At 68.5% G+C, this 52,772-nt stretch carries 46 protein-coding genes; 24 read left to right on the forward strand and 22 right to left on the reverse strand.

Annotated features, from left to right (window positions below):
- Window positions 1-90: 90 nt before the first annotated feature.
- The 5 genes from AAF604_16730 to AAF604_16750 all read left to right on the forward strand — a co-directional run bounded on the left by AAF604_16730 (window position 91) and on the right by AAF604_16750 (window position 5,034).
- Entirely contained in the window at window positions 91-438 is a 348-nt protein-coding gene (locus tag AAF604_16730) for an STAS domain-containing protein (GenBank protein ID MEM7051318.1), read from the forward strand.
- A 9-nt stretch (window positions 439-447) separates the two neighbouring features.
- Window positions 448-1,857, forward strand: a complete 1,410-nt coding sequence (locus AAF604_16735; GenBank protein ID MEM7051319.1) for an MBL fold metallo-hydrolase — start codon at window positions 448-450, stop codon at window positions 1,855-1,857.
- Window positions 1,858-2,108: 251 nt separating this feature from the next.
- On the forward strand, window positions 2,109-2,312 hold the full coding sequence (locus AAF604_16740) for a dodecin family protein (GenBank protein ID MEM7051320.1): 204 nt from the start codon (window positions 2,109-2,111) through the stop codon (window positions 2,310-2,312).
- 180 nt (window positions 2,313-2,492) lie between these two features.
- Entirely contained in the window at window positions 2,493-4,469 is a 1,977-nt protein-coding gene (locus AAF604_16745) for an MMPL family transporter (protein MEM7051321.1), read from the forward strand.
- Window position 4,470: 1 nt separating this feature from the next.
- Complete coding sequence (locus AAF604_16750) at window positions 4,471-5,034, forward strand: peroxidase-related enzyme (GenBank protein MEM7051322.1); 564 nt, start codon at window positions 4,471-4,473, stop codon at window positions 5,032-5,034.
- Window positions 5,035-5,424: 390 nt separating this feature from the next.
- On the opposite strand, the gene AAF604_16755 is transcribed toward AAF604_16750, so the two are convergent.
- Both AAF604_16755 and AAF604_16760 read right to left on the reverse strand, forming a co-directional pair.
- Complete coding sequence (locus tag AAF604_16755; GenBank protein MEM7051323.1) at window positions 5,425-6,180, reverse strand: DUF1223 domain-containing protein; 756 nt, start codon at window positions 6,178-6,180, stop codon at window positions 5,425-5,427.
- Window positions 6,177-6,917 (reverse strand): alpha/beta hydrolase-fold protein, encoded by a 741-nt coding sequence (locus AAF604_16760; protein MEM7051324.1) that lies wholly within the window; start codon window positions 6,915-6,917, stop codon window positions 6,177-6,179. The genes AAF604_16755 and AAF604_16760 overlap by 4 nt, the downstream gene beginning before the upstream one ends.
- A gap of 206 nt (window positions 6,918-7,123) precedes the next feature.
- Here AAF604_16760 and AAF604_16765 point away from each other — a divergent pair, with 206 nt between their 5' ends.
- Both AAF604_16765 and AAF604_16770 read left to right on the forward strand, forming a co-directional pair.
- Window positions 7,124-7,936, forward strand: a complete 813-nt coding sequence (locus AAF604_16765) for an AAA family ATPase (GenBank protein MEM7051325.1) — start codon at window positions 7,124-7,126, stop codon at window positions 7,934-7,936.
- Window positions 7,933-8,772, forward strand: a complete 840-nt coding sequence (locus tag AAF604_16770; GenBank protein MEM7051326.1) for a hypothetical protein — start codon at window positions 7,933-7,935, stop codon at window positions 8,770-8,772. Before AAF604_16765 ends, AAF604_16770 begins: the two co-directional genes overlap by 4 nt.
- Before the next feature lie 41 nt (window positions 8,773-8,813).
- Here AAF604_16770 and AAF604_16775 read toward each other — a convergent pair whose 3' ends face one another.
- Both AAF604_16775 and AAF604_16780 read right to left on the reverse strand, forming a co-directional pair.
- Window positions 8,814-11,543, reverse strand: coding sequence for a hypothetical protein (locus tag AAF604_16775; GenBank protein MEM7051327.1), 2,730 nt, complete (start codon window positions 11,541-11,543; stop codon window positions 8,814-8,816).
- 5 nt (window positions 11,544-11,548) lie between these two features.
- Window positions 11,549-13,069 carry an NAD(P)/FAD-dependent oxidoreductase gene (locus AAF604_16780; GenBank protein MEM7051328.1) on the reverse strand — a complete coding sequence of 507 codons (1,521 nt, stop codon included), beginning with the start codon at window positions 13,067-13,069 and terminating at the stop codon, window positions 11,549-11,551.
- 181 nt (window positions 13,070-13,250) lie between these two features.
- On the opposite strand from AAF604_16780, the gene AAF604_16785 reads away from it, so the two are divergent.
- Complete coding sequence (locus AAF604_16785) at window positions 13,251-13,703, forward strand: ASCH domain-containing protein (protein MEM7051329.1); 453 nt, start codon at window positions 13,251-13,253, stop codon at window positions 13,701-13,703.
- 9 nt (window positions 13,704-13,712) lie between these two features.
- The gene (locus AAF604_16790; protein ID MEM7051330.1) at window positions 13,713-14,501 is read left to right on the forward strand and encodes an SDR family oxidoreductase; all 789 of its coding nucleotides are present in this window, start codon (window positions 13,713-13,715) and stop codon (window positions 14,499-14,501) included.
- A gap of 87 nt (window positions 14,502-14,588) precedes the next feature.
- On the opposite strand, the gene AAF604_16795 is transcribed toward AAF604_16790, so the two are convergent.
- Window positions 14,589-14,996 carry a DUF4332 domain-containing protein gene (locus tag AAF604_16795; protein ID MEM7051331.1) on the reverse strand — a complete coding sequence of 136 codons (408 nt, stop codon included), beginning with the start codon at window positions 14,994-14,996 and terminating at the stop codon, window positions 14,589-14,591.
- A 173-nt stretch (window positions 14,997-15,169) separates the two neighbouring features.
- On the opposite strand from AAF604_16795, the gene AAF604_16800 reads away from it, so the two are divergent.
- Complete coding sequence (locus tag AAF604_16800) at window positions 15,170-16,261, forward strand: tetratricopeptide repeat protein (GenBank protein ID MEM7051332.1); 1,092 nt, start codon at window positions 15,170-15,172, stop codon at window positions 16,259-16,261.
- On the opposite strand, the gene AAF604_16805 is transcribed toward AAF604_16800, so the two are convergent.
- Entirely contained in the window at window positions 16,258-17,175 is a 918-nt protein-coding gene (locus AAF604_16805; GenBank protein MEM7051333.1) for a hypothetical protein, read from the reverse strand. The genes AAF604_16800 and AAF604_16805 overlap by 4 nt on opposite strands.
- Before the next feature lie 279 nt (window positions 17,176-17,454).
- On the opposite strand from AAF604_16805, the gene AAF604_16810 reads away from it, so the two are divergent.
- Complete coding sequence (locus AAF604_16810) at window positions 17,455-17,847, forward strand: hypothetical protein (protein ID MEM7051334.1); 393 nt, start codon at window positions 17,455-17,457, stop codon at window positions 17,845-17,847.
- Between the two features lie 45 nt (window positions 17,848-17,892).
- Window positions 17,893-18,459, forward strand: a complete 567-nt coding sequence (locus AAF604_16815; protein ID MEM7051335.1) for a carbonic anhydrase — start codon at window positions 17,893-17,895, stop codon at window positions 18,457-18,459.
- A 22-nt stretch (window positions 18,460-18,481) separates the two neighbouring features.
- Here AAF604_16815 and AAF604_16820 read toward each other — a convergent pair whose 3' ends face one another.
- Genes AAF604_16820 through AAF604_16830 form a run of 3 tightly spaced genes read right to left on the reverse strand, consistent with a single transcriptional unit; the run spans window position 18,482 to window position 22,320 of the window.
- The gene (locus tag AAF604_16820) at window positions 18,482-20,299 is read right to left on the reverse strand and encodes a hypothetical protein (protein MEM7051336.1); all 1,818 of its coding nucleotides are present in this window, start codon (window positions 20,297-20,299) and stop codon (window positions 18,482-18,484) included.
- On the reverse strand, window positions 20,296-21,477 hold the full coding sequence (locus AAF604_16825) for a VWA domain-containing protein (protein MEM7051337.1): 1,182 nt from the start codon (window positions 21,475-21,477) through the stop codon (window positions 20,296-20,298). Before AAF604_16825 ends, AAF604_16820 begins: the two co-directional genes overlap by 4 nt.
- A 12-nt stretch (window positions 21,478-21,489) precedes the next feature.
- The gene (locus AAF604_16830) at window positions 21,490-22,320 is read right to left on the reverse strand and encodes a MoxR family ATPase (protein ID MEM7051338.1); all 831 of its coding nucleotides are present in this window, start codon (window positions 22,318-22,320) and stop codon (window positions 21,490-21,492) included.
- A gap of 126 nt (window positions 22,321-22,446) precedes the next feature.
- Between AAF604_16830 and AAF604_16835 the strand changes: the two genes are divergently transcribed.
- The 4 genes from AAF604_16835 to AAF604_16850 all read left to right on the forward strand — a co-directional run bounded on the left by AAF604_16835 (window position 22,447) and on the right by AAF604_16850 (window position 27,972).
- Complete coding sequence (locus AAF604_16835; protein ID MEM7051339.1) at window positions 22,447-22,920, forward strand: thioredoxin family protein; 474 nt, start codon at window positions 22,447-22,449, stop codon at window positions 22,918-22,920.
- 158 nt (window positions 22,921-23,078) lie between these two features.
- Window positions 23,079-25,007, forward strand: a complete 1,929-nt coding sequence (locus tag AAF604_16840; protein ID MEM7051340.1) for a TonB-dependent receptor — start codon at window positions 23,079-23,081, stop codon at window positions 25,005-25,007.
- 14 nt (window positions 25,008-25,021) lie between these two features.
- A complete protein-coding gene (locus tag AAF604_16845; GenBank protein MEM7051341.1) occupies window positions 25,022-25,579 on the forward strand; it encodes a YfiR family protein in 558 nt (185 codons plus the stop codon).
- Window positions 25,579-27,972: an ATP-binding protein gene (locus tag AAF604_16850; GenBank protein MEM7051342.1), complete on the forward strand. Its 2,394-nt coding sequence runs from the start codon at window positions 25,579-25,581 to the stop codon at window positions 27,970-27,972. The genes AAF604_16845 and AAF604_16850 overlap by 1 nt, the downstream gene beginning before the upstream one ends.
- A 58-nt stretch (window positions 27,973-28,030) precedes the next feature.
- Here AAF604_16850 and AAF604_16855 read toward each other — a convergent pair whose 3' ends face one another.
- Entirely contained in the window at window positions 28,031-29,188 is a 1,158-nt protein-coding gene (locus AAF604_16855) for an AAA family ATPase (GenBank protein ID MEM7051343.1), read from the reverse strand.
- A gap of 147 nt (window positions 29,189-29,335) precedes the next feature.
- Between AAF604_16855 and AAF604_16860 the strand changes: the two genes are divergently transcribed.
- The gene (locus tag AAF604_16860) at window positions 29,336-31,081 is read left to right on the forward strand and encodes a VWA domain-containing protein (protein ID MEM7051344.1); all 1,746 of its coding nucleotides are present in this window, start codon (window positions 29,336-29,338) and stop codon (window positions 31,079-31,081) included.
- Here the strand turns inward: AAF604_16860 and fabG are convergent.
- From fabG to AAF604_16885, 5 genes are read right to left on the reverse strand one after another with little or no spacing between them, the layout of a single operon-like run.
- Entirely contained in the window at window positions 31,078-31,806 is a 729-nt protein-coding gene (gene fabG, locus AAF604_16865; GenBank protein MEM7051345.1) for a 3-oxoacyl-ACP reductase FabG, read from the reverse strand. The two genes, AAF604_16860 and fabG, sit on opposite strands and share 4 nt — an antisense overlap.
- Entirely contained in the window at window positions 31,782-32,477 is a 696-nt protein-coding gene (locus AAF604_16870; GenBank protein ID MEM7051346.1) for a glycosyltransferase family 2 protein, read from the reverse strand. The genes fabG and AAF604_16870 overlap by 25 nt, the downstream gene beginning before the upstream one ends.
- Window positions 32,474-33,691, reverse strand: a complete 1,218-nt coding sequence (locus AAF604_16875) for a beta-ketoacyl synthase N-terminal-like domain-containing protein (protein MEM7051347.1) — start codon at window positions 33,689-33,691, stop codon at window positions 32,474-32,476. The genes AAF604_16870 and AAF604_16875 overlap by 4 nt, the downstream gene beginning before the upstream one ends.
- The gene (locus AAF604_16880; protein ID MEM7051348.1) at window positions 33,688-34,896 is read right to left on the reverse strand and encodes a beta-ketoacyl-[acyl-carrier-protein] synthase family protein; all 1,209 of its coding nucleotides are present in this window, start codon (window positions 34,894-34,896) and stop codon (window positions 33,688-33,690) included. The genes AAF604_16875 and AAF604_16880 overlap by 4 nt, the downstream gene beginning before the upstream one ends.
- Window positions 34,893-35,168, reverse strand: a complete 276-nt coding sequence (locus tag AAF604_16885) for a phosphopantetheine-binding protein (GenBank protein MEM7051349.1) — start codon at window positions 35,166-35,168, stop codon at window positions 34,893-34,895. Before AAF604_16885 ends, AAF604_16880 begins: the two co-directional genes overlap by 4 nt.
- Window positions 35,169-35,477: 309 nt before the next feature.
- Here AAF604_16885 and AAF604_16890 point away from each other — a divergent pair, with 309 nt between their 5' ends.
- The 4 genes from AAF604_16890 to AAF604_16905 all read left to right on the forward strand — a co-directional run bounded on the left by AAF604_16890 (window position 35,478) and on the right by AAF604_16905 (window position 40,580).
- Entirely contained in the window at window positions 35,478-36,896 is a 1,419-nt protein-coding gene (locus tag AAF604_16890) for a fatty acid--CoA ligase family protein (protein ID MEM7051350.1), read from the forward strand.
- A gap of 7 nt (window positions 36,897-36,903) precedes the next feature.
- Complete coding sequence (locus tag AAF604_16895) at window positions 36,904-37,740, forward strand: polysaccharide deacetylase family protein (protein ID MEM7051351.1); 837 nt, start codon at window positions 36,904-36,906, stop codon at window positions 37,738-37,740.
- 103 nt (window positions 37,741-37,843) lie between these two features.
- On the forward strand, window positions 37,844-39,415 hold the full coding sequence (locus tag AAF604_16900; GenBank protein ID MEM7051352.1) for an NAD(P)/FAD-dependent oxidoreductase: 1,572 nt from the start codon (window positions 37,844-37,846) through the stop codon (window positions 39,413-39,415).
- A 7-nt stretch (window positions 39,416-39,422) separates the two neighbouring features.
- Window positions 39,423-40,580: a DUF2062 domain-containing protein gene (locus tag AAF604_16905; protein MEM7051353.1), complete on the forward strand. Its 1,158-nt coding sequence runs from the start codon at window positions 39,423-39,425 to the stop codon at window positions 40,578-40,580.
- A gap of 73 nt (window positions 40,581-40,653) precedes the next feature.
- Here AAF604_16905 and AAF604_16910 read toward each other — a convergent pair whose 3' ends face one another.
- From AAF604_16910 to AAF604_16935, 6 genes are all read right to left on the reverse strand, one after another.
- Window positions 40,654-41,340: a helix-turn-helix transcriptional regulator gene (locus AAF604_16910; GenBank protein MEM7051354.1), complete on the reverse strand. Its 687-nt coding sequence runs from the start codon at window positions 41,338-41,340 to the stop codon at window positions 40,654-40,656.
- A 185-nt stretch (window positions 41,341-41,525) separates the two neighbouring features.
- Entirely contained in the window at window positions 41,526-42,944 is a 1,419-nt protein-coding gene (locus AAF604_16915; protein MEM7051355.1) for a sulfatase, read from the reverse strand.
- A gap of 5 nt (window positions 42,945-42,949) precedes the next feature.
- On the reverse strand, window positions 42,950-45,046 hold the full coding sequence (locus tag AAF604_16920) for a sulfatase-like hydrolase/transferase (GenBank protein MEM7051356.1): 2,097 nt from the start codon (window positions 45,044-45,046) through the stop codon (window positions 42,950-42,952).
- On the reverse strand, window positions 45,046-46,476 hold the full coding sequence (locus AAF604_16925) for a DUF1573 domain-containing protein (GenBank protein MEM7051357.1): 1,431 nt from the start codon (window positions 46,474-46,476) through the stop codon (window positions 45,046-45,048). Before AAF604_16925 ends, AAF604_16920 begins: the two co-directional genes overlap by 1 nt.
- Window positions 46,477-46,690: 214 nt before the next feature.
- Window positions 46,691-47,314, reverse strand: coding sequence for a hypothetical protein (locus AAF604_16930; GenBank protein MEM7051358.1), 624 nt, complete (start codon window positions 47,312-47,314; stop codon window positions 46,691-46,693).
- 88 nt (window positions 47,315-47,402) lie between these two features.
- On the reverse strand, window positions 47,403-47,987 hold the full coding sequence (locus AAF604_16935; protein MEM7051359.1) for a hypothetical protein: 585 nt from the start codon (window positions 47,985-47,987) through the stop codon (window positions 47,403-47,405).
- Window positions 47,988-48,293: 306 nt separating this feature from the next.
- Between AAF604_16935 and AAF604_16940 the strand changes: the two genes are divergently transcribed.
- From AAF604_16940 to AAF604_16950, 3 genes are all read left to right on the forward strand, one after another.
- The gene (locus tag AAF604_16940) at window positions 48,294-50,915 is read left to right on the forward strand and encodes a C25 family cysteine peptidase (protein ID MEM7051360.1); all 2,622 of its coding nucleotides are present in this window, start codon (window positions 48,294-48,296) and stop codon (window positions 50,913-50,915) included.
- A gap of 142 nt (window positions 50,916-51,057) precedes the next feature.
- Entirely contained in the window at window positions 51,058-51,471 is a 414-nt protein-coding gene (locus AAF604_16945; GenBank protein ID MEM7051361.1) for a hypothetical protein, read from the forward strand.
- Window positions 51,472-51,516: 45 nt separating this feature from the next.
- Window positions 51,517-52,257, forward strand: a complete 741-nt coding sequence (locus AAF604_16950; GenBank protein MEM7051362.1) for a type 1 glutamine amidotransferase — start codon at window positions 51,517-51,519, stop codon at window positions 52,255-52,257.
- 32 nt (window positions 52,258-52,289) lie between these two features.
- Here AAF604_16950 and AAF604_16955 read toward each other — a convergent pair.
- On the reverse strand, window positions 52,290-52,772 hold a 483-nt coding region (locus tag AAF604_16955; GenBank protein ID MEM7051363.1), incomplete at its 5' end, for a DDE-type integrase/transposase/recombinase.

Here is a 52,772-nt window from a genome sequence, read left to right on the forward strand (position 1 = left end):
CCTGCCTCGTGCTAAGATCCGCCCCTGATCGAGGGCGGTATCCCCCTGAGAACAAGCGGCCTAGGCGCCGCTCACCGCGAGGCTCTGTTCATGACGACTCAAGCCGAGGTACGGGTCACCGACGACGTGACCGTGGTTTCTTTTCTCGGGCCCATCGTGGCCGGCAACGGCGACTCCGTGTTGCGCGACCAGCTCCAGGAGCTGGTGGAATCGGGCTGCCGAAAGGTCCTCCTCGACCTGCGGGAGGTGCCGCGCCTGGACAGCGCCGGTGTCGGTCAGCTCGTCGCCAGCCATCGCTCCGCCCAAGAGCAAGGGGTCGCGGTCAAGGTGCTCGAGGGAACCTCCCGCGTCTGGCGGGTCCTCGAGCTGAGCGACATCCTGCCCCTCCTCGACACCTACAAGACCGAGGACGAAGCCCTCGAAGCTTTTCAGAGCTGAGCCGGCGCGATGACCGGCGAGAGACTCCGTCTGACCTTTCACGGCGCCGCGGGCACCGTCACCGGCTCGAAGCACCTCCTCGATGTCGACCAGACCCGCGTTCTGCTCGACGCCGGACTGTTCCAGGGCCGCAAGAAGCTGCGGCTGCGCAACTGGGCGCCGCCGACCTTCGCCCCGGCCTCGATCGACCATGTCCTGCTGAGCCACACTCACATCGACCACGTCGGCTTCCTGCCGCGGCTGGTCAAGCTCGGCCTGGAGGCCCCGGTGCACTGCACTCCGGCCGCCTACGAGCTCGCCGAGCTGATGCTCCTCGACTCGGCCAAGATCCAAGAAGACGACGCCCGCTACGCCAATCGCAAGGGCTTCAGCAAGCACAAGCCGGCGCTCCCTCTCTACACTCGGGAAGACGCCCGCGCCGCCCTCGACCTGCGGCGACGTCTGCTGTTCGACGAGTGGCTCGACCTCGGCCCCCTGCGGGCCCGTTTTCACAATGCCGGCCACATCCTGGGCTCGGCCTTCATCGAAACGGTCATCTCCCGCGGCGACGATGAGCTTCGGCTGGTCTACAGCGGCGACGTCGGCCGCTTCGAAATGCCCCTGCATCCGGATCCGGAGCCGCTCCCGGCGTGCGACGTGTTGATCATGGAGTCGACCTACGGAGATCGCTCGCACCCGCAGGTGTCGATCCTTGAGCAGATCGGCGAGCCCTTCTCCGAGTGCCTCGGCAATGGCGGCATTGTCCTCATCCCGGCATTCGCCGTCGGGCGCTCGCAACAGGTGACCCTGGTGCTCCGCCGCCTGATGAAGGAGGGGCGCCTGCCGGAGGTGCCGATCCACATCGACAGCCCGATGGCCACCAAGGCAACCAACATCTACGGCCACCACCTCAACGAGCGCAACCTCGATCCGGAGGTCTTCGAAGACGGCCGCTTGCGCCTCTTCCCGCGCGATGTGAGCTTTCATCGCACCACCGCCGAATCGAAACAGCTCAACCGCATGAAGGGTCCTCGCATCATCATCTCGTCGAGTGGCATGCTGTCCGGGGGCCGCGTCCTGCACCATGTCAAACGCCTCGCCGGCGACCCCAAGAACCTGATCACCTTGGTCGGCTACCAGGCCCATGGCACCCGCGCCCGCGCCCTCCTCGAAGGCGATCGCAGCATCCGCATTCACGGCTCCGACGTCGCCGTGCGCTGTCAGGTGCTGTCCCTCCAGGGCATGTCCGGCCATGCCGATCGCGAAGCTCTGCTGGAGTGGGTGGCGAGCGCCCCGCGGCCACCGAAGGTTGTCTTCCTGGTCCACGGCGAGCCGGAGCCGGCGGCGGCTCTCGGACGCGAGCTGCGGCGGCGCTTCCACTGCGACACGATCACGCCGGATCACGGCGAGAGCTTTACCCTCGACCGCTACCTGGGGTGAGCGAGGTAGCAGAATCTCCCGGGGCCGGGAGAATTTCCTCGGCTCCGGCTCGGCAGCGCGCTGTCCGACCCAAGGATTTGAGCAAGGCGAGGGCTGGCATTGCCTTTGCTCAGGTCGTCCTTTAGTCTTGAAGACACCCGCGATCCAAGACCGACGCCGATCGGCGAAGGCGGGTTCTGGCCTGCCGCCCTCACCGGTGGCGATCGCCCCAAGTTTTCTTAGGCCCATTTCCCTTAGTAAGGAGCAACCAGATGAGCATTGCCAAAGTCACCGAGATTTCTTCGACCTCCAGCGTCAGCTTCCAGGACGCTATCGAGAAGGGCATCGCCCGCGCCAGCAAGACCCTCTCCGGTATCACCGGCGCCTGGGTCAACGGTGAGAAGGTCGACGTCGAGAACGGCAAGATCACCGCCTACCGCGTCAACCTGAAGGTCTCGTTCATCCTGAACGACTGAGTCTCCCAGGGCGGCGGAGCGGCCATCGCTTCCGCCGCCGGACCGCTCCCGCGAAGGCATGGTTAGAATCGCTGCCATGACCTCTCGGAGACGATCCTGAACCGGCCAGCGATTTTCGCCCTGGTCGGAACCCTCCTGACCATCATCGCCGTCGCCTGGACGGTCGACCTCTCGCCGCGGGTGGAGAGTGACTTCTTCTTCGCCAGCGACGACCCCCAGCTACTCGAAGCAGGTCGCATCGCGGAGCTCTTCCCGGCCGGCGACCAGATCCTGGTACGAGCCGCCGGCTCCCTCGCCGATGAGGATCACCTGGAGCGACTCGAAGCCCTCAGCGCCGAGCTCGCCTCCCTCTCCGAGGTCACCGGCGTGCAGAGTGCCACCCGCGGTCCTCGCAGCCCCCAGCTCCTGCCCGAGAGCCCGTTCTGGCGCCGTCTTCTGATGCCCGGCGGCGACTCCGCCAGCCTGATCGTCCTGTCGCTCACGCCGCAGGCCGGCGGTGAGACCGTTCGCCAGGTCGAAGCGGCGGTCGCCGGCTTCGCCAGCGAGGGCCTGCACAGCCAACTCTCCGGAGTGCCCTTCGTGGTCGAGCAGGTGCGCCGTTCCCTGGTCCGCGATCTGCGCATCTTCAGCAGCGCCGCCGTCGCCCTCTTCGGTCTCGTCCTGGCGCTGCTCTTCCGTTCCCTGCCGGTAGTGGTCGGCACTCTGACGAGCTGCGCTGCGGCCGCCGCGGCGACTCTCCTGGTACTCGCCCTGATCGGCGTCCCGATCGGCATCCTGACCGCCAACCTGGTCACCCTGGTCTTCGTCCTGACCCTCTCCCACACGGTGTTCCTCACCGCCCGCTGGCGAAGCCTCGGAGGCGATCCCGCGACTGCTGCCCAACAGGCCCGACGCAGCGTTTTCACCGCCTCTTTCTGGTGCATGGCCACCACCCTGCTGGGCTTCGCCAGTCTGACCACGGCGTCGGCCAAGCCGCTGCGCGAGCTGGGAGTCGCCGGAGTGATCGGAGCGCTCCTCGCGATCGCCGCCGCTTACCTCCTGTTTCCACCCTTTCTGGCTTCGGCCCGCGCCGCCAGCAGCGCTGGTCGCCAGGGCTGGCTGCCGCGCCGTCCGCTGGCGGCGGGGGTCACCCTCGGCCTCTGTGCCTTGCTCGCCCTCGGCATCCTCCGAGTGCAGACGGATCCCGATCTGCTGTCCTACTTCCAGGATGGATCACCGCTTCACGAGGGCCTCGCGGCGATCGACCGCGATGGCGGCTCGAGCCCCCTGTCACTGGTCGTCGGCCTGCCCTCGGGAGAGCGCCTCGACACTTCGGAAGGCATCGCCCAGCTCGCCGCCGCCCAGCAAGCTCTCGAGGACGATGCCGCCACCGGCGCCGTGCTGAGCGCCGCGGCGCTGGTCGCCGAGGCCAAGGAGACCTCGCCCTTTGCCGCCCTCCTGCCACCGTCGTCGCTGCTCGATCTGCTGTCGCAGGACTCCTATCAGCGGGTCGCCCTGTCCTTCATCACCGCCGATCGCGATCGCGCTCAATTCTTCCTGCGCATGCACGAGGAAGAACGCCGGGAGAACCGCCGAGCGGTGATCGACCGCCTCACCCGAGGGATCTCCGAGCAGGGCCTCGATGTCGAGCTCGTCGGCGGCCTCTACGATCTCCAGGATCGCCTCGGCAGCCTGGTGCGCTCCAGCTTGCTGCGCGGCCTGCTGCTCCTTTGGCTGCTGTTCGCAGGCATCGCCTTCGCGGTCAGTCGCAACGGTCGCAGCACGGCGGCCCTGGTGTTCTGCCTCCCCTGGGTACCGCTCGCCGTGGTCGGCACCTTCGGCCTCCTCGGGCGTCCCCTCGACATCATTTCGTCGACCGCCCCGACGATCGCTCTCGCCCTCGGCGTCGATTCGATGATCCACCTCGCCGCGGCGGCGCGCCGCGCCCGCCACGCCGGTCGAGCTCCCGCCGCCGCCTGGCGACAGGCCCTTCAGGAGACCGCCACCGCGGTGGTCAGTGCCACCGCCATCGTCGCCATCGGCTTCTCGATCTTCTTCGCTTCGAGCTTTCCGCCGACGCAACGCTTCGGCGGCGCGGTGGTGGTCGGCAGCCTGCTGGCCGCCGCCCTCGCGCTCACCGTCTTGCCGCGCCTCGCCGGCGGCAGGGAAAGGGCCTGACATGGCCTGGATCGAGGTGATCGACGAAGACCGTGCCGACGGCCGCCTGCAGCGGCTCTACGAACGCCTCGTCGGCCCCCACGGCGGAGTCGACAACATCCTCAAGATCCACAGCCTCAATCCCGCCTCCCTGGCGGCCCACTTCGAGCTCTATCGCACGGTGATGCGCGGACGCTCACCGCTCAGCCGCACGCAACGGGAGATGATCGCGGTGGTGGTCTCGGCCGCCAATCGCTGTCGCTATTGAATTGCCCACCACGGAGCGGGGCTCCTCGAACTCACCGACGACGAGGTCTTGGTCGAAACCCTTAAGAAGGACTACCGCCAGGCGGAGCTGAGCCCGGCCGATCGCGCCATGCTCGACTACGCGGTGCGACTCACCGTCGAGCCCTGGGCGATGCGGCGGCGCGATGTCGAAGCCCTGCGCAGCAACGGCTTCTCGGACACGGCGATCCTCGACATCAATCAGGTCACCGGCTACTACGCCTTCGTCAACCGTCTCGCTGATGGGCTGGGCGTGGAGCTCGAGGCGGAGCTGTTCCCCGAACCCGAGACAAAAAAATAAGCAACGGCCACGCCGCGGACTCCGTGGCCGAACGGAGCACCAACGCGGCCGATGCTTCGAGGGACAGGGGACCAAAGGGTTCGAGCAACCGGCGGACGCACCTTCCCCTCGGGGCCGGGCTTGCGCCCGGCGGACCGAGGGGGCCTCATCCAGAAACCGGGTGTCCACCCGGCCGATCCAACCCCGCCCCCTGAGTTCCCAGGGATGATCCCGGGCTCGACGCCCGGGGCCTCCCCTTGATTTCCTCAGTTCACTTGTAAGGTGAGCCAACCCACCAAGGACGGGACAACCAACTTCAGGTTTGCCGATTCCAAGTAGCGGCGGACCCGGCCTGCCGAGCTTCCCGTCGGCCGGGCCCGCAACGCCCGATGGCCGGTTCGAGGGCCTCCTTCAGGGCCGCAATGGTCCCGCCGTCAGCCACACCGGGCCATGGCCACGCTGCTGCAGGAAAACCACCGCTTGCCCTTCCGCATCGGCCTTCATCGCAAAGGTCGCGGCCAGCTCGGTCTGCCCCGCCGACAGAACCGCCAGGCGCTCGAGGTGCCGCACCACGTAGTCGTTGCGCAACTGGCGGTCGGCGTTCTCACCACGCGGAACGTCGGTCGCGAAGCCGCTTTCGATCTCCGCCAGCCAAAGCTCCGCCGCCGCTTCGAGGGGCCGTTCCAGGGTGACCCTGGCGTGACCCGTACCGCTCTCCAGACGGGCCTCCAGTCGCCCGACGGCGGGCCGTGCGAGGGCCTCCTCGAGGGCCCGTCGCACCTCGCCTTCATGGGAGCCGACGACATGCTCCCGGCCCGCCACCACCAGTTGAGGGGTGTAGAGGGTACCGACCCCGAGGCTGCCGTCGTAGGCCACCTGGCGCTCGGTCCAGCGGCGCTTCGAGAAGGGATCCCGCCAGCCGAGATCGTTCCAGTAGTCGACATGGAAGGCGAGCGGCACGAGGCGGGCGGCGAGGTCCGGATCGGCAGCCAGCTGGCGCAGCAAGCGATCCGCCGGGGGGCAGCTCGAGCAGCCCTGGGAGGTGAACAGCTCGACCAGCACCGGACCCGCCGCGACGTCCCCTTCGGCCGCCTCCGGCGACGCGCCGACGAGGCTCGCAAACACCGCCCCCAACACGACTCCGAGAACCCGGCCATCGAGCCTCATGCGCCGTACCTCTGGCCGAGGTGGTGGCGCGCCTGACGCTGCCACCACTCCCAATCGTGGGACACGTCGTGGCCCCAGATATCGCGGAAATGGGAAATGCCTTTGGCCTCGAGCAGGCTGCCCATCGCCTGGGTCTCCTCGATACAGCCTTCCTCCCACTTGCCCTGGCCGCAGACCAGCGTCAGATGGGTGTGCCGGCGCACCCGCTCGAGGTCCTCGCCCTCGAGGCTCGGCACGAAGGCCAGCGGGTTGTTGAAGTAGACATCGAGGTTCGAGAAGCCATCGGTGAAGTTGCGCGCCTCGTAGCGTCCGCTCATGCAGAGGGCGTAGTCGAAGACTTCCGGGAACTTGAGCGCGAAGAGTGCCGCGTAGAAGGCTCCGAGGCTGCAGCCGGTCACTCCGATTCGGATTTTCGGGCTGCGACAGTCGGCGCGGATGAAGGGCACCAGATCGTCGAGCACGTAGCGCTCGAAGGCCATGTGGCGACGAATCCGCCACTCCGGCGAATGGTCCTTGCGGGTCCAGGCCTCGGCGACGTTGCTCTCGGTGCAGTAGAGCTTGAGCTTGCCACCGCCGACCAGCGATCCGAGGGTGTCGACCATGCCGTGGGCTCGCCACTCATGGGCCATGCCGGCGGCCGAGGGAAAGACCAGAAGCGGGCGCCCCCAGTGCCCGAAGCGCCAGATGTTGATCGAGCGATCCATCGCTCGGCTGGGGATCAGATCGTGACTCGCCATCGTGCCTCGCTTCCTCCGCGGATCCAGCCGCAATGCCCGGGCCGGCATCAAGCGCCGACCCGACGGTCTACTCTAGCCCGAAGTGCTCATCGGCACCGGGCGGCCTCTCGCCATGCCAGCGAGCACCAAGGCCCCGCGTGCTACAGTTCGAAAGGATCGAAGTCGTCGCCGCCAGCCCGGGCCGCGGCGAGTGAGGTGGCCGCGCGATGTACAACGAGTTCTACGGATTTCGCGAAGCGCCCTTCAACATCACCCCCGACCCACGTTTTCTGTTCTTCAGCGATCGCCATCGCGAAGCCTACAATCACCTGTTGTTCGGAATTCGCGAGCGCAAGGGATTCATTCAGCTCACCGGCGAGGTCGGTGCCGGCAAGACGACCCTCTGTCGTGCCCTCCTCGAGGAGCTCGGGCCGTCCTTCCGCACCGCCCTGGTGCTCAATCCGGTGATGACCAGCAACCAGCTGCTGCGCACCATCCTGCGCGAGCTCGGCATGCCGGTGGGTCGCATCGATCGCGTCGCCTGCCTCGAAGCCCTCAATAGCTTCCTCCTCGAGCAGGTGGCGAGCGGCCACGATGTCGTCTTGATCATCGACGAAGCCCAGGACCTCAGCCGCGAGCTGCTCGAGCAGATCCGCCTGCTGTCGAATCTCGAAACCGACCAACGCAAGCTGCTGCAGATCGTACTGATCGGCCAACCGGAGCTGCGCGAGGTGCTCGACGACCGCCGCCTACGGCAGCTCCGCCAACGCATCACGGTGCGCTACCACCTGTCGCCCCTCAACCTGGAGGAGACCGGCGAGTACATCCGCTACCGGGTCCATATCGCCGGCGGCAACTCGCGTGCGACCTTCAGCCGTTGGGCCCTGCGGCGGGTGCATCGCTACTCCCGGGGCATTCCGCGGCTGATCAACGCCGTCTGCGACAAGACCCTGCTGTGCGGATACGTCACCGGTCAGGACCACCTGCGCTGGCGTCACGTCGGCCGGGCCGTCCGTGAGCTCGAAGGAAAGCCCTCATGAGCCTGATCAACGAGGCCCTCAAGAAGGCCAAGGTCGACGCCGCCCGCCGCGATGCCCTCGAGAGCGGCCGGCCCTACCCGATCGTCACCGAGGCGCGCCAGGCGCGCCCGTGGCTGTGGGCTCTGGTCGGCGCCGGCGCCCTCGCCGCCGCCTTCCTGCTGGTCGCCCTTGGCGCCCGCCTCGCTTCCTCCGAGAGGACCACCGAGGCCGCGGCCGATGCCCCAGCGCCGGCGGCCGCGCCGGCCGAACCGACCTTCTCCGCAAGCGCCCCACCGGCTGCGACCGGCGCACCGGTCGCAGCCCCTGCCGCGGGCGCCCCGCCGGCCGGCGCAACCCCCGCACCACCGAGCCGCCGCTCGACCCGCAGCCAGCCGCCGCCGGCGGTCGACCAGGCGCCCGCCAGCGATCCTCGCGCCGACTCGACCCCGGCGCCAAACCAGAACCAGCCGCCGGTAGCTTCCCGACCGCAAGAGCTGGCGGACTCCACCGCCCCCGCCCGCCCGACGGCGCCTCGGCCCCCCGCCGCCGCGACTCGCGACGTTCCCGCGGCGACGGTGCCGGCTACCGCCGCGCCGGCAACTTCCGATCCGGCAGCTTCCGACCCGGGCGGCGATACCACCGCCACCGTGGCCCACCTCAAGGAGGCTCCCCTGCCCGGCGGTGGCACCTTGCGCCTCGACGGCATCGCCTGGTCTGAAGTCCAGCCGGCAGCGGTCCTCAACGGCCAGATCATCGGCCTCGGTGAGAGCATCTCCGGCTTCCGCGTCGTCGCCATCGAGCGCGACCGGGTCAAGATCGAAGACGACGGTCTCGAGCTGGTGATCCGCCTCAAGTAGGGGTCACTGCGAACCGCCAGACGGACCGCCGAACAGGGGCCTCAGTCCGGAAAGGCCGGTCGGCTCTCGTACCAACGCTTGGGCCGCAGCAGACGAAAATCGCGCTCTTTGTCGTCGAGCTCGAGGCCCGCCGACAGTCCCCGCAGCTTGACGTAGAGATAGCCCAGCTTGCCGCCCTCGTCGAAGCGCAATCGAGTGCGCAGGTCGAGGTGCTTGGCGGCAAAGTTCATGGGATCGATCTCCAGAGAGCGATCGCCGAGCTCGACCCGCCCTTCACCGGTCACGTCCTCGATATCGAGGACGCGATCGAACCAGTGCAGAAAGCGCTTCTTGTCGGCGAACAGGGTGAGCAGGAAGCCGGTGTCCTTCATCGCCAGCCGGGCGTCGCTCTCGAGGGTCAGAGGCTTGTTCCAGGAGAGCTCGCCATCGAGCAGCTCGAGCCGAACCCACCAGTCCGCGCCGGCGCCCTCGGCGGCGTCATCGAGGGTGACATCGCGCAGCTCGAGGCGACTGCGATCGAGGTCGAAGCGGCGCCGCCGCAAATCTTCGCTCTCCAGGCGCGCCTTGAGGTAAAGGCCCCCGCCGAGGGTGTGATCGAGAAAGCGAACGCGCATCGCGTCGGAGGTGAGGTCGATCCGCCCGAGGCCCGAGTCGTCACGCGCCGAGAGCTCGAAGAAACCCCGCAGCCGACCGGCGCCGGAGAGGATCTCGACCTGCGACCTGGCCGGAAGGTAAGCGTTGTAGACCCGCAGATCCGGCACATCCGACTCGGGAATGTCGACCACCGCTTCGAGGTCCCCGAAGGGCCGGCGCAGGTCGAGGGCTTCGGACGTCGCCGTGAGGTGGAAGCCCTTGCCCTCGATGTAGGGCTGGTCGGGCGTCGCCAGGGCCGCCAGGGAGAAATCGTCGAGTTTCACGAAGACATCCGCCCGCGCCCCGCCATAGGCCTCCTCGACGACGCCGCGAACGGTGGCTCGGCCGCGCGCCCGATAGTCCAAGAAGTCGGCTTCGATGGCCGGCACCTCGACCGCGAGCTGGCCACCCGGCGCCAGGCGCCCGCGGGCGAGCAGCAAATCCGCCTGCAGCTTGCCGGAACCCTGGACGTCGAGCCAGGGAGCCGCCTTCATGAAATAGCGCAGAAAGCCGAGAGAACCGGCCTCGCCCGACACCTGGACGCGGCCGGAGAGGGCCCGAAAGGGGTCTTCGCCGAAGCGGAAAGGACCGAAGTCGCCGCTCGCCTCGAGGTCGAGAGCCTCAGCCACGGGATCGCCCGACGCCAGCAGGACCCCGTCGGCGGTGGTCAAGGAGACCCCTTCGAGGTCGATCTGACGCCCCGGGGCGAAGGCCACCCGCTGGCTCGCCACCCGGGCCAGTCCCTGCAGCCGGAAGGGACCGAGGGAGAGCTCCGGCACCTGATCGAGGGCGACATCGGCGAGCTCGAGACTCCAACCCTGGCCGCGACGCGGTCGCGGACCGCGCTCGGCACCGCCGGCCCAGCGCAGATGGGCGCCGCGACCGCGCACCCGACGCGCCACCACTCGGCGCGCCGCCAAGGCGGTCAAGTCGACCTCGCCCCGCAGCCGATCGAGGGAGGCGATCAAACTGTCGGACGCTGCGACGGAGACATCCCGCGCCGCCACCTCGATGATCTGCTCGGTCCCAGCTCCGGCCTCCCGCCGAGCGCGGCGGAAGCGCTTGACCTCGTCCACCAAACCGCGAACTCCGCTCGCCAGGGTGAGATCGGAAGAGGTCATCGCCAGGCGCGCCGACGAGGCGGCCAGCACAGGCTCGGCGGCGCCCTGGCGGTGAAAGGTGAGGCCGCCCCCGACGATGCCCAGGGCCATGCGATCTCCACCGTCCCGGGCTTCGACCTCGAGCACCGCCGCGACGTCCGCCGCCAGGCTACCGCCGCCGGCGTCGACCTCGAAGCGATCGACCGCCACCTCGACCCGGCTCTCGGGGCGCAGCTCGCCGCCCTCGACCTGCAGCAGCGCCGCCAGCTCGCCGATTCCCTGGAGGTGTCGATCCGCCCCCTGCTGGTCACCCTCGGCGAGCTTCTCCAGGGGCAGCTCACCGGCAGCCTGCAGGCGACCGGCGAGAAAGGCCAGTGCCGCCTTACCGCGATGCTCCCGCGGCTCGTAGGGACCGAGAGAGACCTCGCTGTCGACCTTCAGGTCTTCGAGCCAGGGCTCGCCCTTCCAGGACAGGCGAGAGCCCTGCCAGCGCAGGCGCGACGACGAAATCTCGACCGTGCGACGCAGGGCCAGGGTGAAAGCACCTTCGACCTCGCCGCGAGTCTCCGCGCCATCGAGCAGCAGCTCGCCGTAGCGCGCCCGGCGCAGCTCGCCGAGGGCGACGTCGGCGAAACGCAGGGTCCAGGGCCGACGCCGCGGCACGGACGAGGCGGCTGCCACCTCTCCGGCGGCCGCCGGCGGGCGACGATCGATCTCGACCTCGACTCCCGCTGCGTCCAGGCGATGAACCACGAAGTGCTTTCGCACCAGACCCAGCAGACCGATGCGCAGGGAGGCCTCGTCGGCGGTCATCGACCAGTCGACGGCCCGCGAATGGCCGGCGACGCGAACCGCCTCGAGATGGATGACGCCGGGTAGGAAGGTCCGGGCCCGCTGCCACTCGAGGGTGAGCTTCTCGGGACGCCGGTTGACTTGGCTACGGCCCCAATCGGAGCTCAGAAAGTAGTTGGCTGCTCCCAGGTAGACAGCGGCCAGGGCCAGCAGCGAGAAGGCCAGACGAGCCAGCCAGCGCCGCATCGAGATCAGGCGCCCCGGCGACGCGGCGGCGCCAGCAGACCGAAGTCCACCAGCAGCGCCTCGGCTGCGGCCCAACCGGTCTCACAGCCGCCCTCGATGCTGCCCGGGGCGATGCGGGAGCAGTGCTCGCCGGCGAACAACAAGCGACCGTGGCGCTCGCCTTCGGAACCTCCGAAGATGGTCCACTGGCCCGGGGCATAGCAGCTCACGCTCCCCTGGCTCCACTCGAAGGACTGCCAGTCGAAGCGCACGGCGGGGGGTCGATGGGCCGCCGCCAGATCGCCGAACAGCGGCGCCCACTGGCGCAGCGCGGCGTCGGCCCGGGTCGCCACCGGGCCCGCCACTACCTGGCGCCGGCCGGCGCCCCAGGCGTCCGGGGTCAAGATTCCGGCGCGGCCGGCCTGGCCGCGGGAGGCTTCGGCGACCCGCTGGCGCGGCCGGTCGCTCCACAGCGCGCCGTTGAGGCCCTGTTGGCGCCAGGTCCGCTGGCCGAAGCCGAGAACCAGCCGGGCGTGATCGCCGTAAGCCAGCTCGTCGATCGCCCGTTGCTTCACCGGCGGCAGGTCGACGTCGAGCTCGACCCGGCGCAGGGTGCTGAAGGGCAAGGTGACGATGGCATAGGGCGCCGACACCACTCGCACCGAGGCTCCCTGCCGAACGCTCAAAGCGAGGCTGCCGTCGGCCCGGCGGCGTACCGCTTCGAGCACCGTTCCGGTCGCGATGCGGCCTCCGAGACGAGCCGCCAGGGCGGCGATCAGGCGGTCGTTGCCGCCCCGCACCCGGAAGCGCCCGTCGCGGCGCCCGAGCAGTCGCAGGTTCTGGCCGCCGGGCTCCAGCCGCGTCACCAGATTGAGGGCCGACTGCTCTCCAGGTCCACGGCCGCCCTCGGCACCGTAGGCCACCGCCAGCAGATCCCGAATCCAGCCCTCGGCGCCGGCCAGCTCGAGCCACTGCTCGAGGCTGAGCCGATCCAGAAAGCTGCCGCCGGGATTGCGATAGCTGGGCGTCCCGTAGGGCAAGATCAGGGAGCGGTCCGAGGTCAATCGCTCGGCGATGCTGCCGAGGCTGCGCAGGATCTCGGCCTCGCCGCGGCGCGCACCGCCGAAGAGGAAGGACGGTCGCAGGTGGGGGCCATCCTGCCAGAGATCTTCGAGCTCGAGACCGAGGGCCCGGCACAACGCCGCCACCCGCAGGCTCCCGGAATCGATGCGATCCCCTCCGAGCTCGACGAACTGCCCCTCCGCAAACTGCTCTCGCAAGGTCCAGATGCGCCCCCCGACCCGCTCTTGGGCCTCGAGGATGCGCACCGGAACGCCGGCCTGGAGCAATCGGTAAGCGGCCGTCAAGCCGGCGATGCCGGCGCCGACCACCACCACCTCTTCGATCGGCGAGCGTTCCGCGCGGCTGCTGGTACAGCCACTCCAGGCGAGGTGCGACAGGGCCAAGCCCGAGGTGGTCAGAAATTTGCGGCGATCCCAACGTCCGCTGGCGGCGCTGGCGTCTTGCCCGTTCGAAGGCAGCTTCACGATCCCTCCCACCCCTGAATCTTTCGCATTGCAGTCGGCCCCAAGCTACCAGGAGCGGCAACGAACGGGCAATCGAATTCCCGCGGACGTCCTGCGCCCGAGCCATACGCCTCGGACATGGTGACCTTGCCCGGCTGCGACACGCTAGACTGAAGGAGCTTCCCTCGAGCGGAGGAACCCAATGTCGCAAGACCTGAACGCCGTCCTCAGGCGCTATCCGAATGCCACGACCTTCACCTTCGGTGACAGTCGAGAGCTTTGTGACGGGCTGATCGAGCTGGTGCGACAGGGCAAGAAAACGGCGACCTGCGATGCTCTCCAGAGCTTCGAGTCCGAAGCAGAGGCCATGCCCGTCGTCGGACGCCGGGACATCGCCCTCGACTGGGACGGCCGTCCGGCTCTGGTGCTCGAAACGGAGTCCGTCGACCGAGTTCGGTTCTGTGACGTCGAAGTGGATTTCGCTCTCGCCGAGGGCGAAGACGAAGACCTGGCAGGGTGGCAGCGCAACCACCAGGCCTACTTCGAGCGCAGCGGTGGCTTCGATCCCAAGATGATTCTAGTCTGCGAACGCTTTCGCTTGGTCGAAGACCTCGGTCGGCAGGACTCCCTCGGCCAGGAATCGGACAACCGCTAGAATCCGGTCATGCAGCTCGACGGTCGAAAGATGTGGATCACCGGAGCCTCTTCCGGCATCGGCGAAGCCCTGGCTCTGGCGGCGAGCCGGCGCGGCGCCCGGCTCGTCCTCTCCGCCCGGCGGGCCGAAGTGCTCGAGCAGGTCCGCGACCGCTGCGAGGGCTCGCCGCACCACCAAGTCGTGGCCGTCGATTTGGCCGACGGCGACGGCATCCGCCGGGCCGCCGAGGAAGTTCTCGCCGACGGGCCGGTGGACATCGTGGTCCACTGCGGTGGAGTCTCCCAGCGCGCTCTCGCCCAGGACACCCGCGAGGAGGTCGACCGCAAGCTCTTCGAAGTCAACTACTTCGGCACCGTCGCCCTGACCAAGGCGCTGCTGCCGGCGATGCTCGAGCGCGGTCGGGGACACTTCGTCGTGGTCAGCAGCCTGGTGGGCAAGATCGGCACGCCGCTGCGCTCCTCCTACGCCGCTGCCAAGCACGCCCTTCACGGCTTCTTCGACTCGCTGCGCGCCGAGGTCTGGGACCAGGGGCTGCGAGTGACCATCATCTGCCCGGGCTTCATCCGCACTCGCGTGTCCCACAACGCCCTCACCGGCGACGGCAGCCCCCAGGGCACCCTCGATCGCGCCCAGGCCAATGGCATGGCCCCGGAAGCCTGCGCCGCCGAGATCCTGCGCGCCATCGAGGGCGAGAAGAGCGAAGTGCTGATCGGTGGGCGCGAGCGCTGGGCGGTGCATCTCAAGCGCTTCCTGCCGGGCACCTTCGAGCGCGTCATCCGCAAGGCGCGGGTGACCTGACGGCGCCCGCGGCGGCCGTCCCAACGCCCTCCAAAATCAGAAAAGCCCTCCCGCGGGAGGGCTTTCGAAGGACCCGATCGGTCGGTCTCAGTGACTGATCATCGGGGTCAGGCTCTTGGCCTGCTGCACCCAGTCCTCGACCTTCGACTCCGGCGGCGCGACCTTGGCGACTTTGGTCTTCTCGCGCGTCTCGGCCATCTTGGCGGCGAGGTTGGCGGGCTTGCGATTGCGCAGCTCCTTGACCGTGTCGACGCCGGCGGCTTCGAGTAGCTCGGCGAACTGGCGGCCGATGCCGTTGATCCGCATCAAGTCGGCCATGTTGGCCCATTCGAGCAACAGCTTCTCGCTGATGCCGGTCTCGCCACTGACCTTCTTGCGCCCCTTGCGATCGGCGCAATGCTTCAAGAAGTCCTTGGTGTTCTTGATTCCGGCCGGCTTCAGCTTGGCAGCGTACTTCGGGCCAATCCCCTCGATCTCGTCGATCCGGTAATTCATTGCAATCCTCCTGGGCAATTGCGGCCGAGAGCGAGGCATCGCCCTCGTAACGCGAGGTTTAGCAGTCCTAGTGCTGCGAGGTTACCGGATTCGCGCAAGGGAAGAAAGAGGCCCGGCAACCCAGCGCGACGCCAAACGTAAGTCAGGAATATGAATTCCTCGAGGAGACTGCCATGAACCTTCGTCACCGCACTCCCCCGATCCTCCTCTCGCTACTCCTGGCGGCCTCTGCCGTCACCGCCCAGGCCACCCCTTCGGACGACCAGCCGAGGCCCTTCGCCGCCAACCCCGCCATCGAAGAGGCGACCCTGGTGATCGCGCGTGCCCCGGGCACCCAGCTCAGGCGCCTGGAGCGCGTCGTCGACCGCATCTTCTCCAAGAAGCACGGTCTCGGCTTCGAGTACGCCAGCCACCCGACCTTCACCGCGGCCGAGGCCTTCGAGCACGGTCGCGGCAACTGCCTGTCGTTGGTCAACCTGTTCGTCGCCATGGCGCGCAGCGCCGGCATTCGGGCCTACTTCGTCGAGGTCGAAGACTTCGAGACCTTCCACCGGGTGGGCGAGTCGGTGGTGCGCTCGACCCATGTCGTCGGCGGAGTCACCCTCGACGGCCGGCTCGAGACCGTCGACTTCTATCCCGGCCGCGAGAAGTCCTACCGCAATATGCGCATCATCTCCGACGACCGCGGAGCGGCTCACTACTACAACGCGGTGGCCGCCGAAGCCATGCTGACCGGCGACCTGGCGGCCGCAGAGCCCCTCTTCCGGCGCGCCCTGGCCCTCGATCCGACCCTCATCGAGGGCTGGAACAACCTCGCCTTGCTGGCCCAACGGCACGGCCGCACCGTCGAAGCCATCGCCCTGGTCGAGAAGGCCCTGCAGCAAGATCCGGAGTTCCTGCCGGCGATCGAGAACCTCTCCGGCCTCTACCGGGTCGCCGGCCGCACCGCCGAGGCGCGGGCGACCACCGCCCGCGTCCTCGAGCTCAAGACGCGCAACCCCTTCTACCTGCTGGATCGCGCCCGCGAGCACTTTGCGGCCGCCGATCTCGACACTGCCGATCGCCTCCTCGAGCGCGCCGGCCGGATCGAAAAGCGCATCTCGGAGATCCACTTGCTGCGTGGCCGCATCGCTCTGGTGCGCGGCGACGAGAAGAAGGCCAACCGGCATTTCGCCCGCGCCGTGCGCTTCGCCGACGAACGCCCCCGGCTCTTCCAGCAGAATCTCGAGGGCAAGGTGGACAAACTCCTTCTCGCAAGCCGCTAAGGGCAGGTCGGGAAGGCGCCGGTGTCGAGGATCGGTGGGAAGGGTTGGTCGAGGGTGGTGACGCGGAACCAGGTGAAGTCGCGCAGAGTATCGGTTACGGTCAGTGAGACCTCGAGGTTGGTGAGACCCGAGGCGAACACCCAGTAGCGATTGAATGGCGCCACGCAGGCGTCGTTGACCTTGATCACCGCCTCGACGTTGTCGGGATCGAAGAACCACAGGTAGGCGGTGTCGTCGGTGAGCCGCTCGACCCGCGCCTGGCCGGTGCTGTCGTCGGGCTTGCGCCAGCTCGCCTCGACGCGGAAGCGCCCGCCGTTGAGGCACTTGGCGGTCGCACTCTCGATACAGCTCGAGAACTGCAGCTGGAGGTTGTCGAAGTGGCCATCGAAGGCGACGCCGTTCTGCTGCAGGACATTGAGATCGACCCGTAGGGACCGGGATCCCGGCGGCGCCGTGGCGCGCAGCGATTGCTCATGCCACTGACCGGGGGTGCCGCGGAATCCCAGACTGACGCCGCTGTCGAGCGGGTTGCCGCCGAGCTGGCCACAGGCCGTATCCGGGAAAAAGTTCATGGCGACATAGACGTCGTCTCCAAAGGCCACGCCGGTCGGCGCCCAGGTCTCGGCGGTCAGATCGAAGACATCCCCAGGGCTGATCAGCGTGACGCACTGGAAGACCCCGGTGGGAATTCCGTTCTGGCCACCGCTCGGAATCCGGACCGAGCCGGAAGCCACTTGACCTTGGGCGTCGAAGGCCGACCAAGAGAAGGGATCTCCCCCGATGCCGGTCCAGCCGCTGACCCCCGAGTCGAAGCTTCCGTTGTCGAGGAGGAGCCGCCCCGCCGCCACCGGTGAGCCAATGAACCCAACGACGAGCAAGACGAGGAGTGCAAGCAGACACGATCGAGCAGCCATGGCGAGTCTCCTTCAAGAGCTCGACACCAGCAAAAGGCCGGCGTCGGGAACCTGAAGGGGCAATCCCCATGCCATTCCGGGGGAGCTCCGAAGGGAGTCCGTAAAGGACTCTGCAACAGCCATTTGCCCGGCGTCGACGAGAGTTCCCGTCGACTCCGCGGGCGGCTACCTCTCTCGATCCCGAGAGGGCCGTTCTCAGACTTGAGAGCAGACCGGCATCGGCTCACGGGATGCTCCTTGCTAGGATGGGGCATCCAATCATTGCTTGTGGAGGGAACTATGTCTCAACGAACGTTGTTGGCGACGATCGTCGGTGCACTGGTGCTGTTTGTCCTCGGATTCCTGGTCTACGGCATGGCGCTGGCGGACTACTTCGCCGGTCAGGGCATCGAGACCCTCGATGAGCCCATTCTGTGGGCTATCTTCCTCGGCGAGCTCGCCATGGCCGCCCTGCTCACCTTCATCTTCGTTCAATGGGCCTCGATCAGTACCTTCGCCGGCGGCTTCAAGGGCGGCGCCATCGTCGGTGGCCTGGTCACCATCGCCTTCGGCATGATTCAGATCGGCGCCATGGGCGCCAACTTCGCTCCGATCGTGGTCGATTTGGTGATCTCGGTGGTGCGCGTCGGCCTTGCCGGCGGTGCCATCGGCGCCATGCTGGGCCGCAAGTAGCGTGGGTCGAGTGTCGGGAGCGATCCTGTGGCAGAATCCGCGCCCATGATCGCTCCTGACGCCGCCATCGAACGTCTGCGCGCCGGCAACCGGCGCTATTGCTCCTCGCCGGTCGAGGCCACGGCCAGGGACCACGGTCCGCGGCGCCGAGAAGTCGCGTCGGGTCAGCAGCCATTCGCCGTCATCGTCGGCTGTGCCGACTCCCGGGGTCCCCCGGAAATCATCTTCGACCAGGGCTTGGGCGACCTCTTCGTCATCCGCATCGCCGGCAACCTGGTGACCTCCGCCGCCCTCGGCAGCGTCGAGTTCGCCCTCGGCGCCCTCGGCGCCCGGCTGGTGGTGGTGCTGGGCCACAGCCGCTGTGGGGCCGTCTCGGCGGCCCTCGCCGAAGCGCCACCGGCGAGCCGCGATCTCGCCGCCCTGGTCGCTGAGATCCGCAGCGGATTGGGCCGACGGACGGCAGATCCGACCGCCGCCGTGCGGGCCAACGTCGAGCATCAGGTCGAACGCCTGCGCAGCCACTTCGGCGGCAGCGAGCCGGCGGACCTGGTCATCGTCGGCGCCGAGTATGACCTCGACAGCGGCGCCGTCGAGTTTCTCGCCGACGACTGAGCCGGGCCCTTGGGGCGAGAGGCTACTCGCCTACCTTCGCAGGCTCCAGATCAGCGGCCAGCGGCACCGCCGCGGGCAGACGGAACAATCGATAGGTGGCCGCGAGGGTGCCGTGGTCCTCGCCCGCGGCGAGGGCCGCGAGCACCGGCTGCCAACGAAGCGCTTCCCGGCGCAGGGCGGGCCGATCCGCCGGGCTCGAATCGAGCAGGGCCGGCACGAGCTGCTCGGCGAGGACGTTGACCGCGTACCAGCCCGGCTCGAGGCGCGCCGCCGGCCGCAGCAAGCGGGCTTGGGGAGCATAGGCCGCGAGCACCTTCGCCTCGAGGCCGGGGTGCACCACTCGCAGCTCACCGAGGGCTCGCCGATCGGCCTCGCGGCCGAGCTCGGCGAGGTTGAGTCGGTAGTCCAGATTGCTCGCCGAAAAGGCCAGGCGGGTGGGATTGCGCTCTCCCAGCCACCAGGTGTTGGTGGCACCGAGCCAGAAGGGGGCCAACACCACCAGCTCGCAAGCCAGCAGGGCGACGACCGCCGTCGCCCAACGGCGCCTCCGCCCGAGGAATCCCACCAGCGGCAGGTAGAGCAGGGGCAGGATCGGCAGCAAGTGTCGAATGCCGATGTTGTAACTGCTGCCGGCCGCCGCCGCCAGGTAGACCCCCAGGGTCGTGGCGATGAGCCCAGCGATCCGCCAGTCGCCCCGGAGCTCGTCCGCTGACCGCCCGGCGCGAAGCCGCCAAACCAACGCCCCAAGAGCGAGAATCAGGAGCACCCAGGGGGTCTTGACCAGCAAGAGGGTGGGGAAATACCACAGCCAGCCATCGGGTCGAATTCGCCCGAAGGCGTAGCTCGGATAGACCCCGAGATCGTTCTGGACAAGAACTCCCAGCAAACCGGTCAGCCACTGGGCCACCGCCGGGTCGACGCGCTCGATCGTCAGCAGGGCCGACTGCCAGGGCTCCAGCCGGTCGCCGACGATCACCGAAGCCCGACCCTCACTGTAGAGGCGCAGGGTCTCGCGCCCGGCCTCGCGGTCGTAGCTCCAGTTGGCGATGCCGTAGAAGAAATGGACAAACAGCGCCGCCACCGCCAGAGCGGCCGCCAAGCGGCCGAGGCGCCGGCCGAGGGAGCCACCGCCGAGCCACACCCCGAGCAATGCCGTCGGCACCAAGAGCACGCCCGAGAACTTGCCACTCAAGGCGAAGCCGAGGGCGGTTCCGACGAGCATCGCGGTCTCCCACGGCGGCCGCCGCAGGCCACGGATGGACAGCCAGACGACCAGCACCGCGCCGAGGCTGACGGCGACATCGGTCTGCAGCAAGAAGAGATTCGGAAAGACCCAGGCCGTGCCGGCGAGCAACAGCGGCATGATGCGCCGGCCCCAGCGATAGCCCATCTCACCGGCGAGGGCACCGCTGGCCAGCAGCCAGGGCACGGCGAACAACAGCAGCATGGTCCAACGCGCTCGGCGGGTGACCCGTTCGAGGCGGGCCGGGTCTTCATAGAGGCGCTCGAGGGCCGGCAAGGCCTCGGCGGCATCGACCGGCTCGGGCCAGGGATCGTCCTCGAGCAGCAACGGCCAACCCATCGCCAGCTTGGCCATCGGCGGATGCTCGAGGTTGACCAGGTTCTGGCCGCGATGCAGGGCCTGGGATCCAGCGAGGAGGTGGAACGAGCCATCGCTCGACAGGGACAGGCGATCGATGCCGACGGCCGCCAGCACCAGCATCAGCCCCCAGACCCCCACCAACCAGGCCCCCATCAGCCGGGCCGCCGGCGCGAGGCGCCCGCCGCCACCGGCCCCCGACAGGCGCGGGCGGGGCCGCTCGACGACCGGCCCGGTCACGCCGCCATCGGCCGGTTGGGGCGCACCCCGCGCAACACGTCGATGGCCTCGGCGAGCCCTTCGAGGCTCAGCTCGTACATCGGAAACACATGACGAATGAGATCGATGCTCGGTGCCTGCCAGATGCGCTGCGGCTCCGGGTTGAGCCAGACCGAATCGGGGCAGCGCCGCCGGATGCGCTGAAGCCATCTCAAGCCGGTGTCGTCGTTGTGGTGGAAATAGTCGATCGCGCCGCCAACATGGGTCAGCTCCCAGGGAGCCATCCAGGCATCGCCGACGAAAATGACCGACCAGCGCTCGTCGAGCTGCTTGAGGCGATCCGCCGTGCGCTCGCCGTGGCCTTGGGCCATGTCCGTGTAGAGACGCTCGTAGACGCAGTTGTGGAAGAACCGGACCTCGAAGCGCTTGAAGTGCTGGGCCGCGTGGGCCGCCGTGAACAGGCGCTCGCAGAGCGCCGTGTGGGGATCCATCGAGCCCCCGACGTCCATCAGCAGCAGGAGCTGGATGCGGTTGCGCCGCGGCGGCGCGAAGACCAGATCGATGTCTCCCCCGCTGCGCGCGCTGGCATCGACGGTGGCTTCGACATCGAGCTCCTCGGGCCCCTCGTCCTGGCCCAGGCGGCGCAGCCGGCGCAGGGCCATGCCGATCTGCCGGCTATCGAGGATGCGATCCCCGCGCAAGTTGCGGAAGCGCCGTTCGCCGGCCACCTGCACCGCCGAGCGGCCACCGCCGGGACCGCCGACCCGCACCCCGGTGGGATGGCGGCCGCCGTGGCCGAAGGGCGACGTGCCCCCGGTGCCGATCCAGCGATTGCCGCCGTCGTGCCGTTCCTGCTGCTCCTCCCGACGCTCCTCGAACAGGCGCTTCAGGTCTTCCAGCTCGAGGCCGTCGGGCAGCGCCGAAGCGAGATCCGGCAGCTTGGGATCGGCCAACCAGGCGAGGAGCTCGTCGTCGACCTCGAACTGATTCTCGACGCCGTGGAAAAAGGTCGCGAAGGCGCGATCGTAGAGATCGAAGTCGACCTCTCGCTTGACCAACAGGCTGCGCGCCAGGGAGTAGAAGGTGCGCAGATCGGCGCGGCTGTGGCCGAGGGCCAGGGCGCGCATCAGGGACAGCCACTCGGTGAGGCTGACCTTGAGGCCGCAAGCGCGCAGAAAAAAGAAGAAATCGCTGAACATCGGGGCCTCGCCTCAGTTGTAGGCGCGGCGTTGCTGCACCCGCAGGACCGATTCGAGATCCGACTCGCGCTTCAACAGCACGCCGAGGAACGGCAGCTCCTGCTCCAGGGTCTCCGCCGCCACCCCACCCCGGCGCAGGGCGGCGATCCAGTCGATCAGCTCACTGGTCGACGGCCGCTTGCGCAGGTCCGGCAGGTCGCGCAGCCAGAAAAAGCGCAGCAGCACCTGCTGCAGCAGCTCGGCTTCGACATCCGGATGGTGGATGCGCACCACCTTCTCCATCGCCTCCTTGTCGGGAAAGGCGATGTAGTGGAAGACGCAGCGGCGCAGAAAGGCATCCGGCAGCTCCTTCTCGTTGTTCGAGGTGATGATCATCACCGGTCGCTGCTGAGCGCTGTGCACCTCGCCGGTCTCCTGCACGGTGAAGGTCATGCGGTCGAGCTCGTGCAGCAGATCGTTGGGAAACTCGAGGTCCGCCTTGTCGATCTCGTCGATCAACAACACCACCCGCTGGCCGCTGGTCAGGGAAGCGCCCAGCGGCCCGAGCTTGATGTAGCGGCTAACGTCCGAGATGTCCTGGTCGCCGAAGCGGGCGTCGTTGAGGCGCTGCACGGTGTCGTAGACATAGAGTCCATCCTGCGCCTTGCTGGTCGACTTGATGTTCCACACCAGCAGCTCCATCACCAGACTCTCGGCGATGGCCTCCGCCAGAACCGTCTTGCCGGTGCCCGGCTCGCCGCGCACCAGCAGCGGCTTCTCGAGGGCGATGGCGACGTTGACGGCATCGCGCAGCTCGCCCGAAGCGAGGTAGGTCTCGGTTCCCGTAAACTGTTGAAATCCCATAGGAGCTCCTCCGAAAATGGCCGCCAGTGTACACGACCGATCCGTCCCGCTGATGGCGCCGGATTTGATCTTGGAGGCCAGGTCCGCCCCGCGCAACGAGAAGGCGGCGAGAGAGCCTCGACGACGATGAGAAGAATCCTGCCCAGGCTCGCCCTGCTCGCCCTGCTGATGCCCACCATCGCAGCCGCCGACAAACCCACCGAGGCGGCCTTCGAGGGCCTCGACCTACGCCTGCGAGAGACCGCCGTCGGCACCACCCTCGCCCTGCCCCAGTTCCGCGTCTACGATGCCGCCGGCCGCCTGGTGATGGATTACGAAGGCTACTCGAGCGAATTCCCCTTCGCTCTGGAGGCGGTCCTCGACGCCCCCCAGCCCCTCGACTCGCCGCGCCACCTCGAGTTCGAGCTCGCCACCCTCGAAGGCCCCCAGGGCGAACCTCTCCCGGAGCTCCCCGAGGCCGACCTGGTGCTGGTGAAGTACTCGGCCGTCTGGTGTATCCCGTGCCATGCGATGGCGCGCGATCTCGATCAGGTCCTGGCCACCGAGCGCGACCTGAAGGTGCTGGTGCTCAACGTCTCCGCCGACCACATCGAGCTATAGGCCGACCTCTGCAGTAATTCCTGCAAAGTTATAATGGCCCCGTGCGGCCTCGCCGGTCGCCCCATCGGAGCCGACGAGCCGCTATGAGCCCCCGTTTATTCACCTCAATACGCAAGAGCTTTCTTCCGCTCTTCCTCCTGGCAGGAGCCCTTGCCTTCGTGCCCGCTGCCGCGGGCCAGGGCGACGAGGAGCTGCGCGATCTCAGCCTGGAGCAGCTCCTCGACCTCGAGGTGACCTCGCTGATGAAGGTTCAGGAGCCGGCCTTCCAGGTGCCGGCGGCGGTCCACGTGCTGACCGCCGAGGACATCCGGCGCTCCGGCGTGCGCACCCTACCCGAGCTGCTCCGCATGGTGCCGGGTCTGCACGTCGCGCGGGTCGACAGCAGCCGGTGGGCGGTTTCGGCGCGCGGCTTCAACCGCGAGAACTCCAACAAGCTGCTGGTGCTGATCGACGGACGCGACATCTACACGCCGATCCTGTCGGGCGTCTTCTGGGACGTTCAGGGCCTGCTTCTCGAGGACATCGAGCGCATCGAGGTGAGCCGTAGTCCGGGCGGCACGCTGTGGGGCGCCAACGCCGTCAATGGCGTGGTCAATATCGTCACCAAGAGCGCCTTCGAGACCGTCGACTCACTGCTCACCATCGCCAGCGGCGCCGAGGAGCAGCTCTTCACCGAGGTTCGCCTCACCGGCGGCAAGGGCTCGAGCGCCTGGCGGGTGTTCGCCCAGGGCTTCGACCGCGAGGGCTTCGTCGACCGCGACGGCGCCTTCGCCGGCGATCGCTGGCGCGGCCTGCGCGGTGGCTTTCGCTGGGACCGCTCCTTCGCCCGCGGCAGCCTGACGGTGCAGGGCGACGTCTTCGACACCACCGCCGAGGGGCAGGTTCAGATCGCCACTCCGGAGCCCCCCTTCCAGCGCCTGCTGCCGGATGGCAACAAAGCCGATGGCGGCTACCTGTTGACCCGCGGTGAGCGCAACCTGACCGGCGGCAGCCGCCTCGAGGCACGCCTCTACTACGACCGCAACCGGCGCACCAACCCGACCTCGACGGCGACCCATGATCAGTTCGACATCGAGGTTCAACACAGCGGACCGGCCAGCCGTCGCCATCGCTGGGTCTGGGGTGCCGGCTATCGCAGCAGCGACGACGACCTCGACGGCTCCTTCGTCTACTCCCTCGATCCGGAGCGGCGGCGGACCGAGATCTTCAGCGCCTTCGCCCAGGACCGCTGGGCGCTGATCCCGGAACGCCTCGTGCTCACCGCCGGCACCAAGCTCGAGCACCACGACCTCAGCGGTTTCGAGGTTCAGCCCTCGCTCCGGCTGGCCTGGTTCCCGAGTCCGCAACAGACTCTCTGGGGAGGCGTCTCGCGGGCTGTCCGCACCCCCAATCGCACCGATTACGACGGCCACTTCACCTTTTCCGTCCAGCCCACCAATCCGCCGACCTACGTCTCCTTCTTCGGCGATCGCGACCTCGATCCGGAATCCGTCGTCGCCTGGGAGGTGGGTCATCGCATCCGGCCCAGCAGCGGCCTGAGCTTCGACTCGACGGTGTTCTTCAATCGCTATCGGGACCTGGTCTCGTACCGCGTCGGCACTCCCTTCTTCGACACTCCGCCACCGCGCATCACCGTTCCCATCGTGCCCCTCAACGGCAGCGAAGCCGAGGCCTGGGGATTCGAGCTGAGCGTCGAGTGGCGTCCCATCGAGCGGCTGCAGCTTCAGGGCAGCTACTCCTTCCTCGATGTCGACATCGAGATCACCTCGCCGCCCGCCGAGAGGCTGATCGAGGGCGGCAGCTCACCGCGCCATCAAGCCGGCGTGCGCTCCTTCCTCGACCTCCCCGGCGGCCTGCAGCTCGATGCCTTCCTCTACTGGGTCGACCGCCTGGAGAGCTTGGCGGTGCCGAGTTACTTCCGCACCGATCTGCGTCTCGCCTGGCCCCTGAGCCCTGACCTCGAGCTCTTCGCGGTGGTCGAGAACGCCACCGACGACCAACATCTCGAGTTCATCTCGAACACCGCCAGCCCGGTACTGACGGAGATCGAACGCGCCTTCTCGGTGGGAGCGACATGGCGTTTCTGAGGTCGCTCCGGAGCTTGCCGACGCTCGACCTGGCCATTGGGCTCCTGGCCCTCGGCCTGGTGGTCGCCGCGGCCCCGGCCGGCGCCCAGAGCTACACCGCCGGCGGCGTGCGTGCCGAGATCATCTACAAGATCCTGACCTTCGCCGACTGGCCGGTGCACTCCCGGCCGGCCGAAGGCGAGCCCTTCTGCCTCGCCACCCTGGGTTCCGATCCGCTGATCGCCTCCCTCGGCAGCGCCCTGCGCGATCGCACCCTCGGAGGTCGTCCGATTCGCCTGGTGACGGCGCGCAGCGCCGACGAGGTGCTCGACTGCCAGGCGCTCTATTTCGGCCGCCTCGGTCGCGACGAGATGGAAGAGGCCTTCCGCTCCCTCGCCGGCCGGGGCATCCTGACCTTCGCCCAACAACCCGATTTCCTGGCCCGTGGCGGCATGATCTTCCTGCCGCCGCCGGGTGGCGAGCACGGCATCGAAGTCCACCTCCCCAACACCCGTCAGGCGGACCTCCACCTCAGCTCGGAGCTGCTGCGCATGGAGAGGGTGCGGGTGGTGCAGCGGCCCCCGCCGAGCTGATGCCCTTTTCGCTCGAAGGGCGCCTGCGCCGAATCGCCCTCGGCACCAGCCTGGTGGCGGCGATCGTCGCCTGCCTGGCCCTCGCCCTGTTCCAATTCCTGAGCCAACGGAACGAGTTGATCGAGGCCTACTCGGTGCAGGCGGAGATGGTCGCGAAGCACAGCGCCGCGGCGCTCGTCTTCGGCGACCGGAGGACCGCCGACACCACCCTCGATGTGCTCCAGGCGGATCCCAGCATCCTCGGCGGTTGGCTGTTCGACTCCCAGGGCGGGCTGTTCGCCAGCTATCCGGCCGCCTCTCCACCGCGCACCTCGGATCTGACCACCGGCCATCGCTTCACCTTCTCGCACCTGGCCGTCGCCCATGCCGTCGAGCACGATGGGGAGATCCAGGGGCACATCGTCCTGCTCGCCGACCTGCGTCCTCTCTGGCTGCGCCTCTTCGGCTTCGCCCTCGCCGCCACCGCCGCCCTCGGCCTGGCCTGGCTACTGGCGCGACGGCGCCTGGCGAGCCGCCTGCCAGCGGAGCTCCTGCCGATCCGCCGCCTCGCCGCCACCGCCCGCTCGGTTTCCATGGACCGGGACTACTCGGTGCGCGCCGCCGCCACCAGCGGCGCCCAGGAGGTCGACCTCCTGGTGGATGCCTTCAACGACATGCTGGAGACCATCGAAGGCCGCGATTCGGATCTCGAGAAGGCCCGCAGCGGCCTCGAGGTGCGGGTCGCCGAACGCACCCAGGAGCTGCAGCGGGAGGTCAACGTGCGTCAGGCGGCGCAGGCCAAGCTCGAGCTGGCGCGAGACGAAGCCGAGGCCGCGGCGCGCGCCAAGAGCGAGTTCCTGGCCAACATGAGCCACGAGATTCGCACCCCGATGAACGCCGTCATCGGCATGACCGGCCTGCTCCTCGACTCGCGCTTGACGGACGACCAGCGCGACTTCTGCGAGACCATCCGCACCAGCGGCGAGACGCTGCTGGCGGTGATCAACGACATCCTCGATTTCTCCAAGATCGAGTCCGGCCGGCTCGAGCTCGAGCGCAGCGCCTTCGATCTCAAGGACTGCATCGAGGCGGCGATCGAGATCGTTTCCGGACGGGCCGACGAGAAGAGCCTCGGCGTCACCTACCTGATCAACGGGACTCCCCCGACGCCGGTCTACGGCGACGTCACCCGCCTACGCCAGGTGCTGGTCAACCTGCTCGGCAACGCCGTCAAGTTCACCGAATCGGGCGAGGTCGTGCTGGAGGCCTCCGGACGGTTTCTCACCAGCCCCGAGGGCGCGACCGGCGAGGCCCAGCCCTACGAGGTGGAGATTCGGGTGCGGGACTCGGGCATCGGAATCCCGCCGGACCGCCTCGCCACCCTCTTCGACAGCTTCTCCCAGGTCGACCCCTCGACCACCCGACGCTTCGGCGGCACCGGCCTGGGCCTCGCCATCAGCCGGCGCCTGGTGAACATGATGGGCGGCCGCATCGAGGTCGAAAGCGAGGTCGGACGCGGCTCGACCTTCACCTTCTCGGTGCTCCTGACGGCCCCTCGCGAAGGCCTCGAAGAAGGCGACGCGCAGCCCCGCTGGAGCGACCGCCGCCTGCTCGTCCTGGCCGCCCCCGACAGCGAGGGCCGCAGCCTGACCCGCCACACGGAAACCTGGGGCCTGAGCCATCGGTTGACCGACTCGGCCCACCAAGCTCTCCACTGGCTGCACGGCGAGAAGCCCTTCGACATCCTGTTGATCGACCCGCTAGGCCTCGACCTCGACCTCGACGAGCTGGTTCGAGAGGCCTCGACCCAGGCCATCTTCGTGCTCGGTCCGGCACCGGGACATCCGCAGGTCGCCTCGCTGCCGCGCCCGGCCAAGGTCTCGCAGCTCTACGATGCCCTCGTCGAGACCCTCGGTGCGCCGGCGGAAACAGCCCACCGCAAAACCCGCAGCTTACGCCTCGACCAACAGCTCGCGGAGCGCCTGCCGCTGCGCATCCTGCTGGCCGACGACAGCGTCATCAACCAGAAAGTGGCGCGCGCCATCCTGCGGCGCATGGGCTATGAGCCGGACCTCGCCATCGACGGCGTGACCGCCGTCGCCGCCGCCCTCGACACCCCTTACGACTTGATTTTCATGGATGTCCAGATGCCCGAGATGGACGGCCTCGACGCCACCCGGGAGATCCGTCGGCGGCTGCCGGCGGAGGACCAGCCGAAGATCATCGCCATGACCGCCGGCGTCCTGCCGGAAGACCGCCGCGCCTGCTACGAAGCCGGCATGGACGCCTACATCAGCAAACCGGTGCACGCCTCGGCGCTGCAGGACGTCCTGGCTCGGCACGGCCGCCAGGCGCTGCGCGACGGCTCTTCGAGAACCGACGGCCGGGGAGCCTCGCCGGGCTCCGACGAGTAAGGCTCACTGAATTTTCGGTCGAAAGCTCGGCAGGCGCAACGCTCGCCGAGCGCCCGCCTCAGGCGATCGCGGAACGCACCTCGTCGGCGCTGATCACCAGGCGGGTCTGCCCCTCGCTCTCGCTCAAGCCTCCGCTGTTCCAGGGATCGAACTCAAAGCGGTTGATCACCTTGCTGAAGACGTCGCGCAAGGCGCGGGCACCGGTTCGGCCTTCCTTGGTCGCCGCTTCCGCCACCAGGGCGGCCGCCAAGGGCTCGATCTCGAGATCGATCTCGAGGGTCTCGAAGAACCGACGGGAGCGCACATAGGGCGAGTCGTAGGAGTGCAGCAGAATCTCCTCCAGGACTTCCCGCGGCAGCTCCTTCATCAACACGATCTTGTCGAAGCGCGCCATGAACTGGGGCACCATGCCGTACTCGAACATGTCCTTGACCTTGAGGAACTCGGCGAGGCTGAAAATGGTGTCGATGCGAACCTTGCCGTCCGCCGTGCGACGTGCCTCGGAACGCAGCTTGACGCCGCTGCCGGGCTTCATGACCCGGTTGTAGACCTGATCGTAGAGTCCCTCGAAAGCGCCACCGCAGCAGAACATCATGCGCTCCGTATCGATCCGCAGGGTGACGTCCTGCTCGCGGCCATCGACCCAGGCGCGGGTTTGGTAGGCCACCTTCTCACCTTCCATCAGGGTCAGCAGACCTTGCTGCAGCACCACTCCCAGGGGATTGGGCTTGCCCCCCAGGATCGAGGTCATCTTGTCGATCTCGTCGATACAGACGGTCGCCCGCTCCATCGTTTCCTGGAGATCTTCGGCGGTCGGCTCCTGCCCCAACAGCAGCCGGGCCCGCTGCTCGATGCTGCGCAGCATGCGGTCGGGCCGGAACTCGGTGCGGTCGCTGTCGACCAGCAGGTTGGCGTTGAGGATGGTCAGCGCGCGATAGGGCCGATACTCGGGCACCGCATCATAGAGGCGCTGAATGTTGTTCATGATGGTCGTCTTGCCGGTGCCGGAGTTGCCGACCAGGAGGAGGTTTCCGGACACCCGCCCGGTGGTGTGCTTGTAGATCGCCACCGCGACGAAGCGCAAGGCTTCGTCCTGACCGAGCACTCCGCGCCGCAGCTCGGAGAAGATCTCCGTCGGGGGGATATCGCGCGTCCGGCGCAGCCCGGAGGCGCCCTCAGGCTTCGACTCGACAGCAGTATCCAGGTTCGCTTCCATCGCCTCTCCTCCGCCTTTCTTACGGATGCCGAAAGGAGGCCGTTTGGCCCCGTTTTCGGCGGCGCCACATCGTAGCATCGCACCGTTCGCCGCTGCGATCTCGGCGGGACGATAGAATCAGCGGGAAATTCAACGACGGAGGCTTCCATGGTTCCTCGCTACTTGCGTCCCCTCCTGGCCCTGATCGCCATCGCCGCTCTCCCGGCTGCGGCTCAGAACGAGCTCTTCATCGACCAGGTCGATGTCAACGTGGTCAACGTCGAGGTCTTCGTGACCGACCGCGATGGCAACCGCGTCGCCGGCCTTTCTCAAGAAGACTTCGAGATTCTCGAAGACGGTCGTGCGGTGGAGATCAGCAACTTCTACTCGGTCTCCTACCAGGACGCCTTCGCTCCGGCGCCGGAGCCCGGCCGCCGAGCCATGCCCCAGCCGCGGCGGGAAATTCCGCCGGATCAGCAGCTCCACCTCGCCATCTTCATGGACCACGCCCACATCTACCCCGCCTCGCGGCGCCAGATCCTGGAAGAGCTCGAAGGGTTCATCGAGGATCGCCTGATCGAGGGCGACAAGATCATGCTGGTCGGCTTCGCCCGCTCGCTGGAGATCGTCGAGCCCTTCACCCAGGACCACCAGCGCCTGCTGCGTGGCCTCGGCAAGATGAGCAAGGAAGCCGCCTACGGACCGATGATCGACGCCCAGCGGCGCCAAGCCTTCCGCTCCATGACGCTGTTCGCCGACGGTGGTGATCCGCAAGCGGCGGCGGCGAACATTCGAACCGCCCATGGCTTCGTCCGCAGCTATGTGCAGTCGGTACAGAGCGACACCCGCAAGGTCACCGAGTCGATCGAAAAGGTGGTGCGCTCCCTCGCCGGCCTGCCGGGCCGCAAGGCGCTGTTGTACGTCAGCAACGGCTTGCCGCAACGGCCCGGAGAGGAGGCCTACCAGTACCTGCTCGACATCACCGGCGCAGCGGCCCTGCGCAGCGCTTCGGTTTCGGGAGTCGGAATCGACCCCGCCCTCGAAGCCATCCGGGACGACGAGGCCCCCCTCTTCGAGCGCGTCACCCGCGAAGCCAACGCTCACCAGGTCACCCTCTACGCCCTCGACGCCGGCGGCAGTGGCGGCGGCAGCGGTCTTTCCGCCGACCTCAACCAGATCGACACCGGTGTCGGCGACAGCGGCCGCGTCACTCTCGATGCCCTGCGCGCCAACAACCTGCGCGAGCCGATGATCGAGCTGGCCGAGGCCACCGGTGGCGCTTCGGTGATCAACACCAACAACTTCGGTGACGGCCTGGCGCGGATGGCGGCCGACTTCGACACCTACTACTCCCTGGGCTACAACTCGCCGCGCGGCGGCGACGGCAAGTACCACAAGATTCAGGTGCGGGTGAAGCGCCCGGACCTGCGAGTTCGCCATCGCACCGGCTACATCGACAAGCCGCAAACGGAGAAGGTCGCCGACCGCACCCTGTCGTCGCTGCTACTCGACCTCGAGAGCAATCCACTGGGCATCGAGGTCGAGACCGGCGAGCCGGAGCTGCACGACCGCAACCGCTACCTGCTGCCGGTGCTGGTGCGCATTCCGATGCGCCAGGTGACCCTGCTGCCGAACGGCGACACCCAGGAAGGGCGGCTGCAGATCTACGTCGTGGTCAAGGACGAGAAGGGTGGCGTCTCGGATCTCCACCAGCATCCCTACCCGGTGTCGATCCCCACCGAGATGCTGGAGAAGGCCCGCCAGACCGATGTCGGCTATCTCGCCCGCCTCGAGCTCCTCTCCGGCAAACCGAAGATCGCCGTCGGCGTTTGGGACGAGCTCTCCGGCGAGGAGTCCTTCGTCCAGCGCAAGGTGCTGGTCGAACGGCCCCCGAAAGCCAAGAAAGGACGTTAGGCCGAAGCGCCGGCGTCGATGACCAGGGTCTGCCCGGTGATCGACGCCGCGTCGTCGGACAGCAAGAAGGCCACCGCCCGCGCCACCGCCGCCGCATCGACGCCGGCCTTCAGGCTTTCGCCCTGGCGCAGATGCTCGACCACCGCTTCTGGTAGCGCCGCGGTCATGTCGGTGGCGACGTAGCCCGGTACGACCGCGTTGACCCGCACGCCACGCCGCCCGACCTCGCGGGACAGGGCCCGCGTCATCGCCAGCAAGCCGGCCTTGGAGGCGGCGTAGACGGCCTGGCCGGCGACCCCGCGCAGGGCACCGAGGGACGACACGTTGACGATCGCGCCGCGGCGCCGCACCATCATGCCGCGCAGCACCGCCCGGCAGAAGCGGAAAGCGCCGCCGAGATTGGTGTCGATGACGCGATCCCAGTCGTCGTCGGAGGTCATGGCGAGGAGTCCTTCGTGGGCGACGCCGGCGTTGTTGACCAGGGCATCGACCGGACCGAGGGCGGCGACCACCTCGTCGACCAGATCCTCCGGCCGGCGGCGATCGCGCAGGTCGCAGGCGAAGGCGCGAGCCCGACCGGCGCTCTCGGACTCGATCCGGCGAGCCTCGGCCTCGCCGCTGCGATAGGTGAAGGCCACCGCGTGATCGGCCGCCAGCAGCGTCTCGACCACCGCTCGGCCAATGCCTCGGCTACCGCCCGTTACGAGGACCGTCGCTGACGCCATCGCGCTCCCTCCAGGCGCGCACCGACCACCGCGCGCGCAATTCTCAAGCTGTCGATCAGAGGACGATAGTGGCTGGTCGAGCGACCATCCGCAAATCCCAACCGAACCGGCACCGACACCACCGTCAGGCCAAGACGGGCGGCCCGCACCACCACCGCGCTCTCGGCCTCGAAGCGCGGCTCGGGAAAGCCGGTGGCTTCGATCAGCGACCGCGAGTAGAGCCGAAAGCCGCTCTGAATATCGCAGAACCGCCGGCCCGCCAGGATCGAGATCAGGCTCGACGAGCAGCGGTTGCTGGCCTTGCGCAGGCGGCTCATCTGAGCGAAGAGATGATCGCGGCTGCCGATCACCATGCCGACGCCCTCTTCCGCCGCCGCCAGCAAACGAGGAATCTCGCTCGGCAGGTGCTGACCATCCGCATCGAGCGTCACCACCGCGTCGCAGCCACGCCCGAAGAGGGCGCCGAAGGCGGTCTGCAGGGCGCGCCCCTTGCCCAGATTGCGCTGGTGGCGCAGGACTTCGGCGCCGGCCGCCGCGGCGACCTCGCCGGTGCCATCGGTGGAGCCGTCGTCGACCACCACCACACGCTCGAGAATCTCACGGCTACCGGTCACCACCGGCCCGACGCTGGCCGCCGCCTGGTAGGCCGGAATGATCGCCGCGACCTTCATCGCAGCGCCTCCAGCACCAGCCAGGAGACCGCGCCGCCGGCAGCGAAGGAGGTCACCAAGGCGCGCCGCGGCGACGCCAGCGGCGAGCCGTCGTGGGGCACCAAGGCGATCGCCGGATCGACCTCGCGGAAGCCTGCCGTCGGTCCGCAGGGGCAGCCCTCCATGGCGAGCACCGCGGCCGCCAGGAATGCGCCGCCGTACTCTCCGGTGACCCCCTTGGGGGCCAGCACCGGTCCCGGCACCGCCAGCCGGCGAAGGACCGCACCTTCGAGGCGGTCGCCGGCACGCGAACCGGAAGCCCCCGAGATCACCAGATCGAGATCCCCGGGCGAGAGACCGAAGCGCTCCAGGCCACGCCGGATCTGCGTCGCCAGCAACGCGTCGCCGCGGCCCCAGCCGCTGCGGCCGGCGGTGCCGTCAAATGCGCTTCCCCAGGCCGCCAGCCGCAGGCGACCACGCTCACCGGCGCGCTCCTCCGGCTCGAGCACCAGAACCGTGGCTCCCTCGCTGGCGATGAAGCCATTGCGACGGCGATCGAAGGGGCGAGCCTCCTCCACTCCGTCGCACGGCCGGGCGAGGGCGCGGAAGCGGTCGAGGACGGCGAAGATCAGGGGCGTCATCTCTTCCACCGCCGCCACCACCATGCGCCCGGCGCGGCCGGCGCGCAGCTCACCGGCGCCCCGCGCCATCATCAGCAGGGGGCTGGCCTCACGCTGACAAACGGTGAGGTTGGGACCGGCCAGGCGGCACTGGATCGAGATTTGCGCCGCCGGTGCGTTGGCGACGCACTCGGTGAAGAGGAAGGGCGACGCCGCCGCCGGCCCCTCGCCGAACACCTGGTCGAGGAGCCGCTCGGTGAAGGACATCGGGCCGAAGGCCGTCGCCGACACCACGCCGGTGTCGCGATCGGGCGTCTCCGGGAGGTCGTAGCCGGCTTCGTCGAGGGCCAGGCGAGCGGCGGTGACGGCGAAGCGCGAGGGCGGGCTCATGCGCCGACCGACGAGGGGCGGAATCCACTGCTGAAAAGGGACCGTCGGCAACCGGCCGGCGAGAGTCGCGGCGCCATCGCGAGGTGGCAGTCCCGCGAAGGGTTCCATCGGCCGGCGACTTCCCCGGCCCGCCGCCAGGGCGGCGGCGAGGGGTGCCCGGCCGACGCCCTCGGCACTCAGTACCCCCATCCCGGTGATGACGATAGAAGGTGGCGCCGAGCTCATGGGCGGGAGAACACCGCCGCGGCATTGCAGCCCCCGAAGGCGAGGTTGAGCGAAACCGCGTGCCGGCCAGCGACGGCGCGCGCCTCACCGGTCACCAGGGCGACCGGCAGCGCCGGATCGACGGCCCCGTCGCCGGGCGTCGGATGGACCTTGCCATGGACTAGGCCGAGCACCGTCGCCACCGCCTCGAGGCAGCCCGCCGAACCCAGCAGGTGACCGACGCAGGCCTTCGACGAGGTCACCGGAAGGGTCTCGGCAGCGCTTCCCAGAATGGCTTCGAGGGCGCGCCACTCGGCAGCGTCGTTGTGCGGCGTGCCGGTGCCGTGGGCATTGACGAAGGAAAGATCGTCGGCCTCGAGACCGGCATCGGCGATCGCTCGGCGCAGCGCTCGAGCGGCGCCCTCGCCCTCGGGCTGCGGCGCCGTCATGTGATGGGAGTCGCTGCTCGCTCCGCTGCCGGCGAGCAGCGCCAGGATCTCGACGTCGCGCCGACGGGCCGACTCGAGGGGCTCGAGCAGGAGCGCCGCTCCCCCTTCTCCGATGGAAAGGCCGGCCCGATCATCGCGAAACGGCCGACAGGGCCGCTCGTCGACGGAGCGCAGGCTGTTGAAGCCGCTGTAGGTGGTGCGGCAGAGGGAATCGGCACCGCCGACGAGGGCGGCATCGACTTCGCCGCTGCGCAGGGCGTCGAGGGCCAGGCCGAGGGCGAGGGTTCCGGAAGCGCAGGCCGACGATACGGTCTCGACGGGTCCCTGCAGACCGAGGGTCCGGGCGACGTTCTCGGCCGGGCTGCTCACCTGCTGGGAGACGAGCCAGGCGATTCCCGGCTGGTCGGAGCCCTCACCCGCGAAGCGCTCGAGGCCGCCGTAGAACTTCTCGCCTTCGAGCATGCCACCGGTGCTGCTGGCGAAAAAAGCCCCGACGGTGCCCTGCGGCAGACCACCGGCAGTGGCCTCGAGGGACGCCGCCAAGGCGAAGCGGTCGGCCCAGGCCAAGCGTCGCCAGTCGGCCACCTTCGCCGCCAGCTCCGCCGGCGCCGGCGGCACCTGGCCAGCGAGGTGAGTGGCGTAGGCGCTGTGCTCGAAGCGATCGAAGGGGCCGAGAGCGCAGTCGCCGGAGCACAGGCCGCGCCACAGCGGCTCGACGCCCCAGCCAAAGGCCGAAACGGCGCCCAATCCGGTGACGGCGACCGACGGTGAGCTCATGCGGGAGCGGCACCGGCCGCGGCTTTACGCTCTTCCACGAAGTCCGCCAAACGCCGGCAGGAAGCGAAGGCCTCCGGGTCCATCTCGTCACTCCGAATCTTGATCCCGTAGGCTTTCTCCATCGCGACGACCAGCTCGAGGGCATCGACCGAGTCGAGCCCCAGGCCTTCCCCGAAGAGCACGTCGTCGTCACCGATCATGTCCGGCGTCATGCCCTCGAGATTCAGGCTATCGATAATCAACTGCTTGACTTGAAGGATGGTATCCGCCATCTCTGACCTCCGAGGGTGGCTGCTCGCGCAGCGCCCTGAATGACTCCGAACCAAGCCTGCAACGCGCTTCGAGCGGGGCGCCGGTGGCGCCGGCCACCCGTGAAGGGGGCGTTGACGGCACCGGTATCCGCCGGGCTCGAGATCGCTCGACCAGTCATCAACCTGCCACAAGAGATTCGCGACCATGCAGCTCGGAGCCCGTGGAGTCCCCGGACCGACCTGAGAAAGGCGGCCGCCGCGGGCCCCACGGCGAAAGCCAGTATTATAGAGCAGATGGGGTTGTTTCTTTCCGATTTGCGAGCGGGAGACATGAGAGGGAATCCACTGGTCCAGGCGTTCGACCGCCTGGTCTCCAAACAGCCGACGCGGGCGCTGGTGCTCTCGCCCGGCCGGCGCGCCACGGCCGAGCAGGTCGACGCCCTGGCCCGCGCCGCAGCCCGCCCCCTGGAGGTGCTGCCTCCGGGCGCCATCATCGGCCTTCTGGCACCCAACGGCCCGGCCTTTCTGGCCTCGCTGCTGGCCCTCGCCCGGGCCGGCGCGACGGCGGTGCTGTTCGACCATCGCACGCCCTCCGTCGAGCGCTGCCGAGTGGCTCGCGACATCGGCGCCTATGCCTTCCTGAGCTGCGCGAAGGGATGGCCCGACGGCCCTGAGGACTGGCGCCTGGAAGCCTTCCCGGAGGCTCTCCCGGCGACCCGATCGATCGCTCCGGGCGGGGTCATCAAGCTGACCTCCGGCACCACCGGCTCGGCCCGCGGCATCGCCGCCTCGGCGGAAGCGCTGCTGGCCGATGACGCGGCCTTGATCCGCACCATGGGCATCGCTGCCGAGGATCGCCTGCTGGCCAATATCCCGTTCTCCCACTCCTATGGCCTGTCGAGCCTGGTGATCCCCTGCCTGGTTCGCGGCCTGCCCTTGATCGTGCCCGAGAGCGGCGGCCCGTTCGGCCCGATCTCCGCCGCCCAGCGGCTCGAAGCGACCGTTTTCCCCACCGTTCCGGCCTTTCTCTCGGCCCTCACCCGCCTCGCCGATCCGCCGCCGACGCCGCCGACGCTGCGCCTCGTCCTGAGCGCCGGCGCGCTGCTGCGGGCGGACACCGCGGGCCGCTTCCGCGAGCGTTTCGGCCAGCCGGTCCACGTCTTCTACGGCTCCAGCGAGTCCGGCGGCATCACCTACGATCGCGAAGGCGGCGGCGCCGAGCGGGGCACCGTCGGCACCCCCGTCGAGGGCGCCCGGGTCGAGCTCGAAGAGCTCACCGAAGACTCCTCCTGCGGCGCTGGACGGGTGATCGTGCGCTCGCCCGCCGTCGCCGACACCTATCTGCCGATGGCGGACCCCCGCCTCGCCGATGGCTGCTTCCGCACCCAGGATCTCGGCCGCTGGAACCGCCACGGCGAGCTGCTGCTGGTGAGCCGCCTCGACGACATCATCAACGTCCGCGGCAAGAAGGTGAATCCGCGCGAAGTGCAGCGCGTCCTGACGGACCACCCGGCGATCGAGGAGGTGGAGGTGTTGGCGATCCGTTGCCCGGAACGCCAGGAACCGGTGATCCGGGCGGTCATCGCCTGTCCCCCCGGCAGCCTGTCCCGCCGCGAGGTCCTCGACTGGTGCCGCGGCCGCCTCGCCGACCACAAGCGTCCGCGCAGCGTGGTGCTGCTCGATCGACTGCCGCGCACCCCCCGCGGCAAGGTCGACCGCGCCGCCCTCGGCCGCCTGATCTCCGCCTGACCTCACGATGAACGGCAGCGGGAGCCGGCCGGAACGATCCCGCCGGCGCTGGCGGCCGAGCCCCTTTCTGCAGGCCAGCGCCCTGCTTCACCTCGGCGCCCTCGCCGCCACCCTCTGGAAACCGGGCCTGGCGCGCTGGGCAGCCGGCGCCGTGGTCGCCGACCACGCCATCGCCATCGCCGCCGGCCTGTGGCCCCGGAGCCGCCTGCTGGGCCCCAATCTGCGCCGCTTGCCCCCGGTCACCGGAGCCGTCGCCCTGACCTTCGACGACGGACCCGACCCGCAGGTCACGCCGCGGGTGCTCGACCTGCTCGACGACGCCGGCTTTCGGGCGACCTTCTTCGTCATCGGCCGTCGCGCCCAGCGACATCCGGATCTGGTGCGCGAGATCCATCGCCGCGGCCACCGGCTGGGCAACCACACCTACCGGCACTCGAACGCCTTTTCCCTCTTCGGGCCGCGCCGCATCGGCGACGAGATCGATCGGACTCAGCAGCTGATCACGCAGCTCACCGGCGAGGCGCCGACACACTTTCGCGCCCCCGCCGGCCTGCGCGGTCCCTGGCTCGAGCCACTGCTACACCGCCGCTCCCTGCAGCTCGTGAGCTGGACCCGGCGCCCCTTCGACACCACGACGTCGAGTCCCGAGCGGGTGCTCGCCCGGCTGCTCCGGGATCTCGCCGCCGGCGACATCCTGCTGCTCCACGATGGTCGCCCCAACGGACGCCCGCAGCCCCTCCCGATTCTCGAGGTTCTTCCCCCGCTTCTCGCCGAGCTCGAGCGGCGAGGGCTGCGGTCGGTCGCCCTGCCAACTTGCCCGGCGACCGGGCGGACGGTAGATTAGGGGCAGAGGTCGCAGCTCTCAGGCCTCTCCCGAACCGATACCAGGTTCGCTCCACGGCCACCGTCGGCCCTACCGAGCCGGCCCATCGATCGAGCCTCTCGACGTGACCGAATCCTCGCCACAGACCACCGACTACGACGTCGTCGTCATCGGCGGCGCCTTCGCCGGTGGCGCCTTCAGCGGCCTGTTGCGGCGCCTCCACCCCACGGCCCGGGTGCTGGTGGTGGAGTCCCAGGAGCGCTTCGGACGCAAGGTCGGCGAGGCCACCGTCGAGGTCTCGGCCTTCTTCCTCCACCGCGTTCTCGGCCTCTACGACGTGCTCTCGCGGGAGCACCTGCCGAAGCACGGCCTGCGCTACTGGTTCAGCGATCGCACCGATCGGCCGCTGGGCGAGATGGCGGAGGTCGGCTCTGCCCGCTTGCCGCTGCTGCCGACGTTCCAGCTCGACCGCTCGAAGCTCGACGAGACCATCCTCGAGCACGCCGCCGAAGGCGGTGCGGAGATCCTGCGCCCGGCCCGCGTCAAGGCCGTCGAGCACGGCTGGCCGGTCTCGACCATCGTCGTTGACAGTGCCGCCGGAGAACGCACCGTCACCGCCCGCTGGGTGGTCGATGCTTCCGGCCGTCATCAGTTCATCGCTCGCCGGCAGCGCCTGCGGCAGCGCGTCGAGGAGCATCCGACGGCCGCCGTCTGGGGCCGCTGGCGAGGCGTCGCCGATTTCGATGGCCTGGCGGCCCGCGGCAGCGATCCCCGGCAACCCCAGCTACCGGAGCTGTCGACCGCCCGCCGGCTGGCTACCAACCACTTCTGCGGCTACGGCTGGTGGTGCTGGACGATCCCCCTCGGCGGCGGCGAGACCAGTGTCGGTCTGGTCTACAACAAAGAGCTCTTCACCCTCGCCGGCGACGGTGATCTGCGACAGCGCTATGAGTCATTCGTGCGCCAGCAGGCCGGTCTGCGGGAGCTGCTGGCGGAAGGCGAGATCTGCGAGGACGATTTCCACTCCTACAGCCATCTCCCCTACGCCACCAGCCGCTACATCGACCGCGGCTGGGCCCTGGTCGGTGACGCCGCCTCCTTCATGGATCCGTATTACAGCCCCGGCCTCGATCATGCCGCCATCTCGGTCTACGCCACCGCGCGGCTGATCGAAGACGACCTCGCGGGACGACTCGCGGGCGAGGCCCTGGGCGAGCGCGTGGAGGCCCACAACGCCAACTTCCTGCGCTCCTACGACCGCTGGCTGTCGGCCCTCTACCTCGGCAAGTACGAGCTGATGGGGGACGCCGAGCTCACCGGCGCCGCCTTCCTGCTCGACACGGCGCTCTACTACATGGGTGTCGTGAGCCCGATTCACGACGATGTCGAGGCTCTCGCCAACCCCCTGTTCGGTCTCCCGATTCCGCAGGCCACGGTGGCCTACCGCATCCTCGCCGGCTACAACCGACGGCTGGTGCGGCTGGCGCGCTTCCGGCGCCGCATCGGGACCTACGGCAAGCGCAACGTCGGCTGGCGGCTCTACGCCAAGACCCCGGGCCTCAAGCTCGGAGCCCTCGGCATGCTGCGCCAAGGTCTGGGCCTCTGGTGGCGCGCCGAAGCCCAGTACCTGTTCTACCGCCTGCGCCGCGGCGGCCTCGACCTCTCGGCCCCGGTCCCACACCAAGCCACCTCCTGACTTCGCTTTGTCGAGCCGCTCCCGGCGCCGGCGGCGCTTCGGTCGCGCCCTGGCGGAGATGCACTTTCAGCTCCGCACCGAGGGCGGCAGCGCACCGAACAAAGGAGCATCCGTTGCCCTCGGCGTCTTCATCGGCTGCCTGCCCCTCTATGGCCTGCACCTCGCCCTGTGTTTCGGAGTCGCCCGGCTCCTGCGCCTGAGTCGCCTGCGCACCTACCTCGCCGCTCACATCAACAACCCCCTTTCGGGCCCCTTCCTGGTCTCCCTCGAGCTCGCCCTCGGCCACCGCTTGATCGAGGGCAGCTGGCCAGACCTGCGCCCGGCCCAGATTCCCAGCCTCGGCGCCATCGGCAGCCATCTCGCCGTCGGCAGTCTGGCACTCGGTCTGGTTCTGGCAGTCGTTCTCGGAGCGATCGCCTTCGTGATCGCCCGCCGCTGGCGCTCGCCAGGGTTCACCGACGAGCTGCGGGAACGGACCTCACGGCTCTACCTGGGAGCCGGCATCTTCGACTGGGAGTTCGTGCGCGGCAAGCTGCGCTGGGATCCCCTCTACTTCGCCCTGCTGCGCCGCGGGATCTTGCCCCGCAGCGGCCGTCTGCTCGATCTCGGCAGCGGACGCGGCATCGTCTCGGCCTTGCTGCGAACCGCCCGGGAGATGGCCGCCGAGGGCCGCTACCCGAGCGACTGGTCGCCGCCGCCGGTGGTCGAAGTGGTGGCCTTCGAGCGCAACCCGAAGGCCCTCGCCGCCGCCCGTCAAGCTCTCGGCGAAGAGCACGCCGGAGCGGCCGTCGATCTCACCGCAGCGAAGTTTCCGCCGACCGAAGGAGCCCTGCTGTTCGATGTCCTCCACTATCTGCCGGCGGACGGCCAACGCCGGCTGGTCGCGAGTGTCGCCGCGGCCCTCGCTCCCGCCGGCCTGCTCATTTTGCGCGAGGCCGACGCCGACGGCGGGCTGCGTTTCCTGTGCACTCGCATCGCCGAGCGCCTCGCCGCGTTGGCTCGCGGTCACTGGCGTCAACGCTTCCACTACCGCTCCGCCGACGGCTGGCGTCAGCTACTCACCGGCGCCGGCCTCGACTGCCTCGCCGATCATCCAATGGCCACCGGCACTCCCTACTCGAATATCCTGCTGGTCGCCCGCCGGCCGCCGACCGTCGCTGGCTGAAGCCGGAAGCGATGGCGATATTCGCCCGGTCCGAAAGGCCATCGGATCGCCCCACCCCAAGAGAGACGCCTCATCACTGCCACCGGAAGGCGATCACGAAGCAGCCGACGCTTCCGGCCAAGAGCAGCAAGGCCGGGACTCGAAACCAATCGAGAAAGGACTGGACCTCGCGATCGGCATAGAGCTGGTAGAAGCGGCGGCCGCCCTCGACGTTCTCGATGAAATCGGCGCCCCGGTAGTCCTTCAGGACGAGATCGACGGGATCGAGACGGAGCATCAGGGCGCGCCTCACCTCGGTATCCTCCGCTGGTCTTTTCGGCCGCTCGAGCAGGTCGAAGGTACTGAGCTCCTCGCCCGGCTGCAGGACGCCACTGCTGCGGTAATGGAAGAGGCGCTGATCGCGATCCCCCACCAGCGAAACGCCGAGGCAAGCCGCCCCGCCCATCAAGCAGACCAGCGCCGCCACCATCCAGGCCCGCGAACGCGAGCGCCGACGGCGGTGGCTCCCGAGAACCGCCGACCGCACCTGGCGGATCTCGCGCAGCTTCGCGAGCTCCTCCGAGCTCACCTCACGGCCGAGCTCCGCCACGTCCAGCTCGTAGGTCGCGAGCAAGCGTTCGAAGACCTCCTCCGAGGGATAGGAACGTCCCGTCTCCAGCTTCGAAAGGTAGGACTGCTCGATGCCGATCCGGCCGGCGGCCTCCGGTTGGGTCCACTCTCGCGCTTCCCGTGCCCGCTTCAGCAAGTCACCGAATCTCATGGTTGGAAACCTCCTCTTGCTTGCGATTTCGCCTTCGGCCGGTTCCCCCGACCGCCGGCGGATGACCTCGAATCCGCCGTCAGTCTCGGGAAGTCATTCCAGGAATGCCAGGTGAATCTGCGCGACTTTTCGACCCTCTTCACGCCTGCCGAAACAGCTCCCGACCCGGAGACCGAGAACGAGCCTCAGTTGGCGTAGCCGAGGGCCCGCAAGCGACGGATCTCTTCCGGGTCTTGGGGCAACTCGGTGTGGCGCCGTTCGGCCGCATCCTTCATGCCGGCCCGGGCTCGACGCAGGAAGGCGGTCAACAAGTCGTCGGCCGAAGGCGCCGCCACCGGCAAGCCGCCCAAGGACAGGCTCTCCCTGCCCAAGGGTTTCCAGAAGCCTCCGGTGGTCGGATTCGGCTCCTGCCAGGCGGAGTGATCCGCAGGCAAGCGGTCGCGGCGCAGGAAGCTGCCTTGCCAGGCGACGCCGACCTGTCCCAGGCTCTCGACGAACACCGGGACCTCGGGCTGCCGTTCCGGCGGCGGCGGAGCGCCCTCCGGAGCCGCGATGTCGAAAAAGTCGAGAACCGACGCGAACAGGCCGACGTTCGAGACCGGTTCGGCGATGCGCCGGCCGGCCGGCAGGCCCTCTCCGACCATGATCAGGGGCACCTGGACCTGGTCGAGACCCACCGAATGGCCGTGGGCGAAGAAGAAACCGTCCTCCCCCAGGGCCTCGCCGTGGTCCGACGTCACCATCAGACGAGTTCGCGCCCCACCGGGTGTGCCGCGAAGCTCGTCGAGCCAGTCTCCGAGGCGGCGATCGAGATAGGCGATCTCACGATCGTAGCGCCGCACGTACTCGCTGGTGCGCCGCTCGTCCCCCAACACCTGATAGCGCGGCAAGGCCCCGAAGCCGGAGTGGTCCTCCCCGACCGGCAGCTCCGGCGGCTCGATCGGCCGCGTGGCGAGCTCGGGAGCCGCCGGCGGCGGGTCGTAGGGACCGTGAGGGTCCTGCAGGTGGAGCCAGAAGAAGAACGGTTCGTCGAGCTCGGCGAGCACCGCTCGAGCCTTCGCCAGCGCCTCGTCGACCCCTTGCTCGACCACCTCGCGATTGCGCTCTCGGCCGCTCATCTGGTCATCGTAGGAGGCGAACCCTTGGTCGAGGCCGAGCCGGCGGGCAAGCACCGGATTGCTCACCACCGCCGCGGTGGCGATGCCGCGATCCTGCAGCAGCTCCGCCAGGGTCACCTCCTCCGGCTCGAGCACGAACTTGCTGTTGAAGGCTCCCACCGTATGGAAGCTCGGCAGCCTGCCGGTGAACAGCGAGGCGTGGGACGGCGCCGTGCAGGACGAGGCCGAGAAGGCGTTTTCGAACAGCAAACCTTGCTCGGCCAGGGCGGCGAGGCGGGGCGAGGTCGCCAGGCCATAACCGTAGGCCGACAGGTGGTCGGCACGCAATGTGTCGATGGTGATCAGGATGACGTTGCCGCGGGGAGGCGGCGGTGCACAGGCGGCGAGCGTCAACGCCAAGACGAGCAGCAACGGTCGCCAAGGCGAAGCCCAACCCGGCAATCCACCGCGGGCCCTGCGGGATCGCCGCCGATCGCCAGGTGCCATCGCCATCATGAAGCGAACAGCGCGGCGAAGCGGCGATCGGTGCGCAGTCGCTGTCGCAGCCCAGGCGCCACCGCCTCGGCCTCCGAGACGAAGGCCGCCGCCGCCGCCGCATCGCCCTCTTCGAGGGCGGTGATGGCGAGCCGCAGTCGAGCCTGCACGAATCCCGTGTCACCGGGCCGGGCCGCCATCAGCCAGCGCCGGGCCTCGGCCTTGCGGCCCGCATCGTAGAGCATGACGCCGAGACCCGCCCGCTGCGGGAACTCGCCCTCCCAGACCTCCGCCGCCTTCAGCAGATGCTCGAGGGCGGCGGCCGGCCGGCCGACCCCCTGCTCGGCCGCCGCCAAATTACTCCACAAGCGGCCGTTGCCGGGATCGAGCTCGGCGGCGCGACGAAACGCCCCGATGGCCCGTTCGAGATCGCCCCGGCGTCCGATGGTGGTCCCCAAATTGGCCCAGGCCGCCACCCGCCGCGGCTGCAGCCGGATGGTCTCCATCCACTGCTCTTCGGCGCGCTCGAGCTCGCCGAGGCGGGTCAGGGAATCGGCCAGCGCATAGCGCGCTTCCGGCTGGTCCGGATCGAGCCGCACCGCCCGTTCGAGGAAGGGCACGGCGGCCGCCGGATCGCCCGCCTTGAGGGCGGCGATGCCGCTGCGCAGGACGGCGAACCGGTTGTCCGGATCGCCCTCCAGAACATCCTCGAAGATGGCGCGGGCGGCGGCGAAGTCGGCCCGGCGCAGGGCCACCTCGGCGGCGATCAACTGGTTGCGCTCGCGGTTGCGGTCCTTGGGATCGTCGAGGCCCGGGGGCGGCTCGTCGTCGCTGCCGCCACTTCCCAGATAGCCCAGGGCCCGCAGCGCGGCGAGGGCCTCGCCGTCGGCGGCGGCCGAGGAACCGACCACCGCGCGGCCTTCGATCTCCCGCTGGATCGCCCGCATGCGACGCAAAACCGACTCGTCCTCAGCGCTGCGATCGTTGGCTTCCGCAGGATCCTCGGTGAGCTGGTAGAGCTCCGGACGCGGCGCCCAAACCAGCTTCCAATCGGCGGTCCGCACGGCGGCGAGGGGCGCCCATCCATAGGTGATCCAGGGTTGACGACTCTCGAGGTAGGCCGGCGGAATCTCCTGCTCGCGGCCCTCCAGGGTCGCCCGCAGGCTGACTCCGTCGCTGTCCTCGAAGGCGGCGAGGCCGAGCAGATCGAGCAGGGTCGGAGCGACGTCCACCAGGCGAGCCGGAGCCTGGCTTTCGCCAGCCGCCACCCGGCTGGGACCGTGAAACACCATCGGCACCAGCATGGTGGCGTCGTAGATGAAGAAGCCGTGGGTCTGCTCACGGTGCTGCCCCAGGCTCTCGCCGTGGTCGGCGGCGAAGACCGTCAGCCGGTCGCCTTCGGGCAGCTCGGCGAGCAGGCGACCGATGGCTCGATCGACCAATGCCACCTCGCCGTGATAGCGCCCGCGAGGGCCTTCCTTGACCAGCTCCGGAGGCGGGTCATAGGGGTCGTGGGGGTCATAAAAGTGGAGCCACAGAAACCACGGTGACTCGACGCCCCGGACCCAATCGAGGGCCGCATCGACGGTCTGCGGCGCCGGCCGCTCGACCCAGCCTTCCTCCCCCACCGGCAGGCGGTCGTCGTAATGGTCGAAACCCCGGTCGGCCCCGAAGAGGGCGCGCAGTGGGTAGCCACTGACGAAGCCCGCGGTGCGGTAACCGAGCCCCTGGAGACGCTCCGCCAGAGTTTCGGCGCCGCCGGCGAAGACCTGACCGTTGTCGCGCACCCCGTGGCGGCGAGGATAGAGACCGGTGAACATGGAGAGATGAGACGGCAGCGTCAGCGGCACCGGCGCCACCGCCGCCGGGAAGCGAAAACCTTCCGCGGCCAGGCGGTCGAGGACCGGCGTCTCGTTCTGCCCGGCAACCCAGCCGAGGGCGTCCGGACGCAGCGTGTCGACGGTGATCAAGAGAACGTCGGGCTGCTCGTCCAGCCCCACGGCACCCGGCCCACAGGCGGTGACGAGCAGGGCCAGCAGCGAGGCGCTGACGATGCCACCGGCGAGGCGACAGAGGTTGCCCCGCCGCAGCGCCCCTCGGCGGGCTTCCGGCATCACCCCCCGACGGTCTTCGACAAGACGCCGGAGAGCCGCTCCTTGAGCCCGCTACGGGTGACCAAGTCGATGAAGTAGTAGTAGGTCTGCCCGGCTTCGACCTCGCGGTCGACGAACTCGTAGCGGCCGACGTTGCCGGGTCCCGGCAGGGCCTTCACCATCTCGTCGCTCACCCGCCGGAACGGCCCTTCGGGGTCCAGCGAGCGATAGACGAAGTAGCCGAAGATGTGATCCTGCTTGCGCACCGACCAGGCCAAGCGAGCGCTCGCTTCGGCGGATTCCGCTGGGGCATCCGCTGGGGCCGCCGTCGGTGTCGGCACCGTCGGAGCGGGTCCAGGTGGCGCGCTGCTCTCCGGGGGCTTCTTCGGCAGCTTGGCCGAGGGTTTCAGATGCTTGCGCCCCTCGATTCGAATCGGTTGATCGGTGAGCGCTCCAATGTCGTGCACCACCGCCGTCTTGCTCGCGACGATCCCCGAATAGGTCAGCGGCATCGGCTCTTGTTGACCCGCGAAGTAAAGGTCGAGGGTGCCCCGCAGCTCACCGACTTGGGGTGGCTCCCAGGTCAGCTCCAGGCGCTGGCAGGATTCCTCTCCAGGACACTCGGAGACCTTCGTCTGCAGGCCGCGAACGGTCGCGGGCTCGATCCGTTCGAGCTCGACCTCGCCGCCGTTCTGAGCTCGAAAAACGATCTCCTTGGTCATCGGCTCGCCGATGCGGAGCAATCCGAGGTTGGCGGGATTCTCACTCGGCACGATGTCCCCGTAGACCGTCGCGCGATACTCCAAGAGATAGCTCGACTGCGCCGCGACCCCGGTCCGCAGCTCGATCTTGCCGGCGACAAAGCCGAGCGGCACCTCCGGAGTCAAGCGCACCGACAGTCGCCGACCCTGGCCTCCGGCCGTCGGGCCGAGCTCGCGAATCTCGACGAACTCGGGGCCCTGGGCCACCGCAATCGAGCCGAGATCGTCGGCCTCGCGACTGGTGAGGACGAACTCCCGGACAGCGCCCTGTTGACGCAGCACATCGCCGAAAACCACGCGCCCGGCTTCCGGCCAGTAGGCCGAGTGCACGAAGCCCTCGAGCAACAGCTTGATCTCGGGAGTCGCCCCGTCATCGGTGCGAACGGCGAAACGAAAGGCGGTTTGGCCGAGGCGATCTCCCACCGGTTGGCGCACCCGGATCTCTCCCCTCTCGCCAGGCGCCACCTGCTCGGGAACCGCCGTGACGCTGCCGGTTCGAAGGATCGCCTCCGTCTCCTTGATCGTCACCGCCTCGGCCGAGCGATTGACGAAGCCGAAGACGTGTTCGACGTCCTGGAACTGAAAGACCTCGCCGAGGTTGGCGACCCGCTCGTCGAACTGGAGCTGAGCGGAGGCCGCGGGAACCCAGAGCAGGGCGAAAAGGGTGGTCGAGATGAGCCAACGTGCCATCGCTGTCCTCGTCTGCGTTGGTGGAGATTTGGCAAGGACCCGAACGATAGCCCGTCATCCGCCGCCGGAAGTGGGCTGTCAGGCGCTGGGAATCCTTGCGTCCGAAACTTGCAGTCATTCCTGGGAGATTCTCGCCAGGCGGGGAAAGTCTACTCCAAAACAAAACCACCCCCGGCCAGCGGGGGTGGTTTCAATTCCTGACGGAAAGAACGAGTTACTCGATGGTGAACTCGATCAGCTCGACCGGCAGCGGGCCGGTGATGGTCAGGTTGTACGGACCGTCGTCGCGGGTGCCACCGACGGCGTAGAAGGAATCGACATAGAAGAAGTGCTGCGTGGCACCGGCGAGGGCCACCGGTCCGATGGTCTCGTCGGAGACGGCGCCACAGGGGTTGCCACCGGCGTTGGCGGCAAAGCAGTCGTCGGAGCCGGCGACGCAGGAGGTGCCGTCGTTACAGGTGGTGAGGATGTAGATCGACGGGTCGTAGTTGGCGTCGGACGTGGTCACCGTGAAGGTGGCGTTGTTGCCGCCGCCGGTGGTGAAGGTGTAGATCTCGTCCGGACCGGCCACGGTGGTGTAGTTGCCGTTGCAGCCGATCGGCACGGTGCCGACCGTGTCGGTGTTGCCAACGGTGGTGCCACCGTCACTGAACATACCGCCGGGGCCGACACCCGGGATCACCGTCGGAGACGAGCAATCATCGGTACCAGCGGGAGGGGTCTCACCAGCGACGATACCGTTGCGGTAGTCGGCCTTCGAATCGTAGTAGAGGTCCGCGTAGACCCCCATGGCAACCATCAGAACGGCGACCACCATAGCGATGTACTTGAGCTTCATCAGTCTCTTCCTCCTAGAGTTCGAGCTCCACAGCGAGCTCAGAAATAAAGCGGTTGATGCTTAAACAGAAACTGCGATCGGATCGGTTCTAGACCGACGCATTCGGGGGGGGAACCCGGGGCTCTCGCCGGGGACGCTCGCAGCCATCGACGGAAACGTCGACGCGACGATCGTTGGCCGGTCCGAGAAAGACTCCGGGAATCGCCATCGGCAAGAGAACAAGCGCGAACCCAATCGAGCTCGGCGCTCCCTCGTCGTGACTTCTCACGCCATCTCGGCGCACCGCGCCGAGACTGAATTCTTGTCCCGAGGGCAGCACATAGGCCAGCTCGTAGACACACCGGCCTTCGAAGCAGGCCGTATCGCGGAACCGATAGACATCCGAGCCCGGATGGGCGGCGATCTCCGTCACCAGAGCAGGCTCGCCGTGGGCGCCGGCGCGGTAGACGCGGAAGAAACCGCCTTCCTCGTCGATGCGGGCACGCCAGGTGAGCTCGGAGGGGGAGTAGTCCGGCAGCGCAACGCGATCCCAGAGCGGGGAAGCGCCGTCGGAGAGATCGCTCGCGGGAAGAGCAAGACGCCCGTTCGGCAAACCGTCGCCCGTCGGCTCGACGGTCGCCAGAAGCGCCGGAGCCAGGAACAGGGCCACAATCAGGGCTGCAGCAGAGGACACTCCTCTACAAATCACCCCTCGCCGTTGCAGTGCGTCGTTTCGCATGAATAGCTGGACGACCGGATCACAGATGGGCACTCGAAAGCCCCGGTACCCACCCGAGAATACTCTTCGTCTCGATGGCGCGCACTTTACCACAGGGTGACAAGCCACGACCAGTCCGAAATCCTGCACCCCGCGAGGAGGTTTGCGAGCCTCCATGACAGGAGCTTTCGAGGCCGGCGGGCCAGCCCTTCCGGAGCAGTGGGAGAAACCTCTTCTCGTGCTAACGTGGCGGCATCTTCTCGTTACTCCCCCGAGTTCGCCGTGCTCCTCAAACGCTCGTTCCCCGTCGTCCTCGCGCTGATCGTGGCGTGTGCCTGCAGCCATCTCCTGGCGGACGGCGCGGCAGCACCCGGCGACCAGCCTGACAGCCCGGCCTTCAAGATCGAGACGCAAGCTGCTGGCGTTCACCGCATCGCCTTCGAAGACCTGCGCATGGAGCCGGCCTTCTGGAGCTCCCGGGCTCTCCGCCTCAGCCACCGCGGCAATCCGGTGCCGATTCACCTGGTGGACGGCGGCGACGGTCGTTTCGGTCCGGGAGACTACTTCGAGTTCCTCGCCGAGCGTTTGGGTGGCGAGGATCGCTACCATCATGGCTGGTCGACCCACAACGTCTACTGGCTGCGCCAAAGCCGGGAGCCCTCGCCACAGCTCGTGACGCGCCGCGCCACGGCCGCAACCCCCGCAACCCCATCGGCCCTGCGCTCACCGGCCCACTTCGAGGACGAGAAGGTCTTCCTGCGCTTCCCCAACGAGAGTCAGCACAGCACCGAAGTCTGGTACTGGCAGCGCCTCAGCCACATCGACCCGGAGCCCTTCCGCACTGAGCTCGAGCTGCCCCACCTCGCCCGCCAAGGGGACCAGCTGATCGCTCTCGAAGTGCGCCTTCGGGGTTGGTCTCAGCTCGCCGACCGGCCGCGGCCGGAGGAGCCCGATCACGTCCTCGACATCTGGCTCGAAGACCGGCGCCTGCTGCGCACGAGCTGGAACAACTCGCCTCGGGGCCACCAAGTCCGACTGCCGGTGGAGCTCTCGGCAGAGGTCGCCAACGGCCTCGAGCTGCGCTTCGAGGTACCCGCGCGACCGCGCGACCCGCAGCAGCCGGACGGTGATCGATTGGTCGACGTCGCGGTCCTCGACTGGGTGCATCTCGAGTACCCAGTGGACTCCGCCGTCGGCGATCCCGGCCACCGCCTGAGCCACGATGGCGGTGGTCTCGTCCAGCTCCGGGGCCGTCCCGAGGTCGAGCTCGCCCTCTGGCCCGTCACCGGCGGTCGCGTCCTGCTGCCGGCCGGAGGAGAAGTCTTCTCGGCCGCCGTCGGCGAGTCCTTCTTCGCCACCGCCGGCGACGCCCTGCGCCCGACCTCGGTGCGCCCCGCGGCACCGCCGAAGCTGCGCCGCAATCAGCTCGGTGCCGACTACATCATCGTCGTCCACCCGCGCTTGCGACGCGCCGTCCTGCCGCTGGCGGAGGCCCATCGCCGGCGCGGCCTGCGGGTCGAAGTGGTCAACATCGAGCGCGTCTACGACGAGTTTGGCGACGGCATCCCGCACCCGCAGGCGCTGCGCGACTTCCTCGCCTGGGCGCATCGCCGCTGGCAGCGCCCGCAGCCGCGTTTCGTGCTCCTTGTCGGTGACGCCAGCTGGGACACCAAGAACGATGTCGTCTTGCGCGGCAACTACGCGCGTGCTCCCTATGCTCCCGGCCGCGGCATCATCCTGGGAACCAACCGCGACCAGGTCTACGCCGACAAACCGTTTCAGAACCGCCGCAACCTGATCCCCACCTGGAGCTATCCCACCCTCCTCGGCCACGCCGCCACGGACAACTGGTTCGTCGACGTCGCAGACGACGACCGGCGGCCGGAGATGGCCATCGGGCGCTGGCCCGTCGCCGATCCCGAAGAAGTCGAAGCGATCGTCGAAAAGACCCTGCGCCAGCTCGAGGCGCCGCCGCTCCATCGCGCCAAGCGTGATGTCCTGTGGATCAGCGACGGCAATCCGATCCTCGGCACCACCACCGATCGCCTGGTGCGCATCGCCACCAGCCGCGGCTTCACCACAAAAGAGATTCGTCCGGAGTCCAGTGACGCCTCACCAGAAGAGCGTCGCGAGCGGCTGCTCGCCGCCTTCGATGGCCAGCCCTCGTTGGTGCACTTCTTCGGCCACGGCGGTCGCAGCATCTGGCGCACCGGCATGGGGGAAGAAGAAAGTCGGAGGGATCTCTTCACCCTCGACGACCTCGATCAACTCGCGCCGCGGGACCGGCTACCGGTTCTGCTCAGCATGAGTTGCTACTCGGCACCCTTCGATCATCCCAACGTCGACTCCATCGGCGAGAAGTTCTTGCGCCTCGAAGACCGCGGCGCCGCGGCCGTGGTCGCCGCCAGCGCGCGCAATTCCCCCACCTTCAAGATGAGCTGGAGCCTGCTGCTCGAGTTCACCCGCCACGACACCATTGGCGAGGCCATCGTGGCGGCGAAGCGGCGCAGCCACAGTCGCGACTTCATCGAGCAGTACAACCTGCTGGGGGACCCGGCGCTGCCGACTCCCCTGCCGAGCAGCCAGATCGAGCTGCGCGAGGCGGTCACCCTCGCGGACGCCCGTCCGGCGGTGCTGATCGATCGTTTCGGTAGCGACAGCTCGGTCCTGGTCGAGTGGCTCGCTGACGACGGCACGGTGCTGGCGGAAGAAGAGCTGCCGCTCTCCGGCGCTGGAGCCATGGCGGTCTACGGCGAGCGCGAAGCACCGCCCTCGAGCCGGCCCACGGCGGTGCGCGTCTACGCCTGGGATCGCGCCGCCGGCAGGGACGGAGCCGGCCACCTCGCCCTCTCCACCAAGGCGTCCCCGCGGCGCCTGGCGGCGCAGCGCAGCGGCGAGCGCTGACCCCCCTCGCGCCGCCATCGGCGCCCCCGAGAGCAAGCTCCCAGAGGCCACCGAAGGGCTTCGATCTGCTACTCTTCCGGCTCGCTTCGACCCACCCTCGAGACCACCACCTCCCTGAACGAGGTCTCTGGAGATGGCCTTCATGAAGATTCGGTACTTCGTCCCCATCGTCGCCCTTTCAGGCCTGCTCGCTTGCGCTCCGCCGTCCGATGACCAAGCGACCGCTCCGGCGGATACTCCCGAACCGCCCTCGGCCGCTGCCGAAGGCTCGGCGCCTCCGGTACTACCGGACGCCAACCGCATCGCTTGGAGCACCGCCAGCGAGGTCGACAACTTCGGCTACGACATCTACCGATCGGAGTCCCCGGACGGCCCCTTCGAGCGCATCACCGAACAGCCCCTCGAGGGCGCTGGGACCACCGATCTGCCGTCGTCCTACGAGTTCATCGACGACACCATCGAGCTCGGCAAGGATTACTTCTATTACATTGAGAGCATCTCGATGAGCGGCGAGCGACGCCGCTTCACGGGCGTCCGCCGAGCCCCTGCCAAATAGCCGCTCGGCGCCCCTCGCCGATGCGCCATTGCTAAGCTCGTCGCCATGAGCCCACGCGCCCTGCTCCTGCAAGCCCGTCATCAAGACGATCCAGCGCGCCCGCGCGAGGCTCGCTCCTTCGCCGACTACAGCGGCCTGCCGGAACACCGGCTCGAGTGCCACGATCTCCTCACCGGCCCCCCCAGCCTGGCGCGGGTGCGTTCCTTCGATCTCTTGCTGATCGGCGGCAGCGGCGAGTTCTACGTCTCGAAAGGTCACCTTCCGCACCAAGAGCGGCTCTTCGACCTGCTGCGCGACATCACCGCCGTCGGCCATCCGACCTTCGCTTCGTGCTTCGGCTACCAGTGCCTGGTCGAGGCTCTCGGCGGCAAGATCGTGCACGATCCGGAAAGCCTCGAAGTCGGTACCAAGACCCTCGAGCTGACCACCGCCGGCCAGGACGATCCGCTCTTCCGCCAGCTCCCAGCGCGTTTCCGGGCGCAGATGGGGCGCAAAGATCGCGCCGTCGAGCTGCCTTCCGGCTACGTCAACCTGGCCTCCAGCGAGCTCTGTCCCCAGCAGGGATTCCGGGTGCCCGGCCAAGCCATCTGGGCCAGCCAGTTCCACCCCGAGCTCGACGGCGATGAAAACCGACGGCGCTTCGAGCGCTACCTCGAAGGCTACGCCGCCGCCATGAGCCGCGAAGAGCGCGAAGAAGCCCTCGCCAGCTTCCACCCCAGTCCCGAGGCCAACACCCTTCTGCGCGCCTTCATGGACCTGGTGTTCCCGATTTCGCAGGGGGGCTAAAGGTGGACCTGCCCCGATCTTGTAGACGTTTATCAGCCTAGAGATTTCTCTTTCTCAGCGGGCAGTTTAATCGCGGTGGCAGTGGTGGCGTCCGCGGCCGTGGCCACCGCCCCCCGGAGGTGACCGGGGGCGGTCCGCGCGGCTTGGCGTTCGACTTCAGCGGGGCTGAGATAGCCGAGAGCCGAGTGCAGCCTGCGCGTGTTGTAGAAGCCCTCGATGTATTCGAAGAGCTTCTGTTGAGCCAGGCTCTGTCCCGCAAACTCGCGGCCCAGCTCGGCCTTGAGGGTCTTGACCCAGCTCTCGGCCATGGCGTTGTCGAGACAGTCGCCGGTCCGGCTCATGCTCGGCTCGAGCCCCGCGGACGACAGCGCTTTCTGGTACTGCGCCCCGCAGTACGGAGCTCCTCGGTCTGTGTGATGGATGAGGCCCGCGGACGGGCGACGAGACTCCACCGCCCGCCGGAGGGCCTCGAGGGTCAGGTGCTCATCGAGCCGGTTTCGCACCGACCACCCCAC

Source organism: Acidobacteriota bacterium (genome assembly GCA_039028635.1).
Taxonomy (GTDB): Bacteria; Acidobacteriota; Thermoanaerobaculia; order Multivoradales; family JBCCEF01; genus JBCCEF01.

Bases quoted from the DNA above. Each gene is read 5' to 3' on its own strand.
- AAF604_16730 (MEM7051318.1), top strand. From the start codon at position 91: ATGACGACTCAAGCCGAGGTACGGGTCACCGACGACGTGACCGTGGTT.
- AAF604_16735 (MEM7051319.1), top strand. From the start codon at position 448: ATGACCGGCGAGAGACTCCGTCTGACCTTTCACGGCGCCGCGGGCACC.
- AAF604_16740 (MEM7051320.1), top strand. From the start codon at position 2,109: ATGAGCATTGCCAAAGTCACCGAGATTTCTTCGACCTCCAGCGTCAGC.
- AAF604_16755 (MEM7051323.1), bottom strand. From the start codon at position 6,180: ATGAGGCTCGATGGCCGGGTTCTCGGAGTCGTGTTGGGGGCGGTGTTT.
- AAF604_16760 (MEM7051324.1), bottom strand. From the start codon at position 6,917: ATGGCGAGTCACGATCTGATCCCCAGCCGAGCGATGGATCGCTCGATC.
- AAF604_16765 (MEM7051325.1), top strand. From the start codon at position 7,124: ATGTACAACGAGTTCTACGGATTTCGCGAAGCGCCCTTCAACATCACC.
- AAF604_16770 (MEM7051326.1), top strand. From the start codon at position 7,933: ATGAGCCTGATCAACGAGGCCCTCAAGAAGGCCAAGGTCGACGCCGCC.
- AAF604_16775 (MEM7051327.1), bottom strand. From the start codon at position 11,543: ATGCGGCGCTGGCTGGCTCGTCTGGCCTTCTCGCTGCTGGCCCTGGCC.
- AAF604_16785 (MEM7051329.1), top strand. From the start codon at position 13,251: ATGTCGCAAGACCTGAACGCCGTCCTCAGGCGCTATCCGAATGCCACG.
- AAF604_16790 (MEM7051330.1), top strand. From the start codon at position 13,713: ATGCAGCTCGACGGTCGAAAGATGTGGATCACCGGAGCCTCTTCCGGC.
- AAF604_16795 (MEM7051331.1), bottom strand. From the start codon at position 14,996: ATGAATTACCGGATCGACGAGATCGAGGGGATTGGCCCGAAGTACGCT.
- AAF604_16800 (MEM7051332.1), top strand. From the start codon at position 15,170: ATGAACCTTCGTCACCGCACTCCCCCGATCCTCCTCTCGCTACTCCTG.
- AAF604_16805 (MEM7051333.1), bottom strand. From the start codon at position 17,175: ATGGCTGCTCGATCGTGTCTGCTTGCACTCCTCGTCTTGCTCGTCGTT.
- AAF604_16810 (MEM7051334.1), top strand. From the start codon at position 17,455: ATGTCTCAACGAACGTTGTTGGCGACGATCGTCGGTGCACTGGTGCTG.
- AAF604_16815 (MEM7051335.1), top strand. From the start codon at position 17,893: ATGATCGCTCCTGACGCCGCCATCGAACGTCTGCGCGCCGGCAACCGG.
- AAF604_16825 (MEM7051337.1), bottom strand. From the start codon at position 21,477: ATGTTCAGCGATTTCTTCTTTTTTCTGCGCGCTTGCGGCCTCAAGGTC.
- AAF604_16830 (MEM7051338.1), bottom strand. From the start codon at position 22,320: ATGGGATTTCAACAGTTTACGGGAACCGAGACCTACCTCGCTTCGGGC.
- AAF604_16835 (MEM7051339.1), top strand. From the start codon at position 22,447: ATGAGAAGAATCCTGCCCAGGCTCGCCCTGCTCGCCCTGCTGATGCCC.
- AAF604_16850 (MEM7051342.1), top strand. From the start codon at position 25,579: ATGCCCTTTTCGCTCGAAGGGCGCCTGCGCCGAATCGCCCTCGGCACC.
- AAF604_16855 (MEM7051343.1), bottom strand. From the start codon at position 29,188: ATGGAAGCGAACCTGGATACTGCTGTCGAGTCGAAGCCTGAGGGCGCC.
- AAF604_16860 (MEM7051344.1), top strand. From the start codon at position 29,336: ATGGTTCCTCGCTACTTGCGTCCCCTCCTGGCCCTGATCGCCATCGCC.
- fabG (MEM7051345.1), bottom strand. From the start codon at position 31,806: ATGGCGTCAGCGACGGTCCTCGTAACGGGCGGTAGCCGAGGCATTGGC.
- AAF604_16870 (MEM7051346.1), bottom strand. From the start codon at position 32,477: ATGAAGGTCGCGGCGATCATTCCGGCCTACCAGGCGGCGGCCAGCGTC.
- AAF604_16875 (MEM7051347.1), bottom strand. From the start codon at position 33,691: ATGAGCTCGGCGCCACCTTCTATCGTCATCACCGGGATGGGGGTACTG.
- AAF604_16880 (MEM7051348.1), bottom strand. From the start codon at position 34,896: ATGAGCTCACCGTCGGTCGCCGTCACCGGATTGGGCGCCGTTTCGGCC.
- AAF604_16885 (MEM7051349.1), bottom strand. From the start codon at position 35,168: ATGGCGGATACCATCCTTCAAGTCAAGCAGTTGATTATCGATAGCCTG.
- AAF604_16890 (MEM7051350.1), top strand. From the start codon at position 35,478: ATGAGAGGGAATCCACTGGTCCAGGCGTTCGACCGCCTGGTCTCCAAA.
- AAF604_16895 (MEM7051351.1), top strand. From the start codon at position 36,904: ATGAACGGCAGCGGGAGCCGGCCGGAACGATCCCGCCGGCGCTGGCGG.
- AAF604_16910 (MEM7051354.1), bottom strand. From the start codon at position 41,340: ATGAGATTCGGTGACTTGCTGAAGCGGGCACGGGAAGCGCGAGAGTGG.
- AAF604_16915 (MEM7051355.1), bottom strand. From the start codon at position 42,944: ATGGCACCTGGCGATCGGCGGCGATCCCGCAGGGCCCGCGGTGGATTG.
- AAF604_16920 (MEM7051356.1), bottom strand. From the start codon at position 45,046: ATGCCGGAAGCCCGCCGAGGGGCGCTGCGGCGGGGCAACCTCTGTCGC.
- AAF604_16925 (MEM7051357.1), bottom strand. From the start codon at position 46,476: ATGGCACGTTGGCTCATCTCGACCACCCTTTTCGCCCTGCTCTGGGTT.
- AAF604_16930 (MEM7051358.1), bottom strand. From the start codon at position 47,314: ATGAAGCTCAAGTACATCGCTATGGTGGTCGCCGTTCTGATGGTTGCC.
- AAF604_16945 (MEM7051361.1), top strand. From the start codon at position 51,058: ATGAAGATTCGGTACTTCGTCCCCATCGTCGCCCTTTCAGGCCTGCTC.
- AAF604_16950 (MEM7051362.1), top strand. From the start codon at position 51,517: ATGAGCCCACGCGCCCTGCTCCTGCAAGCCCGTCATCAAGACGATCCA.